The following is a 57,671-nucleotide window of genomic DNA, read 5'->3' as shown; positions in this document are numbered from 1 at the left end:
GTAAAAGGAGAGATTACGGGTGATGCTGATGGGTTTAAGCCACTTGGAACTTCAGAAGGTCAAGGGTATGGGATGATAATTACAGTATTAATGGCTGGTTATGATTCGAATGCTCAAAAAATCTATGATGGTTTATTTAAAACAGCAAGAACTTTTAAAAGCTCTCAAAATCCTAATTTAATGGGATGGGTTGTCGCAGATAGTAAAAAAGCACAAGGTCATTTTGATTCTGCTACTGATGGGGATTTAGATATTGCGTATTCTCTTCTTCTTGCTCATAAGCAGTGGGGATCAAATGGAACGGTTAATTATTTGAAAGAAGCACAAGACATGATTACAAAAGGTATTAAAGCTAGTAATGTTACAAATAATAACCGACTAAATTTGGGAGATTGGGATTCTAAAAATTCACTTGATACGAGACCATCTGATTGGATGATGTCACACCTTAGAGCATTTTATGAATTTACAGGTGATAAAACTTGGCTTACTGTTATTAATAATTTGTACGATGTTTATACGCAATTTAGTAATAAATACTCTCAAAATACAGGACTTATTTCAGATTTCGTTGTAAAAACTCCACCACAACCCGCACCTAAAGACTTCTTAGATGAGTCAGAATATACAAATGCATATTATTACAATGCTAGTCGGGTACCATTGAGAATTGTAATGGACTATGCGATGTACGGCGAGAAAAGAAGTAAAGTCGTTTCTGATAAAGTCTCTTCATGGATTCAAAATAAAACGAATGGAAATCCTTCTAAAATTGTGGATGGTTATCAATTAAACGGATCCAATATTGGTAGTTATCCAACTGCTGTATTTGTTTCACCGTTTATTGCTGCAAGTACAACGAAAAGCGATAATCAAAAGTGGGTAAATAGTGGATGGGATTGGATGAAGAATAAGAAAGAAAGCTACTTTAGTGATAGTTATAATTTATTAACCATGCTATTTATTACAGGTAATTGGTGGAAACCAATACCTGATGATAAGAAAATAGAAAACCTAATAAATGATGAAACTCAAAAAGGATACGATAAATAACAAGGTTTTCTTTTTAGTAAAAGGAATTAGCACTATGCTAGTTCCTTTTTAATATTTCGTGAAACAATACAGCTTTACACTTAAATAAAGAAAAATTTAATAAGATCATGTTGTAGGTTGTTGTCGGAAAAAGGAGAATATGTCACTCTGTTGAATATAAAAATACAACCTATTTATAAAGGAGCCTAAAATATTGAATGTCCAGTTAAAGGTTGTTACGAGAGAGAATTGGGAAGATGCCTTAAAGCTACAAGTTAAAGAAAATCAGACGAAATTTGTTCCATCTGTAGCAGTTTCACTTGCTAAAGTATATATAAAACCAGATGGAGACAATGTGGAGTACATACCATTTGCGATATACGACGGCAATCTAATGGTTGGTTTTATTATGCATGCTGTTGTAAGAGAAACAACTGATATGTATTGGATAAATGGATTTATTATCGATCAAAAGCAGCAAGGGAATGGTTATGGAAAAGCGGCATTACAAGAAAGTGTTTCTTTAATAAAAAATACATGTAAGGCGTGTAAAGAAATAAGATTAACAGTACATAAAGATAATGTCTTTGCAAAGAAACTATATGAACGTTACGGTTTTCAACCATTGGGACATGAATATGATGGTGAGCAAGTATATCGTTTGTTCGTTTAAGTATTACGAAGTAAAGATGTGAAATGAAAGATGCCATTAAATGACTGGGAGGAATAGCAATTGAAAAATAAATTTCATCATATTGTACGAGCTGTTATGTTAAAGGATAATAGATTATTATTGGCTGAATATATTGGCCATCATTATTTTTTACCAGGTGGTCATGTTGAAGTTGGCGAGTCAGCTGAGAATGCATTAATAAGAGAACTATGAGAAGAACTCGGAGTAAATTGTAGTATAAAACAATTTTTAGGCGTCATAGAAAACCAATGGCAAGACCATGAAGTTCTTCATCATGAAATCAATCATATTTTTGAAGTAGATTCGCAAGAGTTACATATTGATTTCATACCAAAATCTAAAGAATCTCATTTAGCGTTTCACTGGATAGATTATAATCAAGAGGCTTTACATACGTATAAAATCATGCCAGTACCTTCAGTTAAAGAGTTACTAGAAAGGAAATTAAGCGATGAACGACTAAACTGTTGGATTAGCAATTTTTAAACACCTCTATTAATAGTAAATACGTCCCTGAAAGGAGATTAAGAAAATAGGCTGAAAAACAAGGTACATCACCTAGTGTAAGTTCATATTTTGTTGATGTACGCATTTAGTCTATAGCCTTATTTCTACTTTGTTTGCAAAAATATATAAACTTTAACATTGGGACGGAATTTATTTTTATAAATGGAGGGTTTCGTAATGAATCAGTTTCAACAAGAACTACAATCATTAAACCTTAATGATTATCAATCTGGTAATGTTGTGTATTGGGATCAACTACAACAAAATCAATATCCATACTATTACATTCAAGACGATGCACGTCGTTGCGGCGGATGCGGAGGTTGTGGTGGTCGCTGTGGTGGATGTGGCGGCGGAAGATGTGGAGGATGTGGTGGTCGTTGTGTAGGCTGCGCTGGATGTTTCGGTTGTTTTAACTGCTGGAACTGGTGGATCATTTAAGTATAGAAAACTAACAATGGTGTACATGAAAGAAAGGTGTAAATACTATTTTATACTTTTCTTTCATGTTGTAATTTTTTATTCGTGTTAAGGGGGATTTATTTGTATACATACGATAAGTTAATTTCTTGGGTAGAAAATATAAAAGAAGAAAATCATAGTTCTGCTACAGCACTGTGTATAATAAAAGATAACAAAATCGTACTAGAGCATTATAGTGGCCATCATTCAAATACATCTATAAGTAAAAAAGTAACCGCATCTTCACAATTCAACGTTGCTTCTGCGAGAAAAAGTTATTTAGGTTTAATGGTAGCATTTGCGCTTTACGAGGGGAAAATAAACTCTATTGATGATGAAGCGATACAGTATCTTAAAGACTTTGATCCTGTATTACTTGGTAAAACAACAATAAGACATTTAGTAACCCATTCGCACGGTTTAGGAGAAACGCATGATGGGACAATTTTTCGTGAATTTGAACCTGGACAAGCATGGGCGTATAGAGATGTTAATGTCAGAATGATAACACGTCTTATTTATCAGCTATATAGCAAAAGTTTTCCTGAATTGTTAAAGGAGCGTGTATTTGATCTAGCTAACTTCAAAGAAACAGGTTGGAGAATTCAGGAAGATGAAAACTTAGTTAAAGTTGTTAATAATCCAAGTGAAGACGCGATTAGTGAAATTGGTACGGTAAATGATGGTACTGAAAAAAATCTATTTGTCTCAGCTAGAGAATTTGCTTATTGGGGCAATCTTCATTTAAATCAAGGTATGATAAACGGTCAACAAATTGTTCCAAAAGAAGTTATAAAAATTGCTACGAGTTTGCAAAGTCCAACATTTGCAAACAAAGAACTACCACAAAATGGGTTATTTTGGTTCGTTCAAAATGAACCTACGCTTTTAAGTGAACTTGGTGAACGAGTTCCAAAAGGATCGTATCAAATATTAGGAATTACAGGACCGACTCTTTTAGTAATACCTGAATATAATGTAGTTGTTGCGAAAATGTATAATAAAAGATATAACTACGGCGGTGATAATTATTTATATTATTTACGTGAATTTAGCAATTTAGTCGCTGATACATTTCGTAACGGTAATGGGGCATAATTACTCCTATAATGAAAAGGAGTGAGAGAAAGTGAAAGATAAAATGAATAAAAATCAAAAGCAAAACCTTAAAGATGTAAATACAGAACAAAATGCGATTTATAGCGATCCAAAAGATGCGGCTAATATGCAAACGGTACCGCAGCCGAAGGATTTTGATGAAATTGAATATTAATTTTTCGTTCATCCGACTATATGATGAATGAAAAATACATCTTAAGTCCCATCACATGATTGAAATCTTTTGGTATTCTATATACATAAGCATTTGAAAATGTCTTATCTTAACAAAGCTTTCTTTAAGTAGATCTAAAAGACACTTCATTATGGAGTGTCTTTTTGTGTACATGAATTCAATTTCCATTTTTCATGCAGTATCTTGCTTCTTATGATGGTTATACTAACTGTGAAAATTCATGTCATGATAAAAGAAGGGGACAGTTAGTATGAAACAAACTTCTATAAATCCGTTACTAATTGTTCTAGGTACAATCATTGTTCAAATTGGCCTTGGGACAATTTATACATGGAGTTTATTTAATCAACCCCTTGTTAGTAAGTTTGGATGGAACCTCAATTCCGTAGCGATAACTTTCTCCATAACAAGTTTTTCATTATCATTCTCAACTTTATTTGCAGGAAAGTTGCAGCAAAAATTAGGACTTCGTAAACTCATCGCTACTGCAGGGATTGTTTTGGGACTCGGTTTAATACTTAGTTCACAAGTTTCTTCCTTACCATTACTATATTTATTAGCTGGTGTCGTTGTTGGTTATGCAGATGGAACTGCTTATATTACATCACTATCTAATTTAATTAAATGGTTTCCAAATCGAAAAGGACTTATTTCTGGCATATCTGTTTCGGCATATGGAATGGGCAGCTTAATCTTTAGATATATAAACGGTAGTCTTATCGATAGTCTTGGTGTATCACAAGCATTTTTATATTGGGGTATCATCGTTTTACTTTTAGTATTAACCGGATCGTTCTTCTTACGTGAAGCAATAGTGAGTAATACTGTAACTGAGACATTACACAATGATTATACGCCTCGTGAAATGATGCGAACGAAACAAGTATATCTTTTGTTTTTTATGCTATTCACATCGTGTATGGGCGGTCTATATTTAATCGGTATGGTAAAAGATATTGGTGTACAGCTCGTTGGACTTAGTGCAGCAACCGCCGCTAACGCCGTTGCAATGATTGCAATTTTTAATACGGTAGGTAGAATCGTTCTTGGAACGTTATCAGATAAAATTAGCCGAATGAAAATTGTCTCTGCAACGTTTATTATTATTGGATTGTCAGTCTTTACTTTAAGTTTCATTCCACTAAATTACAGTATTTATTTCGCTTGTGTAGCAAGTGTTGCCTTTTGCTTTGGTGGTAATATCACAATCTTCCCAGCAATTGTTGGAGATTTCTTCGGATTAAAAAACCATAGTACAAATTACGGGATTGTATATCAAGGTTTCGGGTTTGGTGCACTTGCAGGAGCGTTCATTGGAGCATTACTGGGTGGATTTCAACCGACCTTTATTATAATCGGTGTTTTAAGCGTTATTTCCTTCATTATTTCGATATTAATTCGTCCACCAAAAGCAGAAAACAAAAAAGAAACACGACATTTATATCGGAAAGTAGCTTAATTATAAAAAGAGTCCTTGTATAGGGCTCTTTTTATATTACAAAATAAGTGAAAATGATTTGAAAGGTAATAAAGTAATTTATTTCTTTAGCAACTAAGTAGCAGATTGGTAAAATATTCATATTGTTTTATAAAGGCATTGAAATCATGTTATAAACCTACATTAACCACCTTTGTTATTAGATATGCAATTCATTTGTACACCATTATTTTATTATAAAGGTAGTTGGCTTATATTGGTTACAACTATAATTTCTTCTTTTATCGCATTCACTTCAACAAATATTGATGACATTTTTATACTTCTTGTTTTATTTTCGCAAGTAAGGACAGGAGTAATTAAGAAAGAAGGTAGTACTGTCCGAGGGAAAACTAAAATGAAAGAACTTTATATTGTTATTGGACAATATTTTGGGTTTAGTTTAATTATTTTTCTAAGTATCATCGGTTCTTTAAGCTCTTTTTTCATTCCTGTTTCGTGGATCGGATTATTAGGATTCGTGCCAATTTATATGGGAGTGAAAGGACTATTGTCACTTCGTTCTTATAAAAGTAACGAAGTCATTGCTAACGCTTCTAGTTCAATATTTAAAGTAGCTTCAATTACATTAGCTAATGGAGCTGATAATATTTCGATTTATATACCAATGTTTGCTAGTCAAAATCTTAATGCCAATATTGTTACATTAGTAATCTTTTATTGCATGATAGCAATATGGTGTTTTATTAGCTACAAATTGATAAGAGCTCCTATTTTAGCTAAAGTACTTGAGAGAAATTGTCATATTATCGTTCCAGTCGTTCTAATTGGTTTAGGAATGTTCATTCTTATCCGCAGTAATACAATTGAATTATTGTACTAATATGTTGAAACTTAGATTAAAAAGAATCAGACGCCATAAAAAGCCGTACTACAGATAAAATGTAGTACGGCTTTTCTTTATTTTAGTGAAATGAAACAGTGCTCTACGACTATTAAGTTAGACAGGATATTACGATTATTAAATTGAATAGATACTTTAAAAGGAGTGTGCTACTTAAAATGAAAATAGTAAAACAATGGGTCCAAGAAGATAGTGATTACATAAGAGAAAAAGTAATTGAATATAACCAAAAACATATTTCGGATGAAGAGAAAAAGCCTTCAGAAAAAATTAGTTTTATAGTGAGAAATGAAAAGGAAGAAATTGTAGGCGGAATAACTGCAATTACATTTTGGCACCACGTACATGTCGATTTCCTTTGGGTTTCTGAAGAGTATAGACACGAAGGCTACGGAAGCCAATTAATAAAGCTTATTGAAGAATTTGCAATTGAACAAGAGTGTAGGCTAATCAATTTAGATACTTTTAGCTTTCAGGCACCTGCGTTTTATAAAAAGCATGGATATAAAGTGATTGGAGTAAGTGAAGATCATCCGAAAGGACATAATCATTACTATTTAGAAAAACGTTTATAAAGTGTATATTGAATTAACATTAGTATTTTGAATACAAATTTATCCTTTTGGATTATGCATTTAAAGGAGAATCTTGAGTGAATGCATATTTAGAGGCACTTCTAAAGCAAAAAAAGATCGAAGTGGAATATTAGTTACGGGAAACTAATTATTTTATAGCGAATATACCTAAAATAGGCATCTAAATATATGCATTCAGATGAAGGGGGGAAATGTTATGAATTCATTTGTAAATGATAGGTTTGATGAAACGAGAAAATATCTATTCGAGGAAATTATGATATTGGATGATGCTCAATTCAATAGTAAGCCAGACATGAATAAATGGAGTATAGCACAAGTATGTCATCACTTAGTTTAATTGGATAAAGTGGTCATAAAGGTTATTTCATCTGGCTTAAAAAAGATTGATAGTACCCTAAAAGAGCGTCGAGAAATCCGCTCTATATTACAAGATAGATCGCTAAAATTTATAGCTCCAGGAATGATTGAACCAAGTTTAGAACCATTTGAAGTCCAGAAAATAATCGATATGTTAAACGAATCGAGAAAAGAATTAATGCGTTTCCTAAGTACAATAGAAGATGAATCTATATTAACGATTAAATCAGTGATGCATCCAGCTCTTGGAGAATTACATCTTGATCAGTGGATAGAACTGATCTATTTGCATGAACAGCGTCATATAGAACAAATCAAAGAGATAAAACTACTTTGTGAAATTGGGAAGTAAAAAATCTTTGGCTATTAACAAAAAATACGGGTCTCATATGTATACTTTTAAAATTGATCTAAAGAAAGGCTAATTTGGAATCCGTTTGTTATACAAGTTTAACCTCGTCTCAAAATGAGAGCGGGGTTTTTATTAATTTTGGAGCTACTCTGGGATTTTTATTTAGTATTAATTTAATCAATTTTTATTCTAATACTTAGGGAACTTACTATTAAACCGAGTTAATGATAGAATGATAAACAGACAGAAAATTCCTTTTATTAAAAACAGAGGAGGTACGTATGAAAAAAGTAAATGTTACATATGCACTTTTATACGATAAAACAAACGAAAAAATCTTAATGGTAAAAAACAAAGGGAAGAATGGTTCATATTACACGCTACCAGGTGGCGCAGTTAAACTGGGAGAAACGTTAGAAGAGGCAGTAATTCGGGAAGTGAAAGAAGAAACCGGACACCATATAACTGTAAACGGCATTTGTTACATTAGCGAAGCTTTTTTCGAAGAGAGAGGACACCATGCAATTTTCTTTAATTTTTTAGGTGAAATAATTGACGGGCAGGCAAATATAACAAGGCCAAAAGAAATTGAATAGATTACTTGGATGGAATTACATAGAGCAGCACCGCATTTACGTATACCAGAACACTTACTAAATATATTACAAAGGAAAGAAACAGTGCCTTACTTTTTTAACGGGACAATCGTTCATCAATCTTCATAACATTATCAATTCATGTAAGGCGGGGAAAAAATGGAGTTTATCGTTAATCATAAACATTTCACTCAAGCACTTTCAGAAGTAAGTAAAGCTGTATCTACCAAAGCTATAATCCCTATATTATCTGGCATAAAAATAACTGTAGATCAATCGGGAATTACTTTAATCGCAAGTGATTCAAATATTTTCATCGAAAAATTCATCCCTAGTTCCACTGAAGGCGACCAAATTACAACTATAGTAAAAGCAGGAACTATTGTAGTACCTGCAAAATATTTCATTGAAATTATAAAAAAAATGCCAAGCGATGTATCAATAAAAAGTACGAATGAGCAAATAATTACGATACAGTCAGAAGAAATCACATTAAACTTAAATGGACTTCCAGCATATGAGTTTCCGAATGTACCACTTATAGACGATCATGCAAAAATACAAGCAGAAACAGAACAATTGATTGAAGTATTTAAACAAACTGTCTTTGCAGTAGCTAAAAATGAATCTAGACCCGTTCTTACGGGAGTACATATCGAATTATAATTTGTGCTGCAACTGATTCACATAGACTTGCTATACGCGAAACGATAATTTCTACAGAGGTGAAAGCAAGTTGTATCGTACCAAGTGCAACTATTAGTGAACTGCTAAAATTAATGAATAGTAATTCAGAATTCGTATACATCTATCTTTCAGAAAGTCACATTATTTTTACATTCGGTACAACTACATTATATTCAAGATTAATTGAAGGAAAATATCCTAATATATCTAGTTTAATTCCAAATGAATTTCAAACAGTCATTAACGTAGATAGAAAAAGAATTTTACAAGGTGTAGATCGATCCAGCTTATTATCAAGTGAATGGGCAAATAACAATGTTAACTTAGAAATTATAGACGAATCCACAATTAAAATTTCTTCTAACGCTTCTCAGATTGGAAAAATATCCGAGACACAACAGATAGATGAGATTCAAGGTGAAAAACAATTAAATATATCTTTCGATGGACGATTTATGATGGATGCTTTAAAGGCGATAAAAGAAGAAACGGTTACTTTAAGTTTCAGCGGTTCTATGAGACCAATATTAATTGAAGCAGGGACACCATCTGCAGCAGTACATCTTATATCTCCAGTAAGAGCTTATTAATAACAAAGGAAGGAATCACATTATGTACAAGTACACTTTATGTTTTATAAAGAGAAATGAAGAGATACTTATGTTAAATAGAGAATATGACCCTGTAAAAGGATTATGGAACGGGGTAGGTGGAAAGATAGAAAAGGGAGAAACACCTTTAGAAAATGCGATTCGTGAAATAAAAGAAGAGACTAATATAGAAGTTAAGCATGAACAAATTCAGTTTAAAGGTATTATTAAGTGGGAGGACTCATCTTACTCTGGTGGTATGTATGTTTATTTAGTAGAGCTACTTAATGAATTTACATATCAAACTCCCAAAAAAGTATCAGAAGGAATTTTAGATTGGAAAGAGATTTCTTGGATTCTAAGTGACTATAATTACGGCGTAGGAGAGATGATACCTAAATTTTTATCTGAAATACTCCATAATGAATTAATATTAGAAAACAACTTTGTTTTATCTAATCATAAATTAATAGATTATAGGAATGAAGAATTGGCTAAGCAGGAAAGTTCTATAGATAAGATAGTTCAATTATAAAAAGCAGGAATTGTAATCTATAATACGCAGCACAATCATTATAACCTAAATATAAAAGCCATAGATTATTCGAAGAGTAGCTAAGGAGAAAACTTATATGAGGATGAGTGTAATGAAGAAAATAATTATTTTACTCATAGCTATAGTTCTAATTACTTTTGCTTTTTATCAATACAACAAAAAAGATAGCGTAGCTAAAAATGATAAAGTGTATGTAGAAGACTTTAAAGGAAAAAATGATTCAAATAAAATACAATCTGCTATTAATAAAGCAGAATCAAGTACAATTAAAACAGTATTGCTTGAGGATAAGAAGTATAAAATCACGTCACCAATCGTAGTGAAAAAAGGTGTAAAATTATTATTCGGTTATGGAACACAGTTTGTTGTTGAAGGTAATTTCAGAGTTCTAGAATTAGAAAAAAACGCTTCTATCGAAGGAGCCTATATAGCTGTAAACGATCCTACATTTAATTCTGAAGTTATATATTTAGACGGCAAAAATAAGTATTATAACACTTGGCACAAAACACAAATAAAAGATATAAATATTATTAATTGGACAGAAACAAATAAAGGTACTGGAATTTCTTTGTATTCTGGTGGGAAAGAAAATGAAATTTCATTTATTAACTTTGAAAATATAAAAGTTGTAGGAATGGAAACTGGGCTGAAATTAGTAGCAAAGAAACCGCAATCTGGTTATGCTTGGATAAATGCCAACCGTTTTATAAACTTCTCACTTGAAGATTGTGTAAATATGATTTATATGGATAGTAATGTAACTACACCAAATGAAATTAGCGGTAATCAATTTACAAATCTACAATTACAGCCATCAAGTAAAACGAAAAATATATTAAGAGTAAGTGGACAACATAACGAGTTCAATGGAATGGTGTGGGATTTACAGAAAATCAATCACGAAAACGAACTTATTGAACTAACTGATAAAAGTATGAATACGGTTATTAATATTACCTCTGTACAAACAAATAGAGTTTTAGATAGCGGTAAAGCAAATATAGTGAAATAAGGTTAAATACAGAAAAAGAGCGAATTCCTTATAATAGAGATCGCTCTTTTTTATTTATAGTTAAATTTCTCTCCACCAAGTTGATGAAGGATAGTCTGTAGATTTTAACGTGATAGATTCACCAATTTGTGGCGTTGCAATATTAACTCCTAAACGCTTTGCTTCTTTTGTCACACGTTCAATAGGATCACTCCATTCATGTAATGATAATGTAAAAGCACCCCAATGAATCGGAAGAAGTAATTCTCCTTTCACGTCAATATGAGCTTGCACTGTCTCTTCTGGTAACATATGAATAGCAGACCACCTTGGATCATATTGCCCGCATTCCATTAACGTAAGATCGAATGGACCGTATTTATCACCAATCTCCTTAAAGTGAGGAGCATACCCGCTATCACCACTAAAGAAAACTTTAGTCTCTTGACCAAGAATAAGCCATGAACACCATAACGAACAATCTCTATCTGTCATACTTCGTCCTGAGAAATGCCTTGCAGGTGCGCAAACTAATTTTATATTATCAAACGTAATTTCGTCCCACCAATTATGTTCACTAATTTTGCTAGGTGAAACACCCCATTTAATTAAATATTGCGCAACTCCAGTTGGAACATAAAAGTGCTTCGCACGATCTTTTAACTGCATAATACTCTTGTAATTCAAATGGTCATAGTGATTATGTGAAATGATAATCGCATCAATTTCTCGAAGGTCTTCACGTTCTAAAGAAAAAATACCACTATAACGTTTACTATTAAACAGAGGAAATGGGGAAGAGGCATCTCCAAACATTGGGTCTAATAACAATGTTTTACCTTCTATTTTCAAAAGAGAAGCAGAGTGCCCAAACCATGTCACACTCTCTAAAGACTCATTATTTTTATCCGATAAAACAATAGGTAAATTCTTTAAAGGACGCAGCTTTGATTTCATTTTAAAGTAATCAGTCATTAAACCGATTATATCTTTCGGTTTAAAACTTACATCAGTATGAATTTGATTCATATATTTCTTTTTCATTCGTTCTCCTTTTTACGTTTAACAATATACGTATGTTGTTATTGTAGCTATTTGTAGTTTAAACGAAATTAATTTACCTTTCATCTTAAATTCAGTACATTTCATAAATTTGTCAAATTCATTATTCTTATATATAAAAAATAAATCAGGCAGCAGATAAAACAAATATAAAGTAAATGTAAATTGTTTTAATTTGGTAAATACTTTCTTATAAACAACGAAGAACATACGTTTTGTTATATGTTGTAGAAGAAAATACGTCTCTAATTATTAAAAGGAAGGAGAGGATGTAAGTGCAAATAGAGAGAAAAAAGAAATCAAAATGTAAACTATCAAAATCTCAAATAACTCAGCTATATGCAGAAGGGAAGAGTACCTCAGAAATAGCTACGCTTGCCAATGTGTCTGCTAGATATATTCGTATGGTTTTAACAGACAATAACGTTCCAAGGCGTGCTATAGGGAGTTGGAAAAGGAAGTATGACATATCAGAAGATTATTTTAAAACATGGTCAAATAACATGGCTTATATTTTAGGATTTATAGCAGCAGATGGTGTTATACAGAAAGAAAATCAATGTGTCAGTATATCTCAAAAAGAAAGTTACATTTTAGAAGATATAAAACAAGAACTACACACCAACCAGCCACTATATCAAAATAAAAAAACAGGCGTATATATGCTAAACATTAATAGCAAAACAATAAAAGACGACCTTATGAATATACATGGAATCATGCCATGTAAATCATTAAATATCAAATTCCCATTCGTGCCTGAAGAATATTTACATCATTTTGTTCGTGGATATTTTGATGGGGATGGTTACGTCAAGTATGAAAATTATATAGTAAGCTTTGTAGGAGGATCATATAGATTTATGAATTCTTTACATCAAATTCTTCAAAATCACAATTTACGAGCCGATTTACTAAATCAAAACAAACATTATCGCGTTATTTTATCTGGAAGAAAATCAATACAACTATTTTCAAATTGGATTTATAAAGACAAAGATATTTATTTGCATAGAAAATATGAAGTGTTTCAGAAAGAAAGTCTAAGTTTAGACCAATTACAAGATCGAAAACTAAAACAAACTCAAACCGCCGTTAAACAAAGAAAACAAAATTTCCTTAAAGCATACATGAAAGATAAGTGTAATGCTACAACTTGTTCAAATTTAGAAATAAGCGAATCGACTTTTAAACGTTGGTTAAAAAATGATAATCAATTTAAAACAGAGTATGAAAAGATTAGTTTGACAAGTTCCACTAGCGATAACTAAATATAAAACTCTAGAAAACCTTATTATAGGTATGAAGATAGCAATACTAAGGTTTTTAATTTGAAATCATTAAAGGATTCTTAGTTTTATTTATAGAACATAACAAATACATAGATTTTATAATTAATTTGCTAAAAAAGGAGAGGGACACCCTGCAAAAGAAATTTATCAATCCAGAAACGATGCCACCAACTTTTGGATATTCGCATGTTGTCGAAGTTAGTAACGCTAAACGAACAATTTACATATCTGGACAAGTAGCAATCAATACTGATGGTCAAATAGTTGGCGTTGGTGATTTAGCTACACAAACACGACAAGTATTCGAAAACATTAAAAGTGCATTAGAAACTTCGGAATTACAATTTAATGATGTAGTAAAATTAACGTTTTTCTTAACAGATATTTCTCAAATGGCCATTGTTAGAGATATTCGAGATCAATACATTGATACTAAGAATCCACCAGCAAGTTCGGCTGTAGAAGTTAGAAAGTTAATTAACGATAACTTATTAATTGAAATCGAAGCAATTGCTGTAGCAAACTAATTTTAAAAACTTATTCGTAATCATATCAATGCAATTCGTTTAATGCGTTCATTTAAAACGAATTGCATTTTTTATTGTCTTAAATATAATTTATATCTGGAGACATTTTTATCAACAACTTATAAAACAACAAAAAAACAAACAACTAAACAATCCATCACACAGAATGATTAAAAAGAACAAGGGGAGGCTAATCACCAACGCTAACGTTTAATAAGTTTATTATTCTAAGTTAGTTAACATAATATATATTATAGGCAGTTGTAGAAAAAAGCGATATCAGGTATCAAAAACCAAGTAAACTATACTTAATGAGACGGAGCGGAGATTTTTAGTGAGATTTACATAAAATCGTATCTAAACGAATTTCTACAGTTTTTATCATTCTTTTTGTTATAAATCCATCACAGCAAATTCAAATCAATAATCCATTAAGAATTATCGAATCAAAAACATTTTTGATCGACAAGAAATTTTTATACAGAAAAATTATTTCTATACAAAATATAAATTATTAAATTCATTTTATGTTTTACTTAATAAATTTATATTGCTATTTACACACGTTTTATAACTTTAGATTATTTGTTGTTATTTCTGTCAGTTACACTTGACTTTTATTGTACTTACCGTTCTTTATTCTAGTTAACATAACGTTTATTTTTAACATAAAAAAATCTCCCTCACCTTTAGGAAGATTTTTTAGCTTGCTAGTATTTCAGTTATATGTTTTTAATAACAATCCCAATTGTAAATAACATTGGAAAAATCTAGATTTAATAAATCGTCTTTCTTTATAAAGAAATTAGCAACACCAGAATCTCCCCACATAATATTTAATGAATCATCTGTATCAATTTGCAACAATAACATGTCATGTTGCTGGTATTTTTCTTCCCATTCCCTTGGATCTGTCTGTGTGAAAAATGGATAACCACCAATTTTATGCCCTTGATCTTTACATAAATCATCATATAGTTCGCCTAATTCAGTATTATTTTCTTCATCAACAATTTTTTCCCAATCAATTTCCTCACTAAACATCTTTTCAAATCGATAATCCCTTGATGTTACTGGTTGATAACCTAATTCAAGCTTTAATTTCGCTGCTTCAGGAATGATAAAGTTCTCTAATTCTGAAGTGTTTAAATAACTAAAATCAGTAATTACCTTATTTAAATCTTCTATAATTGTAGAATGATAAATAATTCGAAAGTCTTTTTGGATTGTTGGATGATCAAAATCTGCTCCGTAAAGTTCATCTTCAGCACTTACGAAAAACTGTAGCATACCCTTTTGAGGCATATATTCAACATGCGGCATTTCTTCAAAGTTTAGCTGCGCTAGTAACATCATAGGTTGTCCATTTGAATCTTTAGGATGCTCTTGATCTATAGGTAAATACGGATAACCACCAAATTTACTTTCAAAAAGCGTTGTCTCTGCTAATGTTCCAGACACTTTAATATAAGGTTTCACACTTTCTTCTAAAATACTACGATACTGCTCTAGTTCTTTCGGAATTTGAAGCTGATACGTATTCTTCATTACATTTGCCTCCCTTTAATAATGAATTGAAAATGCCTTACTTAATTATATAGCAAAAGATAGCTTCATTGAAAATTGTTAAAAATCCGTTTTCACCCTCGTTTTTTGTGCACTTGGTGGACAAAGTAGATTATGTTCTAAAACCTTTTTATTAATAGTTCGAATTAAATCCGCTGCTTCTGTAGTATTTGTATTTTCTTTTAGCTTTTCTTTTAAATCATCAATTTCCTTTGAAAGCTCAATCCACCTAGGTAAAACATGATTATTCTTTAACGTTCTATAAAGTTGCTTTTCAGGATTGTATGAAAGGTCTTTATCAAGATTAAGAGGTTTCCCTTTACCTGGCAAATTATCAAAAGACCCTTTCTTTTCTGCTTCTTTAACGATAGAACTAATATGATCCTCATACGTATAAGACCAAACTTTCTCATCTTTTACTAATATCTCTTGCTTTTTTAGTTTTTTATCTAGTTCTTCTTGATTCATAGACTCTCTCTCCTTTTTAATTTAGAGTGTTGTTTTTGTAAGTTTTAATGCTTTCAATCCATCAAACAACTTTTCTCGCCACCAAACACCGTCATGTCCGCCTTGAAACTCTTCATAAGTAATTTGGTACCCTTTTTCTTTTAAAGCTTTATACAGGCGTCTATTAGCCGTTAAAAGAGGTTTGTTTTCAAGTTCTCCTGCTGCTATGTAAAAATGAGGTTGACTCGTATCGGAATCTATAGATGAAATTTGATTTTCAATCCAAGGAATTTGATTTTCATAACCATCCTTTTTCCAATGCACGGATCCAGACATTGACAACACGTTTCCGAAAACATGTGGATTTTGAAGTGCTGCATAAAAAGCTGCTAAGCCACCAAGACTGAAACCGGCAATTGTTGTATGTTTCGCTTCTTGATGCACACGATACTTAGCATGAATCCACGAAAGTAATTCCTCCGTTAAAAATGCATTCATTTTATCGTTATAAGTTAGCTCTTCTAGTCGATCAACAGGATCTATTGCAACAGCAATACAAGATGGGATTTCTTTTTCGTATATTAAATAATTGAGTGTTCTTGCGATTGAAAGGTTATTAATGAATGAATTCCCATCTAATGCAATGAGAAGTTCTTGAAGGTGTGAAGTGTGAGAATAGTCATGAGGCGTATAAATATGAATGTTACGTGTGTTATTTAAAATCGTACTATGAAAAGAATATGTTTCAATTTTTCCAGATGGATAATGATCTGAAGGGAAACGACTGCTATACTGCACTTCCATCCCTATACTTAACACTGATGCTTTATTAGCACCTTCTCCAAATGTATTTCCATTAAATCGGTCTAGTTCGTACTGTTCACTACGCTTTATCCAATCATTTTCGAAAAAATCGTTTACTGAAAAATAGTAAGTTGAAATAAATCTCTTATCCGTCCTAAACGTTTCATACCAAATATCTGTCTGTAACAATCGTTTTAATTGATTTACAGACAGATCCCAACCAGGAAAACTACCGAATACATAAACATTTTCAGTTTTTTGGTCCCCTAACCATATATACGTTATAAGCTTATACTGATTATTTACAGGACATTGTTCTATTAGTGGCGTATGATTTGACTTTATTTCATGCAAAAAAGTATAAAAAGCTTTCTCGTTTCCATTTTTTAATTGATTATTAAGCTCCTCTAATTTAGGACTAATTATTGAAGTCACCCATCTTCCTCCTTTGTATTTCTTTTCACTAGATTGCTTTTATAAAAATTAGGATTAGGATGATATTGTATTTAGATGAGTTATTTATTAGAAAGTTTATCAATTGCCTGAATAGAAAGTTCCAACGCTTTGATTCGTCTTGTTAAAAGAGTTCTTTGCGGACTACCTACTTTAGACTTATCATAGGCTCTCTCAATTGATGGAAGTAAACCAACAAGGACATTACGAGCTTCTGCTAACTCTTCTTGACTATACTGGTGACTTTCTTGATTCCAAACGTTTTCTAGTACTGCTAACCCTACACAAACGGCTTTAAGTCGTTTTTTCACTAATGTAGTATTTGCACCTTTTTGAGTCATCTGTAATAGTGCATTTTCAAGTTTACGAATAGTCGATTGTAAAGATTTTCTTGATTCCGATTTATCTATATTTGATACGTTTTCCATTTTACTGTTGTTCCTCCTGGCTTAACTTATTTAATACTGGATATAATAAGTACTTGATTTCACTCGAAATATTTTATCATAAATAACTAACGATATTCGAGTTGGACAATCCATTAAAGGAAAACAATCGCTAAACGCCTCTCCTCCCTTACTTCATTCTATAATTACTTCTTTCTGCACATTAAAATTCCTATATAAGCAAGGTATAAATATTGTCTTTTTTATGAACAAAATACGCACAAGCAGCATAACTTGTACGTTTTAATTTTTATTCAGTAAGATAATATAGTAATAGTTTTCGCGCTTTCTCATAATTCATGAAATCTCTATACAAAACGGGATACTTCACAATTTCTGTTTCTATAGAACGATATTGCGGAAACCATTCAAAAAACGATTTCCTTAACCACTTTATTTGCTGAAACGTAATGTTCTGTTCGTTTCCATTTAGTACAGAACTTAAAGTACCTGCTGTATGCATCCAATAATGATTAAAATCAGCGTTTATACAGTCATCATCTGTAAATTTACTTTTTAAGTCTCGTTGCAATTTTCCTGTAGCACGATACGGAAACGGTTTATGCAGCAGACTATGCATTTTCTGCAATTCATTAAAAATAACCATTTTACCTAATAGCAACTTTCCACCCCTTTATTTCTCTATCCAACTTAATAATTTTTCATAATGATATTGAGCATCTGTATAGCCAAGATTATATAAATTAACTAGCTTTTCTTTATTTCTTTCTATTCCGCTTATAGGAAGTTGTGAGCTAGGCTGAATTACATAAAAATTATCTTTCTGTTCGTTGCCATTCATATAAGTTACGGTTTCATTATAATAACGATAATGTTCTACTAAATGTTCTGCGATTTTCGGATATTTACTATATAAAATTTTAGCCAGACCAGAAAATTTATTCCGCTGCTTCTCATATCCTTCTGGCTTTGTCATAATCACGACGTTCTTTTGATAACCATCAGTTTGTGCTTTTAGAACCGGTATAGGATCTATAATCCCTCCATCTAGCAATTTTAGATTATCATATTCTACAGCAGGCGCTATAAACGGTACAGAACTTGATGCGCGAATGATTTTTAAAATATCATTTCCGTGTTCTATTTTATTGTAATAAACTGCTTTTCCTGAATCACAATCAGTCGTTCCTATAACAAATTGTTCATTGGAATTTAAGAAAGTTTGAAAATCAAATGGAACAACTTTATTAGGGACTTCATCAAATAAAAAGTCCATTCCAAATAATTCACGTTTTCGAATCAAATTTCGATAAGATATATATCGGTGATCTGACACTAGCTCTGTATTTACTTTTTTATTCCTTCCTTTTTGACGTGATAAATAAGTTGCGCCCATACATGCACCAGCGGATACGCCAACTACATACGGAAAGAATAAGTTCTTTTCCATAAAATATTCGAGTACTCCTGCAGTATATAGACCTTTCATTCCTCCGCCCTCTAATACTAAACCTATATTTTTCATGCTATATCCCTCTGCTTCTTTTTTCTTACTTACATGTTAACACAAGATTTTAAGACGAGGTTATATAAACGAATTGCAATAATAACCAGAAACTACTAAAGTAATGTCATAATTTCTTAGTAAATAGCATGGTACAATATAAGTAATACATTCCACAATTAACCGAGGAGGAATTTCATATGGGTTTATTTAGCGGTATTTTAGGAAATGCATCAAATGCGAGTACAGAAAGTGTAGAACGTGATTTAGAGAAGATTATGTTAGACGATGAGAAAGTTGAACATGCTTATAAATTAATTCGTGATTTAATCGTATTTACAAATCGTCGTCTTATTTTAGTAGATAAACAAGGGATATCAGGTAAAAAAACAGAGTATCATTCTATTCCTTATAAAAGCATTACACAATTTAGCATTGAAACAGCTGGGCATTTTGATTTAGACGCTGAGCTTAAAATTTGGGTATCTAGTTTGAGTACACCAATTACGAAAGAATTTAAAGGTGACGATAGTGTTTTAAGCATTCAAAAAGCGTTAGTAACATATACGACGAAATAACGCTTTTATGTATATTTATTCGTTTCCGAAATTACTAACCCGAGTATTTTGGAAGAATATGCATAAATTTTGTATATTTAATCTTAAGTAACAGAAAAAGGTAAAGCGTATTTCAAATGCTTTACCTTTCTTTTTTGTAATAAATGAGTGTAGTTTTATCATTTAATTTCTTTATTACTTCTGTTCTTTTATACCCCATTTTTTCGTATAGAAAACAATTTCTTTCTTCTTCTAAAATCGTAGCAAGTTCAAAACTCCTTGCTTTTGGAAACATCTTTTCAATTAAAATAAGTCCCTTTTGAGCGATTCCTTTCCCTTGATAGATTGGATGAATGAACATTGGACTGATCCAAAATTTATAAGGTAGTTCTTTTTGAGATATACATATCGCTCCAACAAGGTTCGAATCTATTATCATCTTATAAAAGTTGTTGCTTGGATTATTTATCCTTAAGTTTCATTTGCTGGATTTGTTTCATAGTCTTTATATTTATTTAATAAAGGGCTAAATGAGTCTATTTGCATTTGAAATAAAACTGCTGCATCATTTTCTGTTGCCTTCTCTAATGCAATCTCCATGTTACCAATTTAGTCGCTTTCTTAATGAAGTTATATGCGCTGTATGATGACGTCCATGCCATGCATATAGTCCAATTGCAGCAGCAAGTTTTGTTTCACCAGTTTCCGGATGATTAAATGTCTTTTCTAGATCTTCTAGTTCTAGAGAATATAAAAGGTTAACCCATCTTTTATGTAACGATTCTAACATTACTAGTGAAACGTCTACTGGTAATTTAGAATCAGGTAGTTCTGCCCACTTCTCTTCTTTATATGGTTTAATAGTAGGATTCTTTTCTGTTAGTGCTAATTTAAAGCGTATGTAGCTATTCATATGGCTATCAACAACGTGATGAACTACTTGACGAACCGTCCATCCACCAACTCGATATGGTGTGTCTAACTGCTTCTGATCTAAATCTTTAATTGCTTTTGCTAGTTCATTAGGTAAATCTTCAATTTCTTGAATCCATGTATCAATCATTTCTTCAGTTATAGGACGTTTGTATGTAAATTGCCCAATTGGATAACGTAAATCATTCATGTATAAGTCCCCCTTAATATAAGCGCGAAGTATTTCTCCATATATAATGTACAAAATTCACATGTTCTCCATTTAATTCTACAGATGTTGTATCTGCTTCGTTATGATAGGAAGAAAACCCGCTTTTTTCTAATACACTTTGTGATGCGAGATTATTATTAGTTGTTTTAGCATGAATCTCATTAATTTTATTATTTTTCGCTACGTCTAAAACTAATTTTACAGCTGCTGTTGCAACCCCTTTTTTAGTAAACTTTTCTCCGACTCGATACCCTAATGAACTGCTTCGAGTTTCTGTATCAATATCTACTAAATTTATTCGGCCTACAATTTCTTTTTCTTCATTACGAATTAAATAAAAATAAGAATCTCCATCCGCTTGTTCCATTAATAAATCATCTAGTAGTTTTTGAAAATATTCAAAATCAAAATATTGCGAGCCACGATTTGGTACCAGTGTTTCAAAAAAAGATTTATTCGTAAGTTCAAACGTAAATAAATCTTTAGCATCGTGTTTCTTTAATTGTTCTATGTATATTTTCATCTCGTCTGCCCCTTCTATATATACTAACTGTTATATATTCTTTTTAATCGATTATTTTCCTGCTAATTCTTTCGCTTCAGTAATACAGCAAGTAGTACTTTCGGATGAAATAGGTGCAATGGACTACGAATTAAATTCATCACTCTTACTAATCGAATATAAACATAAGAGTCAGTTGCAGATAGTTCATATATTTGTTTCGTATACCATAGCTGAAATTTTTGCTTTATCGATAATTTTCTTGTTAGCTGAGGATGACGTGATATTTCCGTTGTAGTCATTTCCCAAGGAGTTTGTATGATATTAGCGGTCTTTTTATAAAATCGCTGTGTAAATGTTTTATCAAGCTTTTGTCTCTTTTGCAAAAGTAACTGCAATTGGTGAGCTTCCATAGCTGCAACTGAAACACCTTGCCCAAAAACAGGATCAAAACGACAATGTGCATCCCCAACTACTAACAACCCTTCTGGTAAATGATTAACTAAATCAAATCGCCGACGTACTTGATAAGGAATTTTGTACGTTTTGATATTTGAAATTGCCTCAGCTTTATTTAGAAAATCTGTCACATTAGAAATTGATAGGTTTTCAGCAAAATCATAAAACTCATCATCTGTTTGTGGTGCTTTCTCATTTGCATATCCGCTGAAAGTAACAAAATAGCGATTATCCTCAATCGTTTGAATAAGAACACCATACGGATTGTCAGGGAAACTTGGAGACATTAGCATATTACAACAGTCTAATTTCTCATTTTCATTGAGTTTAAACATTCTAGTTGCGTAAAACAAATCAATGCGCACTTTCTCTTCTTGCACTTCAATATTGTATTCACGTAACCACGCTATACTTTTTGAACCGAATCCGCTTGCATCAACAACAATATCTGCTTGAATTTCTTCTTGCGTGCCCGTCTCTAAGCATTTAGCTTTTACTCCACTTACTTTGTTAAGCTTTCCATCTACTAATAAACCATCAACTAATGTTCCAAATTTAGTGGTAACATTTGAAATATCATTAATTCGTTTTTGAATATGCCATTCAAGCAAAAACCTACTTTGTTGAATCATATGTACTTTACCTATGAATTGCTGTTTCCATAAACCAAATTGATGCCATTTTATATCACGAGTAAAGTTATTTACGATACTACCTGTTTCAATTAATTCATTAGTGATAGTAGGAAACAATTCCTCAATCGCTTTTTCTCCACCTTTTAATAACACATGAGGATGATTACTTTGTGGAACTCTTTTTCTCGAAGACTTTCCATCCCATCTTTCACCAGCTTCTATAATGATTACGTCTTTAAAAGTAGATGATAATGCTTTTGCTGCGAGTTTTCCTGCAATACTTCCGCCAATAACGATAGCCTTATTAAACATATTTTCCCCCTTAATGAAAGAAGACCCTGCCTTGTATGAATGAAACAGGATCTAAACGAATAGTTACTACATTAAAACACATGAGTAAATTGTAACGTTAAAATTAAAATGCCTAATCCCCATACGTAATACGCGAATACTTTTAAGGAGTGACGTTTTAAATATTGAATCATCCATGAAACGGCTATATAACCGAAAAACGCTGCTGATAATGTGCCGACGATTAAAGATGTACTAGAAATAGATTCTGCTTTCCCTTGATAAACATCTGCTAATTGCAAAATGATAGCTCCGACAATGGCTGGCGTTGATAATAAAAAAGAAAAGTAAGCAGCAGTTTCGCGGTCTAACTTTCTCCATAATGCAGCAACGATTGTCATACCAGAACGAGAAATTGCTGGGAAAATAGCAGCAGCTTGAAATGAACCGATAATAAATGCATCTTTATATGTAATGTCATCCATTTTTTTACGACCATTTTTTTGTTTATCAGCCATATATAGAAAGAAACCTGTCACTAAAAACTCCCATCCAATCGTAATGCCTGTTTTTGAAATATCCTCAAAAAAGTCTTTAAATAACAATCCGATTACAACTGCGGGTATCGTCCCGACAATAAGTAGTAGCATTAGTTTGGAAAATGGATTTTTAATTAAATATATAAATTCTTTTTTGTAATAAATAAACACTGCAAGCAAAGTTCCAATGTGCAGCATCGTATCTAAAAACAATCCTGCTTCATCTAATTGAAACAAATGCCTTCCTAAATAAAGATGACCCGTACTACTTATCGGTAAAAACTCTGTTAAACCTTGTATGATCCCTAATATAAAAGCTTCTAACCAATTCATGATGGTCCCCTTTCTCGTTTGCTTGTACCAATATATGAAGGTTAAATTTTCGATATGAAAAAAACTATATTTCTCTATGAATTTACTTTTATTTTATAGATATATATGTAAAAAGAGGTAAGGAGGGTTACTATGTGGCAACATACGAAATTCGGCAATGTATTACTGTGGGCAGGACCTATCCTTGTGTTTATAGGGTTATGTATGACAAATGTTATTTCTGACATTCCTTTTTTTGAGGGAAAACATAAATCGATTGGAATTGTACTTATATGTATAGGTGTATGCTGTTTTATTGTTGCTAATCATTTAAAAAAAGGAGAAAAATATGAGGACTAAATTTAAATAAAAAAACAATCCCAGTATATGCGCTAGGATTGTTTTTTTTATTACTTATTTATAGAATACTTTATCAACGTTATATTTTGCTTTATATTCATTAATAATGTAAGTTTCGTAAATTTCTCTTTCTGTTGGATCTTCTACGATACATGCATCAATGCGGTATACTTCATCACGGTGATTTTTAATTGGTGAAACATTGTCTTCAAAATGCTTCTTAATACGTTGTCTAATTTTACGAGCTTTACCTACGAAAAGAAGTTCGTCATTAATATTGTAAAACATAAAAATGCCGCCTTTATCTCTAGGGAACAAGTGGAAATCGATAAATCCATTAATTGGAGTAATTATTGGCTCGTCTCCTTTAATAACTTGTTTACGTTCAGTAATTGAAACATCAGCTTCAGGAATATTAATTTTAATCAAGTTCATTCACGTCCTCTTTTATTATAAAGATAAATAATAGCATACATATGTAAGAAAAGCTACGTTCAGAGGCATATTTCATTTTATAATTCAAATATTATAGGTGTATCATGTAAACTCTTCTTCCAAATCATATGATCGCTTGATTCTCCCCAATACTCCTTCAGTACATAACTAGGTTCTCCAAACTTCTTCGTCCATATACTTTGTGCTTTTTTGTATCCACTATCTAAACAGTATTCTGTTATTCCTCTGCTAAGTAACGTAATATACATTGCATGTAGTAATAAATTGCCTATGCCATTTCGTTGATATTCAGGTAGTACAAATACAGTTCCTATTTCATATAAATCTTTAAACACACCACCTGTACAACTATTAATCAATGTACTCGCTGGGCCGATTTCAATTGTTCCAATGATTTTATCGTTACTTGAATCAATTGCTAATAAAAAGTAACGACTTTCTCCATTACTCTCCAAATCATTTTTCAAATATTGTTTTTTCGTGTTAATTTCATTTTCTATGTCATCTAATAATTGTGATAACCCTTCATTTTTAAATGTATCAGTAATAACAAGACGAAAAAACATATTCAGTTCATTTACATCATCCGAATTTGGTCTTCTAATTTTAACGTTATACACGACTTGAATCTCCAATCTTTAAAAATATATGAGAAATTGTTAAGACCATACTTTATATACTCTATTCAACATTATTTTACAAATGCCTGCATAGATCCAGCAGTATAGAAAGCTCAGAATAAATATTGATAGAATAATTTTTATATCCAAAGTTGTATGAACAGTAGGACCTAATACAGGAAATCGAAAGATATCAAGAACGACCATAATTCCTATAAGTAAACATATCGCCGAAAAGGAAACAATCCAAACCCTTCTCTTGAATTGTATAAAGGATACTCCTAACGCTATACCTAATAAACCTGTAGTAAAAGGAAAGACAATTAGTTCGCTTGGCTCAATAATAAATAATAGGAGAATAGTAAGAATGTAAGAAAGTATTCCCGTGCGAGTAGAATAACAAATAGCGAAAAATATAGGCAGCGTCGCAAAAGGACTAATAAATAAGCCTATACCAGGGATTAGGTTCCCGGCAGATTGAAAAATAGCAGCAAGTGAACCGAGTAACGCTGTAATCACTAACCTCTTTGCTGGCGTCATCTTTCTTTTATGAACAAAATTCGCATCATGCGCGATCATCGGTTGATACCAATAGTTTCTAAAGTGATTCATCAAAATCCCCCTAAAGATATCTAATTATACAGTGGACGATTATATAATGAATAATTCCGAGAGTGTCTATCATATTAAGGAACGATTTCAAAAATAGTACCTTTGTTCAAATCAGTTACTTTCATAGAACCGTAAACTCCTAAATATAATCTAGTTTGATCCAAATTTGTTCCTAAACTCATAAAATAAGCTGCCTGCTCACCGAAATCATAATGGGTTTCAATAACATGAAAGTCAGTATGTTTACCATGCGTACCAGCTCTAGAATAAGCTAACGCACCTTTTACTGAAGACTGCGATTTTTCTTTTTTAGCAAGATCAGTAAACACAATGCTACCAGTCAGACCAGGAATTGCAGTTCCCATATACGGTTGAACGCCAGTAAGTGAAGTTCCGTCAAATTTATCTGGTCTGGAATCTTTATGATAATAACTAATTAGAGGCTGTATACGCTGCACTGATGTTTCTATAGTTTCATTATAATAAGCCATTATTCTTTCATCTAAAGTTGGATTCTCAGAACAGTGCCTTATAAAAGAAGTAGGTAATTCCCCTTCCCATCCTCTCCACCCAAAATTAATAAATCCATATTGATCAGGAGTATCTCTCATTAAATGGGTTTGAACGATTTCGGTAACTGGTATTGATTTATATAGAACAAAAGAAAAAATAGACTCTACAATATCTTGTCCGACGTTACCGGCATATTTGATATATTGATTATGCAACCTTTGAAATGAAATACCTGTTATATTACGTACGCCTTTTGCAATTACTGTAAGTGTTTCTTGTATAGATAAAGGAAGTTCATTAAAGCGTGTAACTACTGGGGGATTGGTTATGAATGTATCTCTACTTACATCTATTTCAATTATTTTACCCGCTATTTCTAAATCATCCTGGCTTAAATTAAACGGATCATAGCCAGAACCACCATCTCCGTTAGTAAAAACAAGTTTTCCAGTCTCAGGTGAAAAGTTTAAGCTATTTACGCCGTTATGATTAAAAAATGGCCGTTTTATATTAAGTAATGTTCTTCGCTTTTGAGGTTGGCCATTTGATTGTAAAATCCATTCTTCAATTGTATCGATATGATCATATTGAGTATCTCTATTTGTCCACTTTAAATTTAAAGTTTTCGGGTCACAAGGATTCGGTTTAAATTGTTCTGAAAGCGAACCTGGTCCTTGAGTTCCAGCCATTGAATAATGAAGGTAAAATAAGCCGTTATGATTAAATTGTGGATGGAACGCTAGTCCCAGCAAACCGCGTTCATCATAACCGCTACTAGAAACACCTTCTTCAAATGTACCTAATTTAATAATTCGGTGACGAATATTTAAAAATGTCTTTATAGCTCCGTCTCCTATGTAAAAAACCTCTCCTAATTGGGTTGCGATAAATAGTCTTTCGATCGATTCACCTGGAAGTATAGCTGTTTTCAATACAGTCGGTAAATTTATGTTATGAACGATGGGCCGTAAACGAACCTTAGCTTTTGTCAATTAACTGTACACTCCTTGTTATTCTTTTTAATAGAAGAATATGATGAGAGTAGTTAAATTAGTATCAAAACTATAGACGTAAAAGTGTGATATCCCTGTTCGTACAAGTCTGTTTTCTACTTAGCATCAATCAACTTACATTCCTTTTTATTACATTTTTGATATAATATAAGTATAAAATATAAATTAGGGGGACAATTCATGGCAATCTTACTACAAATCATCGTACCACTTATATGTGCAATATACTTATTTACCCTCTATCGTAATAGTACTATTGGAAAAGCTGCTTTTCTCTTAGCAGTCGTTATTGGGATTTTCGGTTTAGAGAATATCTTTCAATATGCTAGTTTAACTGATCATACTGTTTATCCATATTGGGGTAGTTTGAAGGCTGTAATCTTTATTTTATCAGTGGTGTTTTTATTCAAAAGAACCCCCACTCCATATAATAATTAACAATTATTCATGTTTATTTAAAGCTTATTTTCAGAAAGAGGTTATGTAATGAGAGCACCATATCAAGTATTAATATTTCCTTATATAATAATTGAAGATTCTATTCAATACGCTATTTTTAACCGAAGTGATTATGGTTATTGGCAAGGAATAGCTGGTGGTGGAGAAGATGGTGAAACTCCTATTGAATCAGCAAAACGAGAATCATTTGAAGAGGCTGGTATTATAAAAGAATGTCCCTATATAAAATTAGATTCTGTTTCTTCACTACCTGTAGAGGATGTAGTCGGAGGATTTCTTTGGGGAGAAGATGTTTATGTAATAAAAGAATTTTCTTTTGGAGTTAATGTTCCTACAAAAAACATTTCATTATCCAAAGAACACTTCAATTATAAATGGTTATGCTTTGAGGATGCAGTAATGCTGTTGAAATGGGATAGTAACAAAACAGCGTTGTGGGAATTAAACAAAAGGTTATTAAAGCAATTAAAGAATTAGCTATAAATAAAAAAGATTAGGAGCGAGTCCTAATCTTTTTTATTTATTCAATTGCACCCGCAACGTCATAATCGTTTAAATCTAATTCAATTGTTTGGCCAAGTGCTAGTTTAGCTAATTCTGATCCTAAATATGGACCTGCCGTTAAACCTGAAGCACCTAATCCGTTTGCAACGAGGATGCCTTCAAAGTTAGGTAGTGGTCCAATAACAGGTAAGAACCCTGGTGTAAATGGTCTAAATCCAACTCTCGTTTCAAGCATAGTACCATCATCTAAACCAGGTGCAACAGTTAATGCTTTATGGAATACTTCATGTAAACCACCTGCTGTTACACGATGATCGAAGCCAATTTCGTTTTCATGGGTAGCACCAATTACGACATGACCATTGTCAAACGATAAAATGTATTGATCGTTTGGCGGCATAACAACTGGCATATTTTCTGTTGCAGTATTTTCCGTTTGTAAATGAACAATTTGTCCTTTTTGGAATGTAACTAAGAAATTGATACCTAATGGATTCAATATTTCATTCGCCCATGCGCCTGCAGTTACAATTACCTTTTCTGCTACCATTGTTTCGTCATTTACTTTAACTCCAGTAATATGATTACCTTCACGGACTAATACTGCGTTTCCTTTTATAAAAGTTGCGCCATGTTTTTTTGCAGCACTTATTAATGCGTTACGTAATGATCTTCCGTTTACTCGTGCAGCGCCACTAATATGAACAGAACTGTATTCTTCAGATAATGCTGGGAATAATTTTTTCGTTTCTTCAGCTGATAAGCGAGTGATTTCACCAATCTCTGGTGCATCTTCACGTCGTTTATAAGCGCGCTCTTCCATTTTATCTAACTTTTTCTCATCAGTATGTAAACTAATTGCACCTACACGTTTGTATCCTGTATCCGTTTCACCGTCTGCTTCTAATTGTTGGATTAACGAAGAATAGTAACGTGCACCACCTTTAGCAATTTTATACCACGCTTTATTACGACGCTGTGAAAGCCATGGACATACAATACCGGCTGCTGCATCAGTTGCTTGCCCTAATTGTTGGCGATCCACGATAGTAACGTTCGCACCTGCTTTAGCAAGATGATAAGCAGTAGACGCTCCTAAAATACCAGCTCCAACTATAATATACGATTTCATTTCAAACACCTTTTCTCTTTTGCTAATTATTTAAATATAAGAACTTACTTTAGTATACTGAAAGGAATCCTTTTTTCAATGTACTAAGCGTAATTAATTGTTGCATCATTGTGACTTTCCTAGCTATTATTTTTTCTTCTTACGGAATAATTCAATTGTTTTATAGCCTTGTGAAAGAATTTCAATCATTTTCTCAAGACGTTTGTCACGTGTTTTTTCTAGTTTTACAGAAAATAAATTACGTGCCCAATCTTTTTGATATCCTGGTGTTAAACTTTGATAAAACGTAAGTTCATTCGGATGATTAACCAATAATGCTTCAACATCTTTAATACGATCTGCATAATCAGCAACACATTGACTCATAGCAGGCGTTTTCTTCTCTTTTTTCTTTTCACGCTTTAAACCTACAACAGTAAAGACGTCGTCCATACTTACCATTCGTGCAAATTTAATATCACTCTGTCCTACATACCCATCTTCGCCAACGTTTAACGCTGGAAACATCTCATCACGGTGAATAAACGTACTGTAACGAGAATTACCTTTTTTCGGATATGCGAAGAATATGTAGCCTTTTTCAATTAATAATTCTTCATTACTAATAATATAATTCGTTTGTTTCACCATTTCATCAAGTGTTTCTACAAAAATAAAAATGGCATCGTGTTCTTTTGAAAATGCAGTTTCTTTTCCTGTGAAAATGTCATAATCACTAGGTTCATTCATTACGACCATATTTGTATACTTATTAAGTTTCAATTTATCAATAATTGACATAAAAATCTTCCTTTACATTCAAAATTCATTGTACATACTGTTCTAGTGTATTATATCTATTAATAAAATCAAACTTTAATAGTTATTTTAAATTAAAGTTAATAAAATAGCCGATTCTGCGTAAGAACCGGCTAGCTATTCGTTTCATCTCAACTCAATAGCAAATAAAGTATTTAATAGCTCTCTATATTGATCTTCTGTAATTTCACATTTTATTTTTTCCCCATTAATCATTTCAGTTAAACTCGTATTCGTTAAAGAGACATGGCCATAGTCCGTTAATTTCACTGCAATTGGTCCCTTATTAAAAATAGATTTCTCATCTTCTATTACTCTTTTTTGAACATCGTTCACTACTGTCTCATCAATGATAAGATTATAAAAGGCATGACAAACTTTCCACTCTCCGTTCGTATCTTTTCTTTCTAGAACGTAATTTCCTTTACTTGTGTCTCGTTTTCTCACTCGATACGAACCATTTTTAGAGGAAACAGGCTCTTCAGTAAAAGGTACAGGGATTAAAGGTACTAAGGAAGCAATACCTACATCAATTAAGTATCGTTCGTTAGCATACTTTAAAATAATCGTTATATGTCCATCCTCAAGTGCCCATGCATTGATTTCATTTTTATATACGGTTCCAAGTGCAAGTTGTACATCATAACCACAATCTTTTAAAAAGTAGTAAAAAAGAGTATTTAATTCATAACAAAGTCCGCCGCGAGATGTAGTTAAAATTTTATTCTGTAAATTTTCCATAGTAATTGTATTCGCATTACGTGCTATAACATCTAAATTCTCAAATGGTATAGTGTGTGCAAATGCAAAGAGAATTGTATTTAATTCTTCAAACTTCACTTCAGTACGGTTTGTAAGATTCAATCTTGTAAACAGTTTGTATTGTAGACTTGTCATATTCAGCACCCCTTAACATTTATAAGTTAAAATAGTATATGCTGATTGTAAATTTGATGGGGTACTGAAACAATGTACATTTCGTTTAACTGTACCGGTACAAAAAGTCTAATTCACAAGATTACTTAAGAAAAGAAGCTACAAATACAAATGTAATAGTTTATCTATAGGTAAATTATTATGATCGCTTATATCAACAAAATATTGAAGTTGCCACATTTGGCTCTTTTTAGCTTGGTTGCTAACAGGGGTATCCCAAATTGGATAAACTCTCATAGCCATCTTCCCTTTTTGACTTTGCGTTTTTAATATTTTTTCTTTAAGAAGAATTTCTTTAGGGAAAATAAATTGTCCTAGTTGATTATCATCTATACAAGTGATAACTAATAAGTCAGGAGCAGCGTCATAAGAAAATGCTTGATTATGCATATTGTCATCTTTCTCCCAAAAAGAAACAAATTGACCAATTTTATTAGGCGTAATTTTTGATACTCTAAAACGGATAGTTTTGTTATTTAAGTGAAATAAACATCCTACATATTCTGCGTTTTGCTTTTCTTCTTTTAGATTCGTAATCATTAAATTATTAGGTTTGTAAACTAAATTGTTTAAATTTCGGATTGTATCATTAAAATTGTACAAGAAAACTCCCCCTTTATTCATCTCTTAGTTTACCACAAACATCAGTTCTTATATGTTGTAAATAATAAGCGACGTGAAAAAGAGGGAGATTTTACTATGGTATTATTAATGCTTCAATGTACTTAGTTTTTCAATTGCTTGTTGTTCAGTTGCTAAGTAAAAAATGTCTTTCCCTTTATTACATTCATAAATAAAATCCTTGAAGCTTTTACTCGTATACATAGAGAAATCTCCAATAATAGCAACCTTTACTCTGTAATTTATAAACTTTTGAAGGATATTACCAGCAAGGCGTGTTTTTAAGTCAAAGAAACTTTCAGTTATTAATGATTTGTCGATAATAATATGTTTAGCATCTACCTCATATTGAACTGTTGCCATAAGATCCAACGCAGTTTGAACATCGGATATTAGTACTTTATCATTTTTTATGACCGCAATATTTATTCCATCGATAACTAATTTCTTTATTTCCATAGTCCCACCCCTTTATATTTTACACAGTATGAGTAAAATTATTTTAAAAACTTCGTATTAACCATAGATTAAATTAGCCGCAACTATTAAAATCGCCACTATTTTTTATTGTAAATATCTATTTTTATTACTAATACGGTCAATGAAATTAATGATAGTTTCTCTTTTTATATTTTTGAATATATATATGAAATTGCTTTTACTTGTTATAAAAATATTGTGGATTAACATAACTTAACAAACTATCCAAAGTGTTAATCTCGGCATATGGTTGTATTTGGGTAGTATTCTTGATTTTCTGAGAGTTAAACCACACACCTTTTATATTTGCATTTTGAGGACCAGCAATATCCTTTTCTAAGTCATCTCCAATAAATAATACATCTTCTGGTTGCACATTAAGCTTATTTAATGCTAGTTCGAATATACGTTTATCAGGTTTACTCAATCCTACTTCTTCAGAAATAATAATCGTATCAAAGTAATTGTTTAAATTCGTGTTAATTATTTTAGCTTTTTGTCTATGCGTTGAGCCGTTTGTTATAATTCCAATTTTAAAGTGACTCTTTATATGATTTAAGAAATGAATAGTATTTTGGTCTATCGAAAAACATTTAGGGAAATTTAAATTCCAAAAATCTTGGATATAATCGCGTGGCAATCTATATTTCGGCGCGAATTCATCAAATAATGATTCTAAAACTATCGTTTTATCACTAATGCCGTATTCCCTTTTATCGTATTCTTTGAATTTCTGTAACATATTGTTTTTGACTGTATCACTAACATCCTCATAACATTTTTCTAAAACTAATAAAAACAAGTTATCTACTGCCTTATCCCTATCAATTAACGTATCATCTAAATCAAACAGCATCGCTTTATAACCTATCAAATAATTTCACAACCTTTCTCACATGATTTAAATAATCCCTTGTTCGCACCTTAGGCCTTTACTAAATTAGCAAAAAAACTAAAAAGTTTGTGGCGTACGCTCTAAAATTTCGCTGGCTTCTTTTATATTTAAATTCATCTCCCTTTCCCCTTCTAGTAAAGTATCGAAAGTATATTTTCAAACAGTTTAAAAAACTACATGCAATTTACATTATTATACATTAGTTTTTTGTAAATATTAATCGTTTAGCTTTTTATATAATAAGTTTTTTCAAGCACACAAATATTTCTCCATAAAAAAGGAATATGGGTAATAATACTTTTTTGTGGAGAATACACAATCTTGAAAATGGAGTTAATACGTTAAACGTCCTATGAAGTTTCCTACTGTATCTCCACATAAACTACAGATAGTACGGCTATAATGACTACCAGAGGTGATATTATGAAAAACTATCATATCCTCGTGGTTGAGGACGATCAAGAAATTCAGGAATTAATTAAACAATTTTTAATGACACAACAGTATACAGTGGTAGTTGCTTCAGATGGACTAGAGGGTATGACACAATTTAATAAGCAATCCTTTGATTTAGTGCTTCTAGATGTAATGATGCCCAATCTTAATGGATTTGAAGTTGCTAAAATGATTCGAAGTCAGTCAAACATACCAATTATTATGCTAACTGCGTTAGAAGAAGAGGAAGATCAAATGAAAGGGTTCGATCTTGGGATTGATGATTATATAACAAAACCCTTTTCGTTTCATGTTTTGATTAGACGAGTCGAAGCTGTACTTAGAAGAAGTTATGATAAAAATGTAAATAATTATTTGGTATTTAAAGAAGTGCGCATTGATGTTGATGCATATAGAGTATATGTAAATGATGTTGAAATTTTGTTAACGACAAAAGAGTTCGAAATTCTACAACTACTATTTCAAAATGAAAGAAAAGTACTTACAAGAGAAAATATCGTAGAAAAAGTTTGGGGATACGATTATTTTGGAGAAACACGAATTATAGATACACATATTAAAAATCTACGTAAAAAACTAGCTATCCCCTATATTAAAACAATAAAGGGGATTGGTTATAAAATTGATGAATAGAATTGTAAAAATCATGAAGATGAAGCAAATTACTTATAAACTCTTTATGACTACATCTCTCATTTTGTTATCCTTTGCAGTGTTGATTTATTTAACTTTATATTTCTTTCTCCCTACGTTTTATGAGCAATACAAAACAGATCAACTTCAAACAGGGATAAAAGAAATAATTGATAAATCCAAAGATCTTACGTTTCAAGATGCGATACCACTTTTTGATGAATACGCAAAAAAAAATAACGCGATGCTTTCGCTTCAAAATAAAGAAGGAATAATTATTTACTCGCCTTCATTTTCTTTTATTCAAAGTGGTACACAAACAACAGTAGTTACTAAAGCAGCAAGATTTGAGAATGCAGGTACCATTAGCAATTCATATAATGTTACGGAACCAATTCAATTCCAAGATGGTAGTTTAACGCTTGTAGTGTTCGCAACATTTCAACCGATTGATGAAGCTTCGCAAGTATTAGTGCGCTTTCTCCCCTATATTAGTATCATTGTGATCGTAATTGGTATAGGGAGTGCTTATTTCTATTCCAGGTTTATTACAAAGCCACTTATTTATATTAACGAGGGTGCACAAAATATGGCAAATTTAGATTTCTCCGAAAAAATTGAGGTTCGCTCTACAGATGAGTTAGGAGAATTATCTAATAGTTTGAATGACATGTCTATTAACTTACAACAAGCTATGTTTGATTTAAAAAAAGCAAATGAACAATTAAAAAATGATATTGAAAAAGAAAGAGAAATAGAAACAAAACGCAGAGAGTTTTTTGCGATTGTAGCACATGAATTAAAGTCCCCTCTTACTGTAATGAAAGGATACTTAGAAGGGATGATATACAATATTGGCCCTTATCAAAATCGTGATCAATATTTAAAGAAAAATCATCAAATTATTGAAAGTATGGAACAATTAGTTCGTGAAATTTTAAGTATGTCAAAGTTAGAACAACACACTTTTAAACTAAAAATAGAAGAAGTTAATCTTTCAAAGTTAATAGGTACAATCACAAAAGATCTCGAATTTTTCGCTTCTCAAAAAAGCATCCAAATAATAAAAGAAATTGACTCTGACCTTTCTGTTTATACAGATCGTGTTCTTTTTGAAAAAGCATGTAAAAATATTATCCATAATGCAGTTATGTATTCACCACATAATGAAAAAGTCTATATAAAGTTAAGTAAGGATTCTAAACAAGGTCAAATTAAAATGCAAATTATAAATACAGGTATCAATATTAAAGATGAAGATATACAACAAATTTTCAAACCATTTTATCGAATTGAAAAATCAAGGAATCGAAATACTGGCGGAAGTGGTTTGGGGCTATATATTGTTAAACAAATTCTTGAAACGCTAAATATAAAGTATTCTATAAAAAATATGGAACATAGTGTGCAATTTTGCATGAACATTCCTTTATCTAAACAACAAACAAACAAACTCCCCTCTTAGTAGGACGAGTTTGTTTGTTTTTGTAGCAAGTATAATCTTATTAGGAATCAATAAGGGGGACTTTTCGTTTTTTAAGCTCTTTATTTCTACCATCCAACTTTATTAAGTGGAGTTCAAAAAATGGAGTTTGCGATACTTAAAAACAAAGTTAATAGATATGTTAAAAACCTTAATCATAAATGGAACAAATGTGTTACTTAGATTGTCTATTACGTATAAAAAAGGTATTCTTGGTAGTCCTCTCATTTTGTAATGCAAGAAATACAAGAGAAGTGCTATCCAGTGCATTTGTTAATTGTATAGGTATGTAAAATACTTATACAAAATCCATATATTCTTGAAAGAGGTTGAAAATGTATGATAGTTTCAAAGAAGGTTTTTCACATTGCACAATATAAAAAGATGCTACCTGTAGTATTACTTTCATGTGTAATGCTTATAAGCTGTTCCAATAGTAATATTCAATCCGAACCATCGAAACAAACCAAACAAGAAAATATAAGTAGGCATTCTTTTGTAAAGCTTGAAAAAGAATATGATGCTAAACTTGGTATTTATGCATTGGACACAGGTACGAATCAAACTGTTACTTATCGTTCAGATGAACGCTTTGCATACGCATCTACCCACAAAGTCCTTGCTGTTGGAGCACTGTTACAAAAGAAATCAATAGAAGATTTAGATCAAAAAATTAAGTATACCAGCAAAGATCTAGTGAACTACAATCCAATTACAGAAAAATATGTAGGAACAGGTATGACTCTGAAGGAGCTTGCAGATGCTTCCATTCGATATAGTGATAATACTGCACAAAATCTTATTCTTAAACAATTAGGTGGGCCAAGTGAATTCAAAAAATCACTAAGAGAAATAGGAGATTCTGTTACAAATCCTGAACGTTTTGAACCAGAATTAAATGAAGTGCAGCCAGATGACACTCGTGATACTAGTACCGCAATGGCATTAGCTACTAGTCTTCAAACTTACGCGCTAAGTGATATCCTTCCAATTGAGAAACGGAACTTTTTAATAGATTTGATGAAAAGAAATACTACGGGAGACAACTTAATCCGTGCTGGAGTTCCAGCAGGATGGGAAGTAGCCGATAAGACTGGCTCTGGGTCTTATGGAACAAGGAATGATATCGCAATTATTTGGCCACCAAATAAAAATCCAATTGTACTTGCGATACTTTCTAATCATGCTAAAGAGGATGCGAAATACGATGATAAACTTATTGCAGACGCAACTAAAGTAGCGTTAAATGCTTTAAAAATAACGAATAAATAATTACTCCTACTTTACGGTACTTATATTTTGAAAGACATACTCGTGTCTAAACGCTAAGAAGTATTAGTGAATTTATCCGAATTAATCAATATCGAATAATAAGTATCTCTTGGTAAAGGTTTACTATATTTTAAATGAGCAAATACTTTAGTATATATAGCTTTTGAGTAATCAAATTTTCGTTTTTTGAAATATAGTATACTGTATTGGAAAAGAGAACCATCCACTATATTTGTCGAATCACTTTTATTTCGTCTAATATTCGGTACTTAGTTTTCTCCAGACTGATATATTATACATACAACTATTCTAGAAAGGTGATGATGTTATGTATGAACAACAAAATAATAGGGATAGAGATCAACAAATGGTGTTTTCTATGCAAGGAGTTCCCACAAATAAAGTTAACATGAATCAATTACCTAAATGGATTAGAATCTTCGGCTATTGTGCATTTGGCTGGATGATAATATTTAGTTTAATTATGATAGTAGGTTTAATTCTTCAATAACTATGCAGATAAACAATTAAACGGGACATTATTTAGATTCTACATCTAAATAATGTCCCAATTTTTATATGTAATTCCTCAATAATATAGGTAACTGATCATAACAAAAAGAACCTGTAGAATATCCTACAAGTTCTTTTTCAAATATTGTTAAAAAGGAAACAACAAACTATCTTCACATTCAATACAGGGAGACCATTTTGATTATGGCTTGATTTTATTATATATCAAATATAAGCTTTCGGAATTGTTGTTTTTTGGAAATTATGTGAATTAAAAAACTAAGATATTTGTATTAGATTTGGTTTACGACCAACTTCTTCTTACTTAAATACACTGCACGATCGGATTTTTTAGCAACTTCCTGTGAATGCGTTACAACAATAATACATTTATTCTCTTTATGTGCAAGTTCTTGAAACAGTTCTATAATATCCATCGCTGTTTCTTCGTCGAGGTTTCCTGTCGGCTCATCTGCAATAAGTAAATCAACATTACAAGATAATGCTCGAGCAATTGCTACACGTTGTTGTTGCCCACCACTTAGTTGCAAGACGTTACGTTTCGCTTCTACTTCAGTGAGTCCTACTTTCTCTAATAACTCTAATGCCCTTGCCGTCTTATTTTTCACTTTAACACCTGTAATTTCCATCGCTGTTAGGACATTTTGAAGAGCAGTCATATAAGTAATCAAATTATAAGATTGGAAAATTACAGATACATTTTGATTACGATATCGATCCAAACCAATTTTTCGAATATCTTTGCCATTATACAGTACATAACCATTTTTAGGGACATCCAGTCCACAACCTAAGCTTAGAGTTGTAGTTTTACCAGATCCAGATGGTCCTAAAATCGTGTAGAAATGCCCTTTTTGAAAAGAAAAGTTAACATTGTCTAGTATCGCTACATTTTTCCCATTACTTTCATAATAATAATCCAAATTTTTAAATTGTAAAATCGTTTCCATGTTAAGCCTCCTTATTCATCTTTTAAAAGAATTTGTTTTGGATTTAAACGTAGAATAGATAATGCCGGAAGAAGCGTTGCTATTATAGCAATAGCTAGTCCAATCCCCCCCATTTTCCCTACATCTTCTCGTGTTACACTTACATCAATTTTATCAATTGGATCTTCTTTTTGATTTTGTAGAGTACCACCAGGTCCAGACATCATTACAGTACTATTTCGCGTGGTGTCCGTTTCTTCGCTTGCAATAGCAATTTCACTCGAAAGTAAATTATCCCCGATATATTGAGAAACCTTAGCTCCTGTTGTTATGGATAATCCAAATGCTAAAATAGCGACACATACTACTTCTACTACGAACTGCGCCATCAGTTTCCATTTTTTCTCTCCAATAGATAACAGAATTCCCATTTCCTTACGACGTCCTTTAATTGATAGCATAATGATTAACCCTAATATAATCGCACCTGCAATTGAAACAATATAAATAATCATTTGAGAAGTCGAAGAAATATTTTCGATAGGACCAATCATTTGCTTGTACAATGAATCATGCGCATCTAATTTATAATAATTAAAATCAATATTAGATTTTTTTGCTTCTTTTTTAAATGCATCAATATATTGTGGATCATTCAAGAAATACACGACTTGAACACTACTTATACCTTGGTCTACTTCTAATTTTTTCATAGTTGAATGCGGCATATATAGTTTATTAGCTGGATCCATAATAGGAGGAGCCTGTTGACCCATTGCTTGCTCATTTGTTTCGTAAATACCGATAATTTCAACCTCAAGGGTTTCCTTCTTATCCCCTGATTGCACTTTAACTTTGTCCCCTACTTTCAAATTGTTTGATTCCGCTAATCGTTTTTCCATTAAAGCTACATTCTGACCCTTCATTTGCTCTGTAATTGGTTTTCCATCAATGATTTTACTTTTTCCGTTTTTAAAGCTTTCTTGTAATGCAGTCTTGCGGACCCCCTCAATCATAAAAGAAGCATTCATATCTATTTCTGTACCAGAGCTTGAACCGCCTCGTACAGCCGCCATTCCCGCTTTACCTTTTCCTCCTTCTTCTCCTTCTGAAGCTCCTACTAGTTTAAGTCCATCAGAAATTCCAAAAGTGCTGCCTATGTAATTATAGTCATTTACATATTTTGAATCCGCTAATTGATCTGCTTCTTTTGTATTAAGCTTCGGCAGATTAGGCATTTCTCCAGTTTCACTAGCTTGTTGACCTAATTTGTCAAAATCAAGACTTAAAGTAACATCTGCGCCCAGTTTTTTTCTTGCAGCATCCGCTGCTTTTTTTGATGCATTTTGGATTGTGAACCCTGAAAGAACCAAATTTGTAACAATCAGAAATACTGCCATCAAAATTAATGATGTTCCTATCCTTTTTTTCATACTGAGAATTGCGCGTTTCATAAAATTCATTTTCTCTTACCTCCTTGATAACTTGTATTCTATATATGTTATCTAGAGTCTATATGGAGCTAATCGGTAGTTTATCTAGAGATATAAGGAGTTTATGTGTAGTTAGTTAAAGTCCAATTGCAAAGTTTTGTATCATCAATACTGATGAGGAAATTGTGAAAGCATATTGCGGAGAGAATGCAATTAAACATGTAGCTGGAAATAAAGATGGTTCAGCGGATGAACTTCATACAGTTATTAAAGAGGCTACTAATAAAGTAAGACATAACTCTTATACAATTCCAAAATTAATCAACCTTCATTTAAGGAATACAAATGTATGAATTCTTACCGAGTATGAATTCGAACAGGTATCATTTGCAATATGTCATTAAAATAAAAAAGATCATCACTTGGTTTAGTTAGAAAACTAAGTGTACATAAATACAACGACATGAAAACACTTTGTTCCTAAATCCACTACTTGTATTATTGGTTGCGTGAAACTCCTTCTTGAGAAAGGTTATTATTTCTGAATATTCTGTTGACTGTTATAACATATCCAATTTACAATTTAATTATGGTGTTCTTTCACAATTAAACTACTTAGAATACACTTTATTTATTTGAAAATAATTACAAATAGAGGTGCTCAAATGAAAAATAGAGTAAATCCAGAATTATTACAAGGGTTAGAGATGTTTCCAGATCTCGATTTACGCCCGGAAAACTTGCAATCAATTAGAGAAGGAATAGCTCAAATGAGACCACCTACCGTTGTTGATGACTCCCTTTCGTTAACAGATGAAGTCATTGTTGGACCAGATGCTAATCCTTTACCATTAAGAATTTATCGTCCAAAATCAAATCATAAATCTTTACCTGTCTTATTATGGATACATGGTGGTGGTTATATCTTAGGTTCTATAGATGATAACGATGATACTTGTATGAGGTTTGCAAAAGAAGCTCGCTGTGTGGTCGTATCTGTAGACTATCGCTTAGCTCCTGAACATCCTTACCCAGCACCAATTGAAGATTGTTATGCAGCTTTAAAATGGATTGCTGATAATGCAGAGTTGTTAAACATTGATTCGAATCGAATTGGGGTTGCAGGAGTAAGCGCTGGAGGTGGACTAACAGCAGCATTATCATTATTAGCCCGAGATCGAAAATACCCTTCGATTTGTTTACAAATGCCACTCTATCCAATGATTGATGACCGAAATAATACACCTTCGGCCAATGAAATTAAAGAGGGATTTGTTTGGAATCAAAAGGCAAATGAAGCTGGTTGGAAAATGTATTTAGGAGAAATGTATGGAACGGATCAAATCCCTGCCTATGCAGCACCTTCTCGAGCTGAGGATTATAGTGGCTTACCATATACCTACACATTTGTTGGTCAATTGGATCCATTCCGCAGTGAAACATTAACCTATGTAAGCAATCTAGCGCAAGCTGGTGTTGATGTCGAATTTCATTTATATCCAAATGCCTATCACTGGTTTGAAGGATTGAATCCAAATGCCGAGGTATCTATTTACGCTGTGAACGAAATAGTACAAGCAATAAAAACTGGTTTCAAAAGAGTATCTAAAGTTGAAGCTTAATCCCTTTACAAGAGAAACATTCATGAATAGTTTGCATTGGTGAGTATTTATTTAAATATAATAGCCGATTTTTTTAAATCGGCTATTATTACGTAAAACTTACCTAATATATCAAGTCTGAGAAACAGATATAAGATGTTTAGACGAAGTGTTTATTTCCTCTGCCACTGCTTTTATGCTCATCATGATTTGAAGCATTTCTTCTATTGTTGTCCTTGGATTGATAGAGCAAAGTCGAATTACTACTTTTTCTTTCAATCTAGTCGTACTTAGCATAGAAAATCCTCTTTGATTAATTTCTTCCACCAGTTTTTTGTTTATTTCATGAATTGTATCTGTAGACGTTAGACCACAAGGAATGTAACGAAAAGTAACAATCCCTAATTGAGCAGGTGTTACTACTTCCCAATCTTTTTCTTTCCTTAAAAACTCTTCAACTTGTTCAGCCAACATAATACCATGATCTATTGCCTCACGAAAAGCTGTGATTCCAAATGCTTTAAAAGAAAGCCATACCTTTAATGCTCTAAATCTACGAGAAAGTTCAATTCCGCGCTCCCCAAAATTCACTTTTTCTTCTAAATTAGTTTCCGTATCCTTAATATACTCTGGGATCATACGGAACGTTTTACTTAAATATTGGCTATTTCGAATGAGTACACAACCAACATCATAAGGCTGAAAAAGCCATTTATGCGGGTCTAACGTCAAAGAATCAGCACGATGAATTCCTCTTAACAACTCCCTTCCTTTTTCACTGAGAATTGCTGCAGCCCCATAAGCCCCATCCGCGTGTAGCCATACATCTTCATCACCACATAGATCAGCCAATTCATCGAGAGAGTCCACCGCTCCGCAATTCGTTGTCCCTGCATTGGCAATAACACAGAATGGTTTTTTCCCTTTTAATCGATCTTCTTTTATTTGCTTTTTTAAAGTACTAACTGAAATTCTTAGCTCTTCATCTGTTTCAATTCGGCAAATTTGATGATGTTTAAACCCTAATACTTTAAGTGCTCGATCTACAGAAAAATGAGTTTGGTTAGAGAAATACACAACCGCATTTTCTATGTCATTATTCAACTTGACCTGTCTCGCTACAGTAAGTGCAGTCAAATTAGCCATGGAACCGCCACTGACAAATAGTCCTTCTGCTGAATCAGGGAATCCTAGCATTGATTTTAACCAGTTGATTGTCGTTAATTCAATTTGTTCAGCACCTGCACCTACTATCCAAGCTGTAGGAAATACATTAAATCCACTTGCTAAAAAATCTGCTACTACACCAACATAATTATTAGGACCGGGCACAAAAGCCATAAAATGAGGATGATCCACATGAGTAATTTGATTAAACACATTGTTATTAAGGAAATGAAGTAACTCTTTTGGATTGGATCCGTTTTCCGGAATCGTTTCAATTAGCTTGTCTCTAAAAATATTACTATCAATCGTTTCCGAAACTGGTTTACTTTTTAAATGATTCATATGATCAACAATTAAGTCAACCGCTTGATATCCTAACTGACGCATCTCTTCAGCTGATAACTGCAGGTTTTTTGTCATTTGGTTTACCCCTATTCTATTTAAAAAGGCGAGTTCTTTCTCGCCTTTTTATTTTTTATAATTTGTATTCACCGATTGCCTGTATTGGATTTTGAAGAATCATGTTGATTAACTGATGGATGTGATTCAATATTTCTTGTATTGTCGCTGCTTCATATGCGGTTTGATTATATCCAAACTTTATTGTAAGTGTCTCTTCAGGGAAGCACATAATTCCATACTTTACATGCGGCTCATCAACAACTTCGTAATCTGTGATAGCAAAATTTCTGTTTTCATTTGAAGAGAAGATAGCTTGGTTAGTTGGATAGTTTTCAAAAACCCAAAGATGGTCAGTCAACTCGGTTTTTAATTCACTTTGCTTTTGTATATCAACAAATGAATAATATGCATACTCATTACACTTCAATGTTTCTAGTTGTACTTTTTGCAGGAAATCTACAAAAGTTTGCGTTTCTGTCCATGCTAGTCGGATAGGCAAAACATTTGTGAACAGACCAAACATATTTTCAATTCCTTCTACTTCGGGAGGTCTGATTGATACGAGATTAGGTAATACTATTTCTCTTGTTCCATTGTATTTGCCAAGCAATATTCCCCATACAGCTAGTAATGCCGTATTCATAGTTATATTGTTTTTAGTTACAAATGCCTGTAACTGACTAGTCAAATCCTTATTTAATGTTAAATCCATAAATGTGAAGTTTAACCCTTCACTTTGAGTTATTACTTTCTTTTTAGGAATACTAATTTTCCGATTGTACCCTGATAAATAATCGCGCCAAAAATGACGTGCTCTCTCGTGATCTTGTGCTACAGTCCAATTTATGAATGTTTCAAAAGGTTTTACAATAGGTAAATCCGCCATAGTTCCGGCATTTTTTGTTTCATAGAGTTGGAATAATTCGTCTATTAAAATGCTGACGCTCCAACCATCACATAACAGATGATGGGAACTCCAAACCACCTTATGCTCCTTATTACCTAGTTGGAATATACAGAGACGGTTCATGAGTTCATCATTTTTAAATCCTCGACTTAAATTTTCATTCATCCAATGGTCTAGGAATTGTTGCTGTTCTTGTTTCGTCATATCAACCAATTCTTTTATCTCTGAAATCATTTGAACATCATGTAGAACAGCTTGCCAAGGTTGTGCTTGTTCATCTTGCACAATTATTGTTCTTAAAGAATCATGACGATTAATTAATTGTTGGAAACACTGAATAAAGAGATCAATATCCAGTTCCCCCTCAAGTGACCAAATTATTTGTTCAAAATATGCATTTGTATCCGGTTCAGTCGCAGCATGTTCATAAATAACTTTCTGGAAAGGTACTAATGGGTAAATACGTTCTATATTTATATCCGGCATTTTTTCTTGTATTTTGGTAAGTATATGTTGATTAAGTTGTTTATCTTTAACATTTAGTAATGTAGCTTTATTATCGTTCATATTGTTTACATCATTTGTTTGTGAACTTGAAAGGTGGTCTAGCTTTTTAACAAATTGAACCATGTCCCCTAATATAGGAAATGAAAATAGATTTTTTGGCTCTAGCTCAAATCCTTGTCTATATAGTCTGACGGACACTTGAATTGCTTTTATCGAATCTCCACCTAAGGCAAAGAAATGATCATTTACCCCAACTCGATCTACTTTGAGTACTTCTTGCCAAACACTAGTTAATATTTTTTCCATTTCAGTTTTTGGAGCAATAAATACTTCATTTTTTTGTTTCTCTGGAGTAGGGAGCGCTTTTCTATCTAATTTCCCGTTTGGAGTCAAGGGTAATTGTTCCAAATAAACAAAATAAGAAGGAATCATGTAATCCGGCAAGTGATCTCGCAAATACTTTCGTAGTTCTGTTGTACTAATATTTTGCTCATTTACCACATATGCAACTAAAAATTTTATTCCATTCTCATCTGTTTGATCAATTACAACAGCATGTTCGATTTGTTTGTAAGTTAGAAGACAATGGGCAATTTCTTCTAACTCTACTCGATATCCTTGAATTTTCACTTGATAATCTTGGCGGCCTAAAAATTCAATATATCCCTCAGGATGCATTTTTCCACAATCTCCTGTCTTGTATAAAAGACCAAAATCAGGATGTGATACAAATGCGGCATTCGTTTTCTGTTCGTCATTTAAATATCCTTTAGCAAGGCCCACTCCCCCGATATATAAATCCCCAATTACACCAACAGGGCACATTTTCTTTTCATAGTTCAACACATAATACGTTTGATTCGCCAAAGGCATCCCATATGGAATACTATTCCAATGTGATTCCACCTGTTTGACCGGATAATAAATTGACCAAATCGATGCTTCTGTTGCTCCTCCTAGTGAAACTACTTCTGCAATTGGAAAATGCCGTTTTATTTTTCCTGGCAAAGAAAGTGGAATCCAGTCTCCACTATGTAAAACTAAACGCAAAGAAGATTGTTCAAAATGAGAACCTACTTGATCCAATGCCAAATCCATGATTGCAGGCACTGTATTCCAAATTGTAATTCCTCTACGCTCGACGGTACGGATTAATTCTTGCATGTTTCTTGGATCACGAATCATTACCAACATTGCACCTGTGCTTAACGTTCCGAAAATATCGTATACAGATAGGTCAAAACACATGGAAGAGATACCAATAATACGATCATCTTCATTTATCTGATATTTTTGATTAATGTCTTGAATGGTATTTGCAACCGCTTGATGAGTAATAATTACTCCTTTTGGTTTCCCTGTACTTCCTGAAGTGTATATGATATAGGCAAGATCTTCTGGACCAGCAATAGCGGGCATATCTTCTGTTGTATATAATGACAAATGTTTTTCTTCATAAAGACTAGGTTCTAATAAAAGTTTGCATGAGCTATTTTTTAAAATATATGTTTGGCGATCTAAAGGATGATCGGGATCAATCGGAACATAAGCGGCACCTGCTTTTAAAATACCTATCATATTAGCAATTGTGTCAACTTGTCTTTTTGCTAAAAGACCCACTTTGTCACCTAGACCAATGTCTTGCTCTTTTAAGAAATGCGCAATTTGATTGGAGCGTTTATGAAGTTCCGAGTATGTTAACCATTCTTGCTCAAATACCACTGCTACTTCATCCGGTGTACGTTTTACTTGATCTGTAAATAATTGATACAGAGTAGTTAAAGGTATTTTTTCAGTTGTTTTATTATATTGCTCAATTAAAGTTTGATCCGATTCTTTCATCTGCAAAGATGTTACGTCGCTTTGTTTCACTAATTGTTCCAATAAGTCAACAAATTGAGAAAACATTGCTTCTATTACATCAACATCAAACAACTCTTCAACATAGTTCCAGCTAATTAATAACTCTCCATTTTTTTCAATTACTACATTATCCAAATACACTTGTGGAGTCCGAGCATGAATATGGCGAAGAGAACCAAGCTGTTCCCAAGCAAACGCACCCGCACCTGCTAGCATCGAGGTGAAAACAATTGGCATAACTGCTTTTGGCGTCATTTGGTGGTATCGAGTAAAATCTCGAATAAAGTTAACTCCATCGTAATGACGATGTTCAAGGCCATCCAATAAAGTAGATTGCGTTTCTTTTACTCTAGTAAAGAAAGATTGCTCTGGTTTTACATCAACATCCAACAAAATAAGCGATGTGAAATCTCCCACAATCTGTTCTACTTCTTCATGAACAGGATAACGGTTAAATACAGTCAAATTAATTGCAAATTTACGTTGATTACTCCAATATGCCAACACATCACCATATATTGTACAAAGCAGAGCGGAAGGAGTTACTTCTTTCTCTTGTGCTAACTTTCGTAGCTTTGTCCACTTTTCATTGTCCAGGATCTTAGTAAGTGATTGGAATTTAGGAGTAGCAATCTCTGCCGGATCCTTTTTTAACAGCAAAGAAGGTGCAAATGGAAAGTCAGGAAGCTTACTTGTCCAATAATCTTTTGCTGTTTTATATTCTTCACTTTGTTCCATTTCATCATAGATAAACATGTAATCTTGAAAATCAAAAGATAGAGATTCTAATTTTTGATTTGGTTTATAATAATAATGCAACAAATCCTGTCCAACTATGTTCATGCTTGCTCCGTCCATTAATAAAGCATCGTATCGAAAACATAATAAATACGTGTCTTCTTTTAAAAGAAAGGCTTTTAATTCAAACAAAGGCCATTTCCCCAAAGGGAATACATGGTTAGTCATTCGAGAACGTTCTTCTTGTAAGCGAGCATTTTGATTCCTATCATCTAAATCTATGAGACTAACTATTTCAATCTCGTAATCAGGAACGCTTTGTAATATTTGCTGTTCTCCCTCTGGTAAAATTACAGCTCGCAACATTGGATGACGATGAATTACCTTTTGAAAACTTTTTGAAAGACGATTAATATCCAATTTTGTTTCATATTCAAAATATGTTTGAGGTGAAATACCACTTAATTCAAACTGTGAATTCCTCCCTAACATGTACGCTGTCTGAACCTCTGTTAATGGAAATGACTTAGACAAATCTTTAACATGAGTTGGTCTATTTTCAAAGTTTTCCCCTTTATGCTCTACCTCTACACAAGAACTAAGTTGAGCAATCGTAGGATGCTTAAAAAAATCTGTTGTACTTATTTTTAAGCAGTCTTTTCTTAATAAATTAATTACCTGAAGTGCTTTAATCGATTCTCCTTTTAAAGCAAAAAAATTATCATGAATACCGATTCCCTCAATCTCCATAACTTTTTCCCATGCATGCACCAATGTTTGTTCAATTTCATTGCGCGGTGCAACGTATGGAATTGATATATAATCCGTTTGTGTTATATCTAATAATCTTTTCCTATCTACTTTCCCATTTGGATTCAGCGGAATCTCTTCCACCTGAATCATTTTTTCAGGAATCATAAACTCAGGTAATTTATCACTTAAATATTTTCTGATTTCATCAAAAGAGACCTTATTATCGGATACATAGTACGCAGCTAATAATTTCCTATTTCCATATACTTGATCAACAACGATAGCTTGCTTTATTTGTGGATATTCCCTTAACTGGCTTTCGATTTCTCTTAATTCAATCCGATATCCCCGAATTTTTACTTGATGATCCATTCGACCTAGATATTCAAGTTCTCCATTAGGCAACCAACGAACGAGATCACCCGTATGATACATCATTTCTCCTGCAGTAAAAGGACTCGGTACAAATTTTTCATCTGTCAGTTTAGATTTCCCAAGATACCCTCGTGCTACCGCCACGCCACCAATACAGAGTTCACCCGGAATTCCAAATGGTTTTAATTGACCATACTTATTCAATATATAGGAATGATAATTCGGATTGGGACTTCCAATCGTAACTTCTTTGGCGGAGCTCAAATCCTTTACTGTTGCACAAATGGTTGTTTCTGTAGGACCATAAATATTTAAAATTGTCGCTTCACTGATGCATCGAATTTTTTCAACCAAATCAATGGAAAATGCTTCTCCTGCTAACAAAATAGATTTCAAATCTTTCAGAAAATTTACCCCTTCTGGATCACTTAAAATCACTTCCATTCGCGATGGCGTTGATTCCCATAAATCTACCTTATGTACTTTGACCAAATGAGCCAATTCTTTTGTTGCAAACTGGTCCTCTGTAGCAATGACTACTTTCGAGCCTTGTGTTAAAGGAAGACATATTTCTAACAAGGAAATATCAAAAGAAACACTAGCAAGAAACAAGAATGATTGATTATCTTTTACTTTTTCTCTCATTGCACTTAAAAAATGAACAAGAGATTTCTGTTCCACCATTACTCCTTTTGGATTTCCTGTTGATCCTGATGTGTAAATGACATAAGCTAAATCATTAGGATCGCCTTCCCGAATTAAATTACTTTCTTCACCTTGGAAGAGATGTTCCTCATCAAGATACAGCACTTCACCAGCAAATTGCGGTAACTCTACTTCCGTTCGCTTGCTCAATAAACATTTTGCTTGACTATCTTGTAACATATATTCAATTCGTTCATTTGGATAGTTAGGATCGATTGGTAAATATGCTGCACCTGCTTTAAAAATTCCCATCATGCCAATGATCATTTCTAATGACCGGTCTACCATAACCCCAATAATACTTTCCTTGGATACACCTTTACTTTGAAGAATAAAAGCCAATTGATTTGCTTTCTTATTCAATTCTTTATATGTTAAATATTGATCATTACAAACAACAGCGATTTGATCTGGGGTTTTTAACACTTGTTCTTCAAACAAATCTTGAAATGTTAGAGACAAGTCTATGTTTGTATGACTGTTATTCCATCCTTCTAACAACTCTTTCTCTTCTTCTGCAATAATACACGTATCTTTCACTGCCAAATTTGGATTTTTTAATACTTGCTTTAAAATATAAAGATACGAATTTGCAAACTGTTGCAAAGAAGAAAACGAATGAGATTTGAAAGAAATTTGAAATTCAAATTCATTATGTATTTCATTCCATTTTCTTTGTATCCAAACCGCTAAATTATTCTCTGCATATTCTTCTATCGAATTTTTATTATGTAACCCTTCCATCCCAATAATAATTTGAAAAGGAGTTAAAGGATGTTCCACTAATAATTCAGAGAGTGGATACCCCTGATTGTCATACCCGAATAAAGTCGTTTCTTCAATCTGATTCACTACTTGTTTAAAGCTATGATGCGGATGGATTTCACTTCCTAAAGGAAGCAATTTATTAAGATTCTCGCTTTTTTCAAGATTTTTTTCGATTACAGGAATACCAATAGTAATTCTTTCTTGATCTGTATAGTGTGCCAAACAAATCCTTAACGCGGCCTGTAACCAGCTAAATAATAATAAATCTTGAGACTTACTTTCTTTTTGTATACTTTTACTCAACTCTACATTCATTATGATTTGAACGTGCTCACAAGGATTTTCTTTATTTAGTTGGTAATCACTATTAAATATAGAAAAATCAAGAACCTCGGAAGATAATTGCTCCTTCCAAAACGCTTCTACCCCTTTATTTCCATGAATAGAACTTCGATCTTTAATGTGCATGTTTATCTTTATCCCCCTAATATTCATTTCTTCTATTCGTTAATTTTCAGGCCAACTTCAAGCCCATGGAGAAATATTTGATGGTTATCCAAACATAAAAATTGCTGAATCTCTTCAAATTTCATATGACCAACTGAACAAACGCCTAAATTTAATGTCTCAGCAACCATATTTAAGGTAGCAGTGATAATGCCTGACTCAATACAAGCAAATAAATATCCATCTGAACCGTATTTCGGGATGGAAGCGTTCGCATTATAAACCAAATAAACTGAGAAAGCAGATTGAGTAAATAAATCCTGGTTAATTAACTCATGATCACTTTTGATTACTTGATCAATGTTGTTTACAATCACAAGACTATTTTTTGATGGGTTAAAATAATAAAACCCAGCTTTTATACCTTCTATACGTTTTGGTTTTATATAAACAAAGATATCAATAGGGTAGAGTCCGCCTGCACTTGCGTAATGATAGTATATTTTTTCTTCCCTAACCTGTTTTAGAGTTGATATGAAATGGGAAAATTCTAAAAAATTAATATGTTTTTTCATATCAAATTGGCGACAAGACCTACGTTCCTTGATTATAGTGGGTAGCTCATTTGTTGTTTCAAGTTGAATTTCGGTTGATCGCGCAGCAACGTGCGTTCGATTAAATTGTTCACGCATATACGTATCTAACTCTTCTTTAGAAAAGCGAATCTGGTTGCTATATGGATTCGGAAAAATCTTTTCTTGTGTGGAAAATACTTCTCTTGGGTGTAATATGTTACTTACTAACACACGATTTTTTATCATAAGCTCTATTGTTTTTTGTGTCTCTTCTATATTTCCTAAAGAAAAGCGCTCTACTAGTTTACTAATTTTTACACCTTTTTGAGCCATAAAATAAAACTCAGGAAACCACTCAGACAGAATGCCTGTAAATCTCATTTCCCCTATCAAAACTTCATTATGCAACTTTTCCCAATGCTTAATAGGAGACCAGTAATAAATTTTCTCGTTCATATAACCCTCCATAAACTTTTAACTTATTTTTGAAATGCAATTTTCTAATCTACAAAAAATATTTTTTAGATTCTGATCCTTGTCTCATAGTGATTATAAATACATGCACTTCAACGAAACTTGAAAATAATGAAATAACTTTTTCTTCATTAATTTTTTTTATTTCATCATAAAAAGTGTTTTTTTATTAGATATTTCACATCCTTTCCCATAGTAATCCTATAAGGTATAAACCATTTAGAATGTTAAGAACATTGACGCATTTGCAATGTGAAATTATTGTAATGGATTGGAAAGCAGATGGGTATAGATATTAAACATATTAATATTGAGAAAGTTTTATTTGTTATATCGATAAAATTTTCTCGTGATATTTATTACATATAGATTAAGAAAAAATTTTAAAATTTTTCTTTTGAAGTTAGTTTAAAAATGTAACGTACTATTACATACAAGTGAGTTACTAACATATCGTATTTAAAAAAGAGAAAAGACACCATTTAAGGTGTCTTTTCTCTTTTTTATGCCATATACTTTTTAAGCCTTTTTTATCTTTAAACAATTTGTAGAAATTAATACAACTCGAACATCTAGCCCGTTATATGTTCGAATATGTAATAAAAATTATATAAATTAAGAATGTATTTTAGATAATTTTATTGATAAACATCAAGGTATCTTCGCCTCCTCCTATCATAATAGCAATGTTTCCTTGCCTATCTCTTTTATTAATTTATAATATAATTACAGTATGTGAAATTATATTACATGAACTTTAAAAGCGAAGTGAAAATAACCGTCACTTCGCTTTTTGAATTTATAATCCGTATTTAAATTACTCAATTCTATATATACTTCCACATTATTTGCTTTTATTTAATTGGTTTCTCTGTTTTTAAAACTAGTGAACTTAATGCAGGAACTTTAATTTTATTATCATGGACAACGTAAAGTGTTTTACTACCTGCCTGTTTTCCGTCTACTAGTACTTTCCACGGACCTTTCGATGGAAGTGTTATGTCAACGGCTTCCCTATTTGCATTGTGAGTCACCATAAAGTATTCATTTTTATTCCCATTTCCCTTTATTGAATAAGCCACAACATTTTTGGGAGTATCCATAAAAGCTATATGTTTTTTTATTTGTTCTGCAGATGTCATTCGAAAAGCTGAGTACTTTTTGCGTAAATCTATTAAGCCCTTCATATATTCTACCTCATTATTAAATGCTGCACGGCGCAACCAGTCCATTTGGTTAATTGAATCAGGAGATTTGTAACTGTTATGATCACCATATTTCGTACGCATAAACTCTTGTCCTGCATGTAAGAATGGGATACCTTGTGATGTTAATAAAATCGAAGAAGACAATTTGTGCATTTGTTTTCGCACTTCTTCACTATCACTCGAATTAGTCAACTCAAGTTTGTCCCATAATGTATGATTATCATGTGCTTCCACATAAGTTAGCACCTGCTCCGGATCTTTATACGTAGACGAATTTATATCGTAGTCAATGCCTGCCGTAATCCCTTTTTTAATACGGTCTTCCATGTTTTCCTTTCCATTTACAAATCCATTTTCCTTTTCCTCAAATACACTACCTTTTAATCCATCACGTATATTATCGTTAAAATGAGCAATCCCTTTCATTTTCACTGCATTTTTTTGATTTGCTTTCAATTCAGCTGCAAGAGGTGTATTTAAATCCCAACCTTCTCCATGCAGTATAATAGAAGGGTCAATTTGATTGACAGCTTTACGTATTTCATTCATCGTTTCATAATCATGAATACCCATTAAATCAAAACGGAATCCGTCTAAATTGTATTCTTTTGCCCAATATGTGACGGAGTCAACCATAAATTTCCTCATCATTTTCCGTTCTGAAGCTGTATCATTTCCTACTCCAGTTCCATTTGCAAATGTTCCGTCTTCATTGTAACGATAATAATAACCTGGAACTAACTTATGAAAATTAGATTCAGCAGCATTATACATATGGTTATATACTACATCCATCACAACACGAAGATTATTATCATGCAGTGTTTGAATCATTTGCTTTAATTCGGTTATTCGAACAGTTGGTTCATATGGATTTGTAGAATAGGATCCCTCTGGAACGTTGAAGTTTTTCGGGTCATATCCCCAGTTATATTGTGGTTCGTTTAAATTCTCTTCATTTACTGAAGCATAATCAAATATCGGTAAAAGCTGTACGTGCGTAACACCAAGATCTTTCATATGATCAAGTCCTGTTTTCACATCTTTAGGCCCTCTTGTTCCTTTTTCAGTTACACCTAAATATTTTCCTTTATGTTTTATACCACTTTCGGGCTGAATAGAAAGATCACGTACATGCAATTCATAAATAATTGCATCTTCCGGATTTTTAAATTTTGACTTTTTGTTTGTTTTCCATTTTTCAGGAGTTGTTTCTTCTAAATCAACAACTGCACCTTTATCTCCATTTACAGAAGCAGCACGCACATACGGATCAACTGCTTCTGTCCACCTATCACCAATTTTCACCTTATACGTATAAAAGAGACCTTTTTGGTTCCCTGTAAGTTCTGCTTTCCAAGTGCCTTTTTCACTTTGTTGCATGTTTATTTCAGTACCTATTTTATCGTTCCATTTTTTATATGTAACTAACTTCGCTTCACTCGCAGTAGGAGCCCATACACGGAACTTTGTATGTTGTGGTGTATATATATTACCTAAATCGTTACCACCATAATAAAATGAATGATCAAACTCCGCACTACGAATGACTTTACCGATTTCGGTATACGTATCAGCTACGTTTTCGATTTTAACTTTGTATGTCTGTTTTAAATCAATTTTCTGTTCCGTAATTATTTTCACCTTATTTGTAATATCTCCACCATTTTTATCAAAAGGATTAATTTCCTTAATTTTAATGCCCTCAATTTCAATTTTCTGTTCCTTACTATTAAACGGAACATTAGTCGTTACAGTGATTTCATTAAAACTATCAATAGTTGCTTTTTGAATTGATAGATTCGAAGAAGGCTTAGAAGTATATACTTTATCATCACCCGAAAGAATCCACACTTCAGCACGACCGTCCTTTATATTTTCAATCCAACGATCGCCACCATCTTTTTCCCACTCATTTGTACGAATAATAAATCCTACACGATTATAGTCATCATCTATATTAATCTTAGCGTACTTTCCAAATTCATCTTCACCAGTAAATTCATATGATTTACCATTCGCATTTTCTCCCCATAACCAAAGGTTCCAATCCTTTGTATTTCCAGACTGTTCTTTGTAATGAATGATAACTTCAGTTGTTTTCGAATTTGAAACTGCCTTTACACTTTGAAAAGAGAAAACAGATGATAACATAACGATTATAGTAAGTAATAAAACTGATTTGTTAATTAATCTTTTTATCATTTGCACCACATACACCCTTTCTTTAAATAGTACGTACAATTTATTATGCTCGTACTAAATTACACTACTTAAATTAATCTAGAACTCTCTTTTACTTCACCCCCATATTGGCTATTTTCACATATGTATTTCAATGATCTTTTAATACGAAAACGTTTGCATTAATATTTAAAAAAATAGGTTTATTTATGTCTTCATATATTTGTAAATACTAAAAGATCAAGGAAATCATTTTAAAGCAATCGTTTGTTATCGCTTTCATTTTATAGCACTTTCTATTAAGAGGTCAATATATTATTAATTTTCTGTTTTTATACACTTTAAACCTTATATATGTGTCGTAACTTCATAAAGATAGACAACCTAATTATTGCTTATTAATTGTATTTTCAATCATACATTGCTGTATAAAAAAACAGCTACTATCTTTAAAATGACAGTAGCTGTTTTTCATAATGTAATAATATATGAATGAAAACTATATTTCTAACTTACTTAATTTTTGCTGCATCAAATGCCTTTTGAACTGCTTGAACTTCAGCAGTATTTGCTCCATATTTATTCGTTGCCACTCGAATACATGCTGATCTCAACTCTTTGAAATTAGAAGTCATGTTTAACTCATCTGTATTTGCATAATAGAAGATATCAAACATTTTATCTTCACCAATCCCTTTAACAGTTACACCGTTATGAGTTCCACCTTTTGCAATGAGATACGCAACTTTATTGATAATACTTGAATTAAAATGAACGCCACCTTGATCCCATCCATTAAAATCGTTAAATTCACTGTAATCATCTGGATAAGGTACTCCAAGTGAAGATGGAACAGAAGCCGGGTTTTCCATATCACGGAAAACAGATCCAGTTTGTTCTCCCATAGTCCAGTTAAAACTTCCATTGTTTACGTATTTCTCAATAGATGTTCCCATAATATCAGATAGCGCCTCATTAATCGCACCAGATTCACCGTAATATTCAAGATTAGATTCGCTAGAAGTAACTGCATGTGTAAATTCATGGCCAGCTACGTCGTATGCCTTGACGATAGGATCTCCGTATACAAGCATACTTCCATTATTCGCACTTAATGCATTCTGCCAATTTTTCGGATCATTCGTATCTCCAGAATCCCAAGCGTGTACAACTGAAACTACCTTTTGTCCCTTATTATCAAAGCTATTACGCTTGTATTTATCTTTATAAAAATCAAATACTTTTGTTGCTAAGTAATGAGCACTTACTGCTTTTGGATCGTTAAATGTTGTCGAAGTACTAGTTGCTAATGTACCAGGATAATAGCTTTCTTCTTTAGTAATGTCTCTATAATTCACATCATATGTTTCGATTCCTTGCCCTCTTGTATAATCAGCAAGAGCATATTTGCCATTACTTTGTTGAGAGATTCCAAATGTACGTGATATACCTAAATCATCTTTTCCTGTTCCGGTTAATGATGTAAGATTGCTTTTTTTACTTTTCTTTAATGCTCCAACTAGTTTTTCACTTGCTTTTAAGTTAGATTCTTGTACCATATTTTTTAACATATCACCATTTTGTGCATTTACTAAATAAGTTCCGGAAACATATTTTGGTGTTGCAGCTTCAAATGTAACTTGGTATGCATTGCTAGCTTGTCCATTATTTTCATCAACAAAAATAACTTCTTTAACTTCGGGCTCAGAAATAAAATTGATATCGTTCCCGTACTTCGTATAAATATATTGTTTTGCTTCATCTTTTGATAGATTAATAGTTTTTTTCAATTCTTCTTGTTTTAAATTTTGCGCACTATCGCCTGAAATACTTTTAATAACACCGTTATTATCTACGTGTGCAGTTAATTGATGGCCGTATACTTCTTTTCCTTCGTATGTTTGCTGAATACGTACAAGTGTAGTCCCATCATATGAACCACGTTTTTGAAGAACTTTATAATCTACTCCTGTTTCTCCATTGACTTGCTTTGGAGAAAGAGCTTGTTCTGTTTTCTCCTTAAGAGCATCTTTTACTACATTCTCTGGTGCCTTTTGTGACGGTTGTGTAAGTTCACCCGAACGGAACGATTCTTCCTGAATTTGAACTTGAAGTTGATCTGTTTCCTCTGCATAACCTACTCCGTATGGTGCAACAGCCGTTAAAGCTAAACCTGTTGTTAATGCTACCTTAGTTAATGTCTTTTTGTTTTTCATTTTGTTCACCTCGTATAATTTTTGAAATAGAAAGCTTGTACAAAGTATACTTCCTGTTTCTGTCGAAAAAAAGGGAAAATACACAATTTATGTAACATTATGCAAAATTACATATATGTGGTCGATGATATAAATAAAGAACGACACATATATGTATATTAATTTCAATAAAAAAGAGCTCTTTTAGGCGCTCATCCAATTGGTTAGTTGTTAATTATCTATATTCATTCTAATCAAAGTGCCCTTACATCTAAATAACAACATAAAAACCCACTCTTTACTATTTTAAGAGTAGGTTTAATGCTATTAAAATAAAAATTGTTATAGGACATCTTATAATTTATATTACTTATTTAAACTTATATTTCGGACATGAAGTTGATTTAGGATAAAGATGGATCAAATGAATACTAATGACCTTGATAAACAAGAAAAAGAAAGTGCGTGTTTTGTTTTATGATGTATATAGTATATAAATACTGTAGTGAAGCAGCGCATCTACAATTTAGATTTTTTAATATAATGTTGTTATGTATGTCTATAGCTGCAAAGATGGATTGTAACGTTATGAGATAGCTGAAGTCTCATATGAGTTTCAGGCTTTTTATTTTGTCAAAAATATCTTTAATTTGTCTCCCATTTAAATATAGTAAAGGACACATCTATTGCATGTTATTAGCTCAAGGTATGTTCTTTTAAAGCATATTATAAATATGCATAGTAAGAAATAAAACCATAATTATTCAAATAAAAAATCCCCCGGATTTATTTAATGATCCAGGGGACCTTTTATTGTTGATTCTTTATATTTCCATACCGATCACAGACTTTTTTAGGATAATGGTATGTCCAAGTTTAATAGTTCTTTGCACGAGAGCTATCTATTTTATATTTATTTAATTATCCTACTAAGTTTTTTGTAAAATTCACCTTTTCTTTTTACATGATTAAACTGATTTGGATTAATATTAACTTTTTGTGAGAGTGCTACAATCTCTTCTTTTGTAATTGAATCTTTAGTATTTATAGATGCTATATTTGTATATTTTCCATCTTCTGTTTTTGGAATTTCTAAAATC

Annotated in this window: 51 protein-coding genes and 5 pseudogenes (1 of these 56 running past the window's edge); 26 read left to right on the top strand and 30 right to left on the bottom strand. The window is 32.3% G+C overall.

Annotation, left to right across the window (positions count from 1 at the left end):
• From DT250_RS26835 to DT250_RS26775, 14 genes and pseudogenes are all read left to right on the top strand, one after another.
• Nucleotides 1-1,053: the 3' portion of a family 8 glycosyl hydrolase gene (locus DT250_RS26835; protein ID WP_088063616.1), read on the top strand. Its footprint begins 309 nt before the window's first position; the window shows 1,053 of its 1,362 coding nt (coding positions 310-1,362); its start codon lies beyond the left edge, outside the window; the stop codon is at nucleotides 1,051-1,053.
• Nucleotides 1,054-1,246: 193 nt separating this feature from the next.
• The gene (locus DT250_RS26830) at nucleotides 1,247-1,705 is read left to right on the top strand and encodes a GNAT family N-acetyltransferase (protein WP_088063617.1); all 459 of its coding nucleotides are present in this window, start codon (nucleotides 1,247-1,249) and stop codon (nucleotides 1,703-1,705) included.
• Between the two features lie 60 nt (nucleotides 1,706-1,765).
• Nucleotides 1,766-2,212 (top strand): annotated as a pseudogene (locus DT250_RS26825) (NUDIX domain-containing protein).
• Between the two features lie 198 nt (nucleotides 2,213-2,410).
• Nucleotides 2,411-2,674: a heterocycloanthracin/sonorensin family bacteriocin gene (locus tag DT250_RS26820; protein ID WP_060486806.1), complete on the top strand. Its 264-nt coding sequence runs from the start codon at nucleotides 2,411-2,413 to the stop codon at nucleotides 2,672-2,674.
• Nucleotides 2,675-2,776: 102 nt separating this feature from the next.
• Nucleotides 2,777-3,793, top strand: a complete 1,017-nt coding sequence (locus DT250_RS26815; protein ID WP_149213969.1) for a serine hydrolase domain-containing protein — start codon at nucleotides 2,777-2,779, stop codon at nucleotides 3,791-3,793.
• Nucleotides 3,794-3,824: 31 nt separating this feature from the next.
• Nucleotides 3,825-3,968, top strand: a complete 144-nt coding sequence (locus DT250_RS31850) for a hypothetical protein (protein ID WP_179952866.1) — start codon at nucleotides 3,825-3,827, stop codon at nucleotides 3,966-3,968.
• 271 nt (nucleotides 3,969-4,239) lie between these two features.
• Nucleotides 4,240-5,448 carry an L-lactate MFS transporter gene (locus DT250_RS26810; RefSeq protein WP_149213968.1) on the top strand — a complete coding sequence of 403 codons (1,209 nt, stop codon included), beginning with the start codon at nucleotides 4,240-4,242 and terminating at the stop codon, nucleotides 5,446-5,448.
• A gap of 235 nt (nucleotides 5,449-5,683) precedes the next feature.
• Complete coding sequence (locus tag DT250_RS26805; RefSeq protein WP_097908367.1) at nucleotides 5,684-6,310, top strand: cadmium resistance transporter; 627 nt, start codon at nucleotides 5,684-5,686, stop codon at nucleotides 6,308-6,310.
• A 179-nt stretch (nucleotides 6,311-6,489) separates the two neighbouring features.
• Complete coding sequence (locus tag DT250_RS26800) at nucleotides 6,490-6,906, top strand: GNAT family N-acetyltransferase (protein ID WP_097857611.1); 417 nt, start codon at nucleotides 6,490-6,492, stop codon at nucleotides 6,904-6,906.
• 217 nt (nucleotides 6,907-7,123) lie between these two features.
• Nucleotides 7,124-7,639, top strand: a pseudogene (locus tag DT250_RS26795) (DinB family protein).
• Between the two features lie 281 nt (nucleotides 7,640-7,920).
• Nucleotides 7,921-8,364, top strand: a pseudogene (locus DT250_RS26790) (NUDIX hydrolase).
• 30 nt (nucleotides 8,365-8,394) lie between these two features.
• Nucleotides 8,395-9,512, top strand: a pseudogene (gene dnaN, locus DT250_RS26785) (DNA polymerase III subunit beta).
• A 22-nt stretch (nucleotides 9,513-9,534) separates the two neighbouring features.
• Nucleotides 9,535-10,047 (top strand): NUDIX hydrolase, encoded by a 513-nt coding sequence (locus DT250_RS26780; RefSeq protein WP_149213967.1) that lies wholly within the window; start codon nucleotides 9,535-9,537, stop codon nucleotides 10,045-10,047.
• 97 nt (nucleotides 10,048-10,144) lie between these two features.
• Nucleotides 10,145-11,083, top strand: a complete 939-nt coding sequence (locus tag DT250_RS26775; RefSeq protein ID WP_097890147.1) for a hypothetical protein — start codon at nucleotides 10,145-10,147, stop codon at nucleotides 11,081-11,083.
• 60 nt (nucleotides 11,084-11,143) lie between these two features.
• Here DT250_RS26775 and DT250_RS26770 read toward each other — a convergent pair whose 3' ends face one another.
• Nucleotides 11,144-12,106 carry an MBL fold metallo-hydrolase gene (locus tag DT250_RS26770; protein ID WP_149213966.1) on the bottom strand — a complete coding sequence of 321 codons (963 nt, stop codon included), beginning with the start codon at nucleotides 12,104-12,106 and terminating at the stop codon, nucleotides 11,144-11,146.
• A gap of 293 nt (nucleotides 12,107-12,399) precedes the next feature.
• Between DT250_RS26770 and DT250_RS26765 the strand changes: the two genes are divergently transcribed.
• The gene (locus DT250_RS26765) at nucleotides 12,400-13,395 is read left to right on the top strand and encodes an LAGLIDADG family homing endonuclease (RefSeq protein WP_149213965.1); all 996 of its coding nucleotides are present in this window, start codon (nucleotides 12,400-12,402) and stop codon (nucleotides 13,393-13,395) included.
• A gap of 152 nt (nucleotides 13,396-13,547) precedes the next feature.
• Complete coding sequence (locus tag DT250_RS26760; protein WP_087984485.1) at nucleotides 13,548-13,943, top strand: RidA family protein; 396 nt, start codon at nucleotides 13,548-13,550, stop codon at nucleotides 13,941-13,943.
• A gap of 732 nt (nucleotides 13,944-14,675) precedes the next feature.
• Here the strand turns inward: DT250_RS26760 and DT250_RS26755 are convergent.
• The 6 genes from DT250_RS26755 to DT250_RS26730 form a co-directional block, all read right to left on the bottom strand.
• On the bottom strand, nucleotides 14,676-15,491 hold the full coding sequence (locus tag DT250_RS26755; RefSeq protein WP_097890145.1) for a YwqG family protein: 816 nt from the start codon (nucleotides 15,489-15,491) through the stop codon (nucleotides 14,676-14,678).
• Nucleotides 15,492-15,569: 78 nt separating this feature from the next.
• Entirely contained in the window at nucleotides 15,570-15,977 is a 408-nt protein-coding gene (locus tag DT250_RS26750; protein ID WP_097890144.1) for a DnaJ family domain-containing protein, read from the bottom strand.
• A 21-nt stretch (nucleotides 15,978-15,998) separates the two neighbouring features.
• The gene (locus DT250_RS26745) at nucleotides 15,999-17,195 is read right to left on the bottom strand and encodes an alpha/beta hydrolase (RefSeq protein ID WP_149213964.1); all 1,197 of its coding nucleotides are present in this window, start codon (nucleotides 17,193-17,195) and stop codon (nucleotides 15,999-16,001) included.
• A gap of 80 nt (nucleotides 17,196-17,275) precedes the next feature.
• Nucleotides 17,276-17,641: a hypothetical protein gene (locus DT250_RS26740; protein WP_088063628.1), complete on the bottom strand. Its 366-nt coding sequence runs from the start codon at nucleotides 17,639-17,641 to the stop codon at nucleotides 17,276-17,278.
• 268 nt (nucleotides 17,642-17,909) lie between these two features.
• The gene (locus tag DT250_RS26735) at nucleotides 17,910-18,281 is read right to left on the bottom strand and encodes a YxiJ-like family protein (protein WP_088063629.1); all 372 of its coding nucleotides are present in this window, start codon (nucleotides 18,279-18,281) and stop codon (nucleotides 17,910-17,912) included.
• A gap of 12 nt (nucleotides 18,282-18,293) precedes the next feature.
• A complete protein-coding gene (locus DT250_RS26730) occupies nucleotides 18,294-19,145 on the bottom strand; it encodes a patatin-like phospholipase family protein (RefSeq protein ID WP_088063630.1) in 852 nt (283 codons plus the stop codon).
• Nucleotides 19,146-19,324: 179 nt separating this feature from the next.
• On the opposite strand from DT250_RS26730, the gene DT250_RS26725 reads away from it, so the two are divergent.
• Nucleotides 19,325-19,702 (top strand): PH domain-containing protein, encoded by a 378-nt coding sequence (locus DT250_RS26725; protein ID WP_000522465.1) that lies wholly within the window; start codon nucleotides 19,325-19,327, stop codon nucleotides 19,700-19,702.
• Nucleotides 19,703-19,823: 121 nt separating this feature from the next.
• On the opposite strand, the pseudogene DT250_RS26720 reads toward DT250_RS26725, so the two are convergent.
• From DT250_RS26720 to DT250_RS26700, 5 genes and pseudogenes are all read right to left on the bottom strand, one after another.
• Nucleotides 19,824-20,281 (bottom strand): annotated as a pseudogene (locus tag DT250_RS26720) (GNAT family N-acetyltransferase).
• 1 nt (nucleotide 20,282) lies between these two features.
• Nucleotides 20,283-20,804 carry a YfiT family bacillithiol transferase gene (locus DT250_RS26715; RefSeq protein ID WP_087984454.1) on the bottom strand — a complete coding sequence of 174 codons (522 nt, stop codon included), beginning with the start codon at nucleotides 20,802-20,804 and terminating at the stop codon, nucleotides 20,283-20,285.
• Between the two features lie 13 nt (nucleotides 20,805-20,817).
• Nucleotides 20,818-21,348 (bottom strand): GNAT family N-acetyltransferase, encoded by a 531-nt coding sequence (locus DT250_RS26710; RefSeq protein ID WP_149213963.1) that lies wholly within the window; start codon nucleotides 21,346-21,348, stop codon nucleotides 20,818-20,820.
• Nucleotides 21,349-21,410: 62 nt separating this feature from the next.
• Nucleotides 21,411-22,733, bottom strand: a complete 1,323-nt coding sequence (locus DT250_RS26705) for an NAD(P)-binding protein (protein WP_149213962.1) — start codon at nucleotides 22,731-22,733, stop codon at nucleotides 21,411-21,413.
• A 71-nt stretch (nucleotides 22,734-22,804) separates the two neighbouring features.
• Nucleotides 22,805-23,584 (bottom strand): undecaprenyl-diphosphate phosphatase, encoded by a 780-nt coding sequence (locus tag DT250_RS26700; RefSeq protein WP_060486786.1) that lies wholly within the window; start codon nucleotides 23,582-23,584, stop codon nucleotides 22,805-22,807.
• A gap of 132 nt (nucleotides 23,585-23,716) precedes the next feature.
• On the opposite strand from DT250_RS26700, the gene DT250_RS26695 reads away from it, so the two are divergent.
• A complete protein-coding gene (locus tag DT250_RS26695; RefSeq protein WP_000267713.1) occupies nucleotides 23,717-23,923 on the top strand; it encodes a hypothetical protein in 207 nt (68 codons plus the stop codon).
• A gap of 54 nt (nucleotides 23,924-23,977) precedes the next feature.
• On the opposite strand, the gene DT250_RS26690 is transcribed toward DT250_RS26695, so the two are convergent.
• The 4 genes from DT250_RS26690 to DT250_RS26675 all read right to left on the bottom strand — a co-directional run bounded on the left by DT250_RS26690 (nucleotide 23,978) and on the right by DT250_RS26675 (nucleotide 27,116).
• A complete protein-coding gene (locus tag DT250_RS26690) occupies nucleotides 23,978-24,358 on the bottom strand; it encodes a nucleotide excision repair endonuclease (RefSeq protein ID WP_001048941.1) in 381 nt (126 codons plus the stop codon).
• Nucleotides 24,359-24,435: 77 nt separating this feature from the next.
• The gene (locus tag DT250_RS26685) at nucleotides 24,436-24,999 is read right to left on the bottom strand and encodes a GNAT family N-acetyltransferase (RefSeq protein ID WP_149213961.1); all 564 of its coding nucleotides are present in this window, start codon (nucleotides 24,997-24,999) and stop codon (nucleotides 24,436-24,438) included.
• Between the two features lie 39 nt (nucleotides 25,000-25,038).
• Complete coding sequence (locus tag DT250_RS26680; RefSeq protein WP_149213960.1) at nucleotides 25,039-25,611, bottom strand: YybS family protein; 573 nt, start codon at nucleotides 25,609-25,611, stop codon at nucleotides 25,039-25,041.
• 74 nt (nucleotides 25,612-25,685) lie between these two features.
• The gene (locus tag DT250_RS26675; RefSeq protein ID WP_149213959.1) at nucleotides 25,686-27,116 is read right to left on the bottom strand and encodes a PQQ-dependent sugar dehydrogenase; all 1,431 of its coding nucleotides are present in this window, start codon (nucleotides 27,114-27,116) and stop codon (nucleotides 25,686-25,688) included.
• 201 nt (nucleotides 27,117-27,317) lie between these two features.
• On the opposite strand from DT250_RS26675, the gene DT250_RS26670 reads away from it, so the two are divergent.
• Together DT250_RS26670 and DT250_RS26665 are read left to right on the top strand one after the other, a co-directional pair.
• Nucleotides 27,318-27,575: a hypothetical protein gene (locus tag DT250_RS26670; protein ID WP_087984460.1), complete on the top strand. Its 258-nt coding sequence runs from the start codon at nucleotides 27,318-27,320 to the stop codon at nucleotides 27,573-27,575.
• A gap of 48 nt (nucleotides 27,576-27,623) precedes the next feature.
• Nucleotides 27,624-28,073 (top strand): NUDIX hydrolase, encoded by a 450-nt coding sequence (locus DT250_RS26665; RefSeq protein WP_149213958.1) that lies wholly within the window; start codon nucleotides 27,624-27,626, stop codon nucleotides 28,071-28,073.
• A 43-nt stretch (nucleotides 28,074-28,116) separates the two neighbouring features.
• Here the strand turns inward: DT250_RS26665 and DT250_RS26660 are convergent, their stop codons facing one another.
• The 6 genes from DT250_RS26660 to DT250_RS26630 form a co-directional block, all read right to left on the bottom strand.
• Nucleotides 28,117-29,232 carry an NAD(P)/FAD-dependent oxidoreductase gene (locus DT250_RS26660; protein WP_149213957.1) on the bottom strand — a complete coding sequence of 372 codons (1,116 nt, stop codon included), beginning with the start codon at nucleotides 29,230-29,232 and terminating at the stop codon, nucleotides 28,117-28,119.
• Between the two features lie 126 nt (nucleotides 29,233-29,358).
• The gene (locus DT250_RS26655) at nucleotides 29,359-30,012 is read right to left on the bottom strand and encodes a YdeI/OmpD-associated family protein (protein WP_149213956.1); all 654 of its coding nucleotides are present in this window, start codon (nucleotides 30,010-30,012) and stop codon (nucleotides 29,359-29,361) included.
• A gap of 144 nt (nucleotides 30,013-30,156) precedes the next feature.
• Nucleotides 30,157-30,927 carry an arylamine N-acetyltransferase family protein gene (locus DT250_RS26650; RefSeq protein ID WP_149213955.1) on the bottom strand — a complete coding sequence of 257 codons (771 nt, stop codon included), beginning with the start codon at nucleotides 30,925-30,927 and terminating at the stop codon, nucleotides 30,157-30,159.
• Nucleotides 30,928-31,065: 138 nt separating this feature from the next.
• The gene (locus tag DT250_RS26645; protein WP_141555565.1) at nucleotides 31,066-31,569 is read right to left on the bottom strand and encodes a MepB family protein; all 504 of its coding nucleotides are present in this window, start codon (nucleotides 31,567-31,569) and stop codon (nucleotides 31,066-31,068) included.
• 105 nt (nucleotides 31,570-31,674) lie between these two features.
• Nucleotides 31,675-32,046 (bottom strand): DUF4180 domain-containing protein, encoded by a 372-nt coding sequence (locus tag DT250_RS26640; RefSeq protein ID WP_149213954.1) that lies wholly within the window; start codon nucleotides 32,044-32,046, stop codon nucleotides 31,675-31,677.
• Nucleotides 32,047-32,245: 199 nt separating this feature from the next.
• On the bottom strand, nucleotides 32,246-32,938 hold the full coding sequence (locus DT250_RS26630; RefSeq protein WP_179952867.1) for an HAD family hydrolase: 693 nt from the start codon (nucleotides 32,936-32,938) through the stop codon (nucleotides 32,246-32,248).
• A gap of 447 nt (nucleotides 32,939-33,385) precedes the next feature.
• Here DT250_RS26630 and DT250_RS26625 point away from each other — a divergent pair, with 447 nt between their 5' ends.
• The 4 genes from DT250_RS26625 (at nucleotide 33,386) to DT250_RS26610 (ending at nucleotide 37,317) form a co-directional block, all read left to right on the top strand.
• Entirely contained in the window at nucleotides 33,386-34,051 is a 666-nt protein-coding gene (locus DT250_RS26625; RefSeq protein WP_000800743.1) for a response regulator transcription factor, read from the top strand.
• Nucleotides 34,044-35,516 (top strand): sensor histidine kinase, encoded by a 1,473-nt coding sequence (locus tag DT250_RS26620; RefSeq protein WP_088609380.1) that lies wholly within the window; start codon nucleotides 34,044-34,046, stop codon nucleotides 35,514-35,516. The genes DT250_RS26625 and DT250_RS26620 overlap by 8 nt, the downstream gene beginning before the upstream one ends.
• Nucleotides 35,517-35,873: 357 nt before the next feature.
• Nucleotides 35,874-36,806 (top strand): class A beta-lactamase, encoded by a 933-nt coding sequence (bla, locus tag DT250_RS26615; RefSeq protein ID WP_149213953.1) that lies wholly within the window; start codon nucleotides 35,874-35,876, stop codon nucleotides 36,804-36,806.
• Between the two features lie 328 nt (nucleotides 36,807-37,134).
• The gene (locus tag DT250_RS26610) at nucleotides 37,135-37,317 is read left to right on the top strand and encodes a hypothetical protein (RefSeq protein ID WP_149213952.1); all 183 of its coding nucleotides are present in this window, start codon (nucleotides 37,135-37,137) and stop codon (nucleotides 37,315-37,317) included.
• A gap of 295 nt (nucleotides 37,318-37,612) precedes the next feature.
• On the opposite strand, the gene DT250_RS26605 is transcribed toward DT250_RS26610, so the two are convergent.
• Together DT250_RS26605 and DT250_RS26600 are read right to left on the bottom strand one after the other, a co-directional pair.
• A complete protein-coding gene (locus DT250_RS26605; RefSeq protein WP_060486770.1) occupies nucleotides 37,613-38,290 on the bottom strand; it encodes an ABC transporter ATP-binding protein in 678 nt (225 codons plus the stop codon).
• 11 nt (nucleotides 38,291-38,301) lie between these two features.
• On the bottom strand, nucleotides 38,302-39,732 hold the full coding sequence (locus DT250_RS26600) for an ABC transporter permease (RefSeq protein WP_149213951.1): 1,431 nt from the start codon (nucleotides 39,730-39,732) through the stop codon (nucleotides 38,302-38,304).
• A gap of 155 nt (nucleotides 39,733-39,887) precedes the next feature.
• Here DT250_RS26600 and DT250_RS31845 point away from each other — a divergent pair, with 155 nt between their 5' ends.
• Both DT250_RS31845 and DT250_RS26595 read left to right on the top strand, forming a co-directional pair.
• Complete coding sequence (locus DT250_RS31845; protein WP_162862808.1) at nucleotides 39,888-40,055, top strand: hypothetical protein; 168 nt, start codon at nucleotides 39,888-39,890, stop codon at nucleotides 40,053-40,055.
• 312 nt (nucleotides 40,056-40,367) lie between these two features.
• Nucleotides 40,368-41,324, top strand: a complete 957-nt coding sequence (locus tag DT250_RS26595) for an alpha/beta hydrolase (RefSeq protein WP_097857633.1) — start codon at nucleotides 40,368-40,370, stop codon at nucleotides 41,322-41,324.
• Nucleotides 41,325-41,435: 111 nt separating this feature from the next.
• Here the strand turns inward: DT250_RS26595 and DT250_RS26590 are convergent, their stop codons facing one another.
• The 6 genes from DT250_RS26590 to DT250_RS26565 form a co-directional block, all read right to left on the bottom strand.
• Nucleotides 41,436-42,890: a pyridoxal phosphate-dependent decarboxylase family protein gene (locus tag DT250_RS26590; protein WP_088063649.1), complete on the bottom strand. Its 1,455-nt coding sequence runs from the start codon at nucleotides 42,888-42,890 to the stop codon at nucleotides 41,436-41,438.
• A 55-nt stretch (nucleotides 42,891-42,945) separates the two neighbouring features.
• A complete protein-coding gene (locus DT250_RS26585) occupies nucleotides 42,946-49,956 on the bottom strand; it encodes a non-ribosomal peptide synthetase (RefSeq protein WP_149213950.1) in 7,011 nt (2,336 codons plus the stop codon).
• Between the two features lie 32 nt (nucleotides 49,957-49,988).
• Nucleotides 49,989-50,966, bottom strand: coding sequence for a SagB/ThcOx family dehydrogenase (locus DT250_RS26580; RefSeq protein ID WP_149213949.1), 978 nt, complete (start codon nucleotides 50,964-50,966; stop codon nucleotides 49,989-49,991).
• 872 nt (nucleotides 50,967-51,838) lie between these two features.
• Entirely contained in the window at nucleotides 51,839-54,403 is a 2,565-nt protein-coding gene (pulA, locus tag DT250_RS26575; RefSeq protein ID WP_149213948.1) for a type I pullulanase, read from the bottom strand.
• Between the two features lie 485 nt (nucleotides 54,404-54,888).
• Nucleotides 54,889-56,592, bottom strand: coding sequence for a M4 family metallopeptidase (locus tag DT250_RS26570; RefSeq protein ID WP_087984479.1), 1,704 nt, complete (start codon nucleotides 56,590-56,592; stop codon nucleotides 54,889-54,891).
• Nucleotides 56,593-57,484: 892 nt separating this feature from the next.
• On the bottom strand, nucleotides 57,485-57,671 hold a 187-nt coding region (locus DT250_RS26565; protein ID WP_149213947.1), incomplete at its 5' end, for a 5'-nucleotidase.

The organism is Bacillus sp. AR2-1 (assembly GCF_008368755.1).
Classification (GTDB): Bacteria; Bacillota; Bacilli; order Bacillales; family Bacillaceae_G; genus Bacillus_A; species Bacillus_A wiedmannii.
The sequence above is the reverse complement of the archived record's forward strand: the minus strand, read 5'-3'. Positions and strand labels throughout refer to the sequence as shown.

Excerpts from the sequence above, each read along its gene's own strand:
- DT250_RS26820 (WP_060486806.1), top strand. The coding sequence starts at position 2,411 with ATGAATCAGTTTCAACAAGAACTACAATCATTAAACCTTAATGATTAT.
- DT250_RS26810 (WP_149213968.1), top strand. The coding sequence starts at position 4,240 with ATGAAACAAACTTCTATAAATCCGTTACTAATTGTTCTAGGTACAATC.
- DT250_RS26800 (WP_097857611.1), top strand. The coding sequence starts at position 6,490 with ATGAAAATAGTAAAACAATGGGTCCAAGAAGATAGTGATTACATAAGA.
- DT250_RS26780 (WP_149213967.1), top strand. The coding sequence starts at position 9,535 with ATGTACAAGTACACTTTATGTTTTATAAAGAGAAATGAAGAGATACTT.
- DT250_RS26775 (WP_097890147.1), top strand. The coding sequence starts at position 10,145 with ATGAGGATGAGTGTAATGAAGAAAATAATTATTTTACTCATAGCTATA.
- DT250_RS26770 (WP_149213966.1), bottom strand. The coding sequence starts at position 12,106 with ATGAAAAAGAAATATATGAATCAAATTCATACTGATGTAAGTTTTAAA.
- DT250_RS26755 (WP_097890145.1), bottom strand. The coding sequence starts at position 15,491 with ATGAAGAATACGTATCAGCTTCAAATTCCGAAAGAACTAGAGCAGTAT.
- DT250_RS26750 (WP_097890144.1), bottom strand. The coding sequence starts at position 15,977 with ATGAATCAAGAAGAACTAGATAAAAAACTAAAAAAGCAAGAGATATTA.
- DT250_RS26740 (WP_088063628.1), bottom strand. The coding sequence starts at position 17,641 with ATGGAAAACGTATCAAATATAGATAAATCGGAATCAAGAAAATCTTTA.
- DT250_RS26730 (WP_088063630.1), bottom strand. The coding sequence starts at position 19,145 with ATGAAAAATATAGGTTTAGTATTAGAGGGCGGAGGAATGAAAGGTCTA.
- DT250_RS26725 (WP_000522465.1), top strand. The coding sequence starts at position 19,325 with ATGGGTTTATTTAGCGGTATTTTAGGAAATGCATCAAATGCGAGTACA.
- DT250_RS26715 (WP_087984454.1), bottom strand. The coding sequence starts at position 20,804 with ATGAATGATTTACGTTATCCAATTGGGCAATTTACATACAAACGTCCT.
- DT250_RS26710 (WP_149213963.1), bottom strand. The coding sequence starts at position 21,348 with ATGAAAATATACATAGAACAATTAAAGAAACACGATGCTAAAGATTTA.
- DT250_RS26705 (WP_149213962.1), bottom strand. The coding sequence starts at position 22,733 with ATGTTTAATAAGGCTATCGTTATTGGCGGAAGTATTGCAGGAAAACTC.
- DT250_RS26700 (WP_060486786.1), bottom strand. The coding sequence starts at position 23,584 with ATGAATTGGTTAGAAGCTTTTATATTAGGGATCATACAAGGTTTAACA.
- DT250_RS26695 (WP_000267713.1), top strand. The coding sequence starts at position 23,717 with ATGTGGCAACATACGAAATTCGGCAATGTATTACTGTGGGCAGGACCT.
- DT250_RS26690 (WP_001048941.1), bottom strand. The coding sequence starts at position 24,358 with ATGAACTTGATTAAAATTAATATTCCTGAAGCTGATGTTTCAATTACT.
- DT250_RS26680 (WP_149213960.1), bottom strand. The coding sequence starts at position 25,611 with ATGAATCACTTTAGAAACTATTGGTATCAACCGATGATCGCGCATGAT.
- DT250_RS26670 (WP_087984460.1), top strand. The coding sequence starts at position 27,318 with ATGGCAATCTTACTACAAATCATCGTACCACTTATATGTGCAATATAC.
- DT250_RS26665 (WP_149213958.1), top strand. The coding sequence starts at position 27,624 with ATGAGAGCACCATATCAAGTATTAATATTTCCTTATATAATAATTGAA.
- DT250_RS26660 (WP_149213957.1), bottom strand. The coding sequence starts at position 29,232 with ATGAAATCGTATATTATAGTTGGAGCTGGTATTTTAGGAGCGTCTACT.
- DT250_RS26655 (WP_149213956.1), bottom strand. The coding sequence starts at position 30,012 with ATGTCAATTATTGATAAATTGAAACTTAATAAGTATACAAATATGGTC.
- DT250_RS26650 (WP_149213955.1), bottom strand. The coding sequence starts at position 30,927 with ATGACAAGTCTACAATACAAACTGTTTACAAGATTGAATCTTACAAAC.
- DT250_RS26640 (WP_149213954.1), bottom strand. The coding sequence starts at position 32,046 with ATGGAAATAAAGAAATTAGTTATCGATGGAATAAATATTGCGGTCATA.
- DT250_RS26625 (WP_000800743.1), top strand. The coding sequence starts at position 33,386 with ATGAAAAACTATCATATCCTCGTGGTTGAGGACGATCAAGAAATTCAG.
- DT250_RS26620 (WP_088609380.1), top strand. The coding sequence starts at position 34,044 with ATGAATAGAATTGTAAAAATCATGAAGATGAAGCAAATTACTTATAAA.
- bla (WP_149213953.1), top strand. The coding sequence starts at position 35,874 with ATGATAGTTTCAAAGAAGGTTTTTCACATTGCACAATATAAAAAGATG.
- DT250_RS26610 (WP_149213952.1), top strand. The coding sequence starts at position 37,135 with ATGTATGAACAACAAAATAATAGGGATAGAGATCAACAAATGGTGTTT.
- DT250_RS26605 (WP_060486770.1), bottom strand. The coding sequence starts at position 38,290 with ATGGAAACGATTTTACAATTTAAAAATTTGGATTATTATTATGAAAGT.
- DT250_RS26600 (WP_149213951.1), bottom strand. The coding sequence starts at position 39,732 with ATGAATTTTATGAAACGCGCAATTCTCAGTATGAAAAAAAGGATAGGA.
- DT250_RS26595 (WP_097857633.1), top strand. The coding sequence starts at position 40,368 with ATGAAAAATAGAGTAAATCCAGAATTATTACAAGGGTTAGAGATGTTT.
- DT250_RS26590 (WP_088063649.1), bottom strand. The coding sequence starts at position 42,890 with ATGACAAAAAACCTGCAGTTATCAGCTGAAGAGATGCGTCAGTTAGGA.
- DT250_RS26585 (WP_149213950.1), bottom strand. The coding sequence starts at position 49,956 with ATGCACATTAAAGATCGAAGTTCTATTCATGGAAATAAAGGGGTAGAA.
- DT250_RS26580 (WP_149213949.1), bottom strand. The coding sequence starts at position 50,966 with ATGAACGAGAAAATTTATTACTGGTCTCCTATTAAGCATTGGGAAAAG.
- DT250_RS26570 (WP_087984479.1), bottom strand. The coding sequence starts at position 56,592 with ATGAAAAACAAAAAGACATTAACTAAGGTAGCATTAACAACAGGTTTA.